The sequence below is a fragment of the Burkholderia sp. 9777_1386 genome (assembly GCF_015712265.1).
In the GTDB taxonomy this organism is placed as follows: Bacteria; Pseudomonadota; Gammaproteobacteria; order Burkholderiales; family Burkholderiaceae; genus Burkholderia; species Burkholderia cenocepacia.
The window spans coordinates 1-57,671 of sequence record NZ_JACCQB010000044.1 but is presented as its reverse complement, the minus strand read 5'-3'; the positions used below and the strand labels follow the sequence as shown (position 1 = coordinate 57,671).

Sequence of the window (57,671 nt, the reverse complement as noted above, 5' to 3'; positions counted from 1 at the left end):
CACGGTGCGCGACGACGAGAAGTTCGTGCGAGGCGTGGTCGCGCGGCTGACGCGCACGCACGAAGCGTCGCAGCCGGTGCCGTGGAAGATGGGCGACGCGCCGCAGGACTACATGGACGCGATGCTGCAAGCGATCGTCGGGCTGCAGATCGAGATCACGCAGCTCGTCGGCAAGCGCAAGCTCGGGCAGAACAAGCCCGCGGCCGATATTCGCGGCGCGGGCGAAGCGCTGGTCGCGGACGGCCAGCTCGCGATCGGCGAGGCGATGCTGGCGGAGGCCGACGCGAAGCGCGGATGAGCGCATGACTGCCGCGCGCGGGCGCGTGGCGAGCCCGCGCGCGGCCCCGGTCACGGCGTGCGCGTCGCACCCTTCGTCCCGTCCCCCGCCTGCGCGAGCGCGCCGCGAATCGCGGCTTCCGTCTTGTCGTACCCGCCTTCGCCATAACGCGTATAGACGATCTTGCCGTTCGCATCGATCAGGTACAGCGCGGGCCAGTACTGGTTGCCGTATGCGCGCCACGTATCGTAGCGGTTGTCCTGCGCGACCGGATACCGGATGTCGAAGCGCCTGATCGCATCGGCCACGTTCTTCGCGTCGCGTTCGAACGGATATTCCGGCGTATGCACGCCGACCACGACGAGCCCCTGGTCGCGATACTTCCGATACCAGTCGTTCACGTACGGGATCGTATGAATGCAGTTGATGCACGAATACGTCCAGAAATCGACGAGCACGACCTTGCCGCGCAACTGGTCGAGCGTCAGCGGCGCGCTGTTGTGCCAGCGGTCGATGCCGGTGAAACCGGGCGCCGCCATGCCGGCCGGCGCTGCCTGCACGCCCGCGTCGTCGCGGGTGCCGGCGAAGGCGGCGAGCCCGGCCGTGGCGGCGAGGGCGATGACGAGGGCGGCGGTCTTGAAGCGGGGCAGCATGGCGTTCTCCTGATCTTTGGGGCCGCGGCGGGAGGGCGGCGGCCGGACGGGTTTCGACAGGCCCCATTAGGCGGCGCCGACGTATCCGCGATGTGTCCGGCCAGCCGCGCGTGTGCAATGTTGTGTGTCGTCGCGGCGCCGCGATACATTGCGATACAAACGCGTGCCCGCCGTGCGGTATAAAAGCGGACATCGCCCCGCCCGAACCCCGACACCGATACCGGCAACGACTCATGGACAAGCTCGACCACGTGCTGATCGTCGACGACGATCGCGCGATCCGCGAACTGATCGCGGACTACCTGGAGAAGAACGGCATGCGCGTGTCGCTGGCCGCGAACGGCCGCGAGATGCGCAACGCGCTGGACGACGGCGCGCCCGACCTGATCGTGCTCGACCTGATGCTGCCCGGCGAGGATGGCCTGACGCTGTGCCGCGACCTGCGCGCCGGCAAGTTCCGCACGGTACCGGTGCTGATGCTGACCGCACGCGGCGAGGAAACCGACCGCATCATTGGTCTCGAGATGGGCGCCGACGACTACCTGGCCAAGCCGTTCGCGGTGCGTGAGCTGCTGGCGCGGATTCGCTCGGTGCTGCGCCGCGCGCGCATGCTGCCGCCCGGCATGCAGGTCACGGAAACGGCCGCGCTGCTCGCGTTCGGTGAATGGCAGCTCGACACGACCGGGCGCCATCTGCTCGACGCCGAAGGCACGCTGGTCGCGCTGAGTGGCGCCGAATACCGGCTGCTGCGCGTGTTCCTCGACAACCCGCAGCGCGTGCTGACGCGCGACCAGTTGCTCAACCTCACGCAAGGGCGCCAGTCCGACCCGTTCGACCGCTCGATCGACTTGCTGGTGAGCCGGCTGCGCCAGCGGCTGCGCGACGGCGCGCGCGAGCCGCGCTACATCAAGACGCTGCGCAACGAGGGCTACGTGTTCTCGTCGGCCGTGACCGCCGTCGACGGTACGCCATGAGCGCGCGCACGCTGTGGCGCTGGCCGCGTTCGCTGTTCGCGCGGCTCGCGCTGATCCTGTGCGTGGGCCTGGCGCTCGCGCAGACGCTGTCGTTCTGGCTCACCGTGACCGAGCGCGACCAGGCGACCACGAACCTGATGATGGGCTACATCGAGCGCGAGGTCGCGAGCTCGGTCGCGTTGCTCGACCATCTGCCGCCCGCCGAGCGCACCGCGTGGCTGCCGCGCCTCGCACGGCGCAGCTATGCATTCATCCTCGGGCCCGGCGAAACCGGCACGCCGCCGGAGGCGCGGCTGTCGGCGCGCGTCGAGCGCTCGATCTCGGACGGCATCGGCGGCGACTATCCGCTGACCGCGAATTCGATCCCCGGCGACCGCGAACATCTGCAGGTGCATCTGCGGCTGACCGACGGCTCGCCGCTGACGATCGACATTCATCCGATGTCGACGGTGCCGCTGTCGGGCTGGCTGCCGGCCGTGCTCGTGGTGCAGCTCGCGGTGCTGGCCGCGTGCTGCTGGCTCGCGGTGCGGCTCGCGACGCGGCCGCTCAAGCAGCTCGCGCAGGCCGCCGACGCACTCGGCCCCGACCTGAAGGGCGAGCGGCTGAGCGAAGACGGGCCGTCGGAAGTCGCGCGCGCGGCACGGGCCTTCAACGCGATGCAGGACCGCATCGCGCAGTACATGGCCGAGCGCATGCAGATCCTCGCGTCGATCTCGCACGATCTGCAGACGCCGATCACGCGGATGCGGCTGCGCGTCGACGTGATGGACGACGACACGCAGGGCGCGAAGCTGCGCCAGGACCTGCTGGAGATGGAGCATCTGGTGAAGGAGGGCGTCGCGTACGCGCGGACGCTGCACGGCACCGAGGAAGCCGCACGCCGCATCGACGTCGACGCGCTGCTCGACAGCATCGTGTGCGACTACACGGATGCGGGGCAGGACGTCGCGCTGCACAGCCGCGCGCCGCTCGCGCTCGTCACGCGGCCGAAGGCGCTGCGCCGCATCGTCGGCAACCTGGTCGACAACGCGCTGAAGTTCGCGGGCGCGGCCGAGATCGACGTGCGGGCGGCGCCGGACGGCGGCGCGGTGATCGCGGTGCTCGACCGCGGGCCCGGCATTCCGGACGACCAGCTCGACGCGGTGTTCGAGCCGTTCCGGCGCGTGGAGACGTCGCGCAATCGCGATACCGGCGGCACGGGGCTCGGCCTCGCGATCGCGCGGCAACTGGCGCTGGCGATGGGCGGCACGCTCACGCTGAGCAACCGGCCCGACGGCGGCGGGCTCGAAGCGACGTTGACGCTGAGGAACGCGGGCTGATGCGACGCGGCGCGCGAGCGTCGCGGTGTCGGGCGCGTGCCGGCGCATGCGACGGGGGCGACGTCACGCGCGGTGCAGATGCTGGTCGACGAGCGGCGCGAGCGCTTGCGCATGCACGGCCGCGAGATCGTGCCGGCCGCCCGGTACGACGTGCAACCGCGCATCGGGCAGCCGTTCGAGCAGACGCCGGCCGGCCGCGACCGGGCTGATCGGATCGTCGTCGCCCCACAGCAGCAGCGTCGGCTGCGCGATACGGCCGATGTCCTGAGACAGGTCCGCACGCAACGTCATGAACCAGTCCGGCAACCGCGGGTTCGCCTCGGCGAAACCGGCGCGCCAGTCCTGCGCGCCGAGTCCGGCCATGTCGAGGCCGCCGGACGTGACCGTCAGCACGAGATGCGTGACGAGATCCGGCTTGTCGAGCGCCGCGCGCATCGCGATTACGCCGCCCATCGATTGCGCGATCACGGCGGTCGGCCGGTCGACGCTTGCGAGCACATGACGCACGAGACCGTCGAAATCGTCGACGGCGGGATCGCGCGGCGTGTCGCCGAAGCCCGGATACGCGACGATCCGCCGCTCGGCCGGATGCGTGAGCCTGCCGGCCAGCGGTTGCCAGAACGCGGTGCTGCCCGATGCGCCGGGCAGGAAGAGCAATTGCGATGGAGCGGGCATGGCGTGTTGGTGTTCCGGTAGTCGAAGCGAAGCGGGACGACGAGCGGCGCGAGCGCGTCAGCAGCGGCCGGTGCGCAGCGCGACGGTCCAGTCGTCGCGCCCGCGCGCGGCCGCGGTGGCGGCGGCCGTGTGCCAGTCGTATTCGACCGCATGGAATTCGACGTTCCAGCCGGCCGCCGTGCGCGACACCATCGCGTAGCGCGCGTGCGGCGAGCCCGTCTCGATCCGGTGCGGATGCGGCAGGTCGTCTTCATATGCCTGCAGCCCAACGCTGCCCGGATTGACGATCAGCCTGCCGTCGTCGAGCCGTGCTGCACGCGGCACGTGCGTGTGGCCGCACAGAATCAGCGACGCCGCCGTGTCGCCCGCGCGCTGCGCGACTTCATCGGGCGTGGCCGCGCGGCAGCCGTCGGGCGTGACCGTTTCGAGGAAATAGACGAGATCGCTGGCCGGCGTGCCGTGCACCATCAGCACGTCGCCGTCGAGCGTCAGGCGTTCGGGCAGCGCGGCGAGCCAGTCGAACTGGTCGGCGCGCAGCGTGTCGTGCGCCCAGCGATCCGACAGCCGCATCGCGTCGCGCTCGCCGGTGAGCAACTGCCGTTCGTGATTACCCTTGACGGTCGGCAGGTCGAGCGCGATCAGGCGGTCGGCCGTTTCGGCCGGATGGAGCGCGCCGGACACGATGTCGCCGAGATTGACGATCACGTCGGCGCCGCGGCGGCGGACGTCGTCGAGCACCGCGTCGAGCGCGGCGAGGTTGCCGTGGATGTCGGACAGCGCGGCGATTTTCATGGCGGCAAGTCGATGTGGGGAATGGCGATTGTCGCCAATTCGGCGCGGGTCGTGCAATCGGGTCGTGCAATCGCTTCACGGCATCGGCACGCGATGCCGCGGCGGGCACGTCAGTCGGTCGCGAGGCGTGCGTACATCGCGAAATCGCCCGGCGTGCCGCGCACCATCTTGTAGGCGCGCAGCAACCCTTCGTAGCGGTAGCCGCACTTCTGCAGCACGCGCGCGGAGCCCGCGTTGCTGGTCAGCACGACCGCCTGCATGCGCATGAAGCCGCCGTGCGTGAGCGCCCACGCGGTGACGGCTTCGCACACCGCGCTCGCGATGCCGCGCCCCCAGTGCGACGGCGCGAGGTCGTACGCAATTTCCGCCGAGCGGTTCACGGTGGACACCGTATGCAGCCCGACTGTCCCGGCGAGCGCGCCCGACGCGGTGTCGACGATCGCGAGACGCCGGATCGAATCCGGATCGGTCGATTCGATGTTGTCGAACAGCGGCAGCAGATCGTCGGGCGAGCGCAGGTTCCAGCTCGTGTGGCGAACGGCGTCGGGATTCGACAGGTACGCGTACCACGCATCGAGGTCCGCGCGTTCGAGTTGCCTGAGCGACAGGCCGGGGAAACCGGCGCGGGGCGGTGCGGCGATTTTCATCGAGCCCGGCGCCTACGCGGCATGGCGCCGGTACAGCGCCAGCGAACCGGCGAGTGCGAGCAGCATCGCGCCGCACGTGCGCTCGAGCCACAGCGCGCCCGCGCGTTTCAACAGCCGCACCGCGCGTGCGCCGAGCAGCGCGTAGCCGAACATCACGACGCCGTCGAGCAGCGCGAACGTGACCGCGAGCGCGACGTACTGCGGCGCGAGCGGCGCGGATGGATCGAGGAACTGCGGCAGGAACGCGGAGAAGAACAGATAACCCTTCGGGTTCGTCACCGCGGTCAGGAAGCTTTTCGCGAAGATCGACGCGTTGCGCTCGGTTGCCGTGCCGTGTTGCGCGGCCGCGACGTCGAGCGCTCCCTTCGACGTCAGCAGCCGGATGCCGACATAGGCGAGGTAGGCGGCGCCGAGCCACTTCACGACCGAGAACCAGAACGCCGACGCCATCAGCAGCGCGCCGAGCCCGAGCGCGACCGCGACGATCAGCACGAAGTCCGACAGCATCGCGCCCGCGAAACCGTAGGCCGCGCGGCGCACGCCGTAGCGCGAGCCGTTGGTCAGCGCGAGCAGCACGGTCGGGCCGGGTGTCGCGATGCCGACGAATGCGACAGCGGCGAAGATCAGCAGGGTCGTTTCATGCATGTTTGAACTCCGATGGAGGGCGCGCGTTCGATTATCGGGGGCGTCGGCCCTCGCTGTACAGGCGCGGCAGTGAGCGGCGACGGCCACGCCCGAACTATCTCAATTTCGACAAGAAACTGTTGTCATTATTCCGCTTTGGAACGAAACCGGTTCCAACTACCATACCGGCCGCAGCGGGCCTGCCCGCCGCGTCGTCGCGCGTGGACGTCGCCGGTCTCGCACCGCCGGCGGATGTCGGCGCCCGCGCGCGCCACTCGCAAACAGCCAGCCAGAACAACGGGCTCACCGCCCGGAGACATACAACATGAACAAGCAACTGATCGCAGCGCCGCTGCTGCTCTCGCTCGCGGGTATCGCCGCCGCGCAAAGCTCCGTCACGCTGTACGGCATCGTCGACGCGGGCGTGACCTATCGCAGCAACGAGCGGGTCGGCTCGGCCGGCGCGTACACCGGGCACTCGAGCGTCGGCCTCACGACCGGCAACCTGTCCGGCAGCCGCTGGGGCATCAAGGGTTCCGAGGATCTCGGCGGCGGGATGCGCGCGCTGTTCGTCCTCGAGAACGGCTTCGACATCTCCAACGGTACGTCCGGCCAGGGCGGCCGCCAGTTCGGCCGCCAGGCGTTCGTCGGGCTCGGCAGCAACCGCTACGGCACGATCACGCTCGGTCGCCAGTACACGTCGCTCGACGATTTCGTGAGCCCGGTGGGCCCATCGTCGTTCATCGGCGGCTTCGGCGCGCACCCGGGCGACATCGACGATCTCGACCAGACCGCGCGCGTCGACAGCGCGATCAAATATACGAGCGCGAACTACTCGGGCTTCACGTTCGGCGCGCTGTACGGCTTCGGCGGCCAGCCGGGCAGCATGAAGCAGCGCAACACGTGGAGCGTCGGCGCCGCGTATGCGGCGGGGCCGCTGCGCGTGGGCGTCGGCTACGAGCGCTCGGACAACAGCAAGAAGGGCGCGACCGACCCGACGGCGGGCAAGTGGCAGAGCACCGATGACGGCCTGTTCAATTCGTCGATCAACGAAGGCTATGCGAGCGCGCAGTCGCAACAGGTGATCGCGACGGGCGCGACGTACGACTTCGGGCCGGCCGTCGTCGGCGTGAACTACAGCAACGTGCAGTACCGCAGCGGCGCGCAATCGCTGTTTTCCGGCCATGCGACGTTCAACGTCGCCGGCGTGTTCACGCGCTGGAACGTGCAGCCGCAGACGCAGCTGTTCGCCGGCTACAGCTACACGCGCGGCAGCGACGTCGACGGCATCGACAACCGCGCGCAGTATCACAACGTCACGCTCGGCGCGGTCTACGACCTGTCGAAGCGCACCAGCGTGTACCTGCTCGGCGCGTACCAGCATGCGTCCGGCACGACGCTCGACGCGCTCGGCCGGCCGGTGGCCGCGACCGCGTCGGTGTCCGACAAGGCGAACGGTCACTCGTCCGATTCGCGCTCGCAGGCGATCGTGAGCCTCGGGCTGCGCCAGAAGTTCTGACGCGGCGGTCGTTGCGCGTGCAACGGGGCCCGCGGCCGATGCGGGTCACGTTGCATGCATGCTTCTATACTGTCGCCTCGCTTTTCGAGGAGACGACATGACCCGAACGCTTTCCGCGCGCTGCCTGTGCGGCGCCGTGACCGTCACGCTGCGCGGCGAGCCCGCCGCGCGTGCGAACTGTCATTGCGCGACCTGCCGCGATTTCTACGGCACGCCGATGCTGTCCGCGACCGCATGGCCGCCGGAGCAGGTGACGATCGACGGCGGCCACGCGACGTTTCCGCATCCGTCGAAGTCGATGGCGCGTACGTGGTGCGCAGCGTGCGGCGAGATCGTGTTCGGGACGAACCGGCTCGGCATGCGCGTCGTGCCGAACAGCCTGACCGCGCGGGCGCACGGCGGGCCATTGCCCGGCCACCTGCAGCCGACGATGCATCTGTTCTACCGGCAACGCGTGCTCGACGTCGTCGATGCGCTGCCGAAATACGTCGACGGCTGGGATGGCCCGACGCTCGATCCGGCGAACTGAACGATCGCCGCCGCGTGCCGGTACGGCCGGCGCGCGGCTTTCCCCGCTGCATTCCGCTTTCCTTCCTGTTTTCCCTTCCTTGCACGAAATCGCAAACGCCGGGCTCGCCGGATAATATTTTTCCCCTTTCATTTTAATTTCTATTTGTAATAATCAAAACGATCGCCGGGGAATGAAAAAAGCAATGCGCTCATATCAGAAAAAATGACGCATTGGCATTGGATGACCCGGAAGAAAATGCCGGGGAATGCGCCGCGACCGCGTGGCTGGCAGGCCGTCGTGGCGCGGGTTCGCAGATTTTTCGATCATTGACGAAAAAGCGCCGGACGGCAAAAGGCGTGCAGTGAATAATTCGGGGTAACGGCGAATGCGCATTTGCCTGAATCACCAATATTTCATGCGCCGCGATTTACAGTGTCGACCATGGTTCGTCTGGGAGCATTATTCATGTCAATGAAACAAATCCGCGCGGTGTTGCTGGGAATGTGCATGGCGATGCTGGCGCCGGCGAGCCACGCGCAGGCGCAATACTCGACCGACTGGCTCGCGAACACCTACGGCACGCTCGCCTCGCACGTCGGCAACGGCGCGCGCTCGATGTGGGTCGCGCCCGAGGGCGTGATCTACACGGCGTCGCGCTGGGACGAGAACGCGGGCGGCGTCGCGATCTACCAGAACGGCCAGCCGCTCGGCACGATCGGCATCCACGACGAATTCCAGGGCGGCGCGATCACCGGCAATTCGACGTCGCTGTTCGTCGCGCTCGGCTACAACCGCACGTTCGGCAGCGGCTCGGTGGGCCGCTACAACCGCAGCACCAACCAGCGCGACCTGCGCATTCCGGTCAGCACGTGGACGGGCATCCAGTATGCGGACGTCATCACGGGCCTCGCGACGGGCGGCAACCTGCTGTACGTGAGCGACTTCTACGGCAACCGCGTGCGCGTCTATACGACCGATGGCGTGTGGCAGCGCGACATCGGCGTCACGGGGCCCGGCGCGCTGGCGCTCGATGCGGCCGGCAACCTGTGGGTCGCGCGCAAGAGTGCGGGCGTCGTCGCGCAGTTCAGTCCGACCGGGACGGCGATGAACACGCTGCAGATGGCGGCCGGCGCGCGGCCGGCGTCGCTGTACTTCGATGCGTCGATGGGCCGCCTGATGGTGGGCGACGAAGGGCCCGACATGAACATCAAGGTGTACGGCGGGCTGCCCGGGCTGCCGGTGCAGGTCGGCACGTTCGGCGTGCAGGGCGGCTATCTCGACACGACGACGGGCATCAAGGGGCAGGTCGGCGACAAGCGCTTCACGCGCGTCGCGGCGCTCGGCAAGGATGCGGCCGGCAACCTGTACGTGCTGAACAACGCCTGGGGCGGCGGCTGGGATCTCGGCCGCAACGGCAGCACCGATCTGCATTCGTACAGCCCGGTCGGCACGCTGCAATGGAAGCTGCAGGCGCTGAACTTCGAGGGGATCGCCGCGCCCGATCCCGCGACGGACGGCACGTTGTTCTTCAGCGGCAACAACGTGTATACGGGCACCGCGGGCGGCACGTTCGTCGCGAACACGGTCGATCCGTTCACCTATCCGAAGGACCCGCGCCTCGACATGAACGACTATCAGCGTGGCCAGCACTTCGGCCAGCTCGTGACGGTCGGCGGTAATCGGATCCTCGTTGCGTCGGGCCAGAACCCCGGCAACTTCAACTTCTATTACTTCAACACCGCGAGCGGCTACATCGCGATTCCGGCCGGCTCGCTGCCCGGCAAGCCGTTCAACACGACGCTGCAGGTGACGGCCGGTTTCGACATCGACGGCAACGGCGACGTGTGGGCCGGACTGAACGGCTCCAACGCGATCACGCGCTACCCGATGACGGGCTTCGACCCGACGACCGGCAAGCCGTCATGGGGCAAGCCGGTGACGACCGCCGTGCCAGGCAGCGTGGCGCCCGTGACGCGCATCATCTACCAGGCCGACAGCGACACGATGATTCTTGCGCAGGGCCTCGCGGGCAACTGGGACTGGACCGCGATGAACGGGCACATCGAGGTCTATCACGGCTGGAAGAACGGCAACACGAGCACGCCGAACCCGGTGATCAACCTGACGAGCGCGAACCCGAAATCGATCGCGGCGGCCGGCCACTACCTGTTCGTCGGCTACGTGCACACGGTGCCGAACATCGACATATTCGACCTGAACACCGGTGCGTTCGTCACGACGCTGACGAACTCGAACCCGTCGGCGATGGACGTCGGCAACGACGTCGATTCGATGTACGGCGTGCGCGCATACCTGCGCTCGACCGGCGAGTACGTGATCACGAAGGACAACTACAACGGGTCGAGCATCGTCGTGTATCGCTGGCGTCCGTGACCGCGCCGGCCGCGCGGGCCGTATCGACCGGCGCGGCCTGATCGTCAGGGCGCGCCGAGCACGCGCCCGTTCACGCTGCGCCCATACATCGAGTCGGGTGAATCGTGGAACTTCGCGCGCGTGTCCTGCACGGAACCCGTGAAGCGCGGGTCCTGCGGGCGTTCGTGGCTGTCCATGAAGGTTGCCACGTCCCACGCTTCCTGATCGGTCAGCGTGCCGCCGAGCCCGAGCGGCATGTTGGCCTTGATGAAGCCGGCCGCGTTGCGGATGTCGCCCATCCCCGCGCCCCAGTTGAACGAGCGCGCGCCCCACAGCGCCGGGAACACCGGTTTGCCGCCGCTCGACTGGCCCTGGCCGTCCGCGCCGTGGCACAGCGCGCAGTGCTGCGTGTAGACGGCCGCGCCGCGTGCGTAGTCGGCCTTCTGCGCCGGCGGTGGCAGTTTCGGGAACCCCTGGCCCGGCAGCTTCGTGCCGACCGGCGCACCCTTCGCGAGCCAGTACGAATAGGTTTCGAGCGCGACCAGGATCGGATCGCCGGCCGGCGGCGCCTTGCCGTTCATGCTGTAGCGGAAGCAGCCCTGCAGGCGCTCGGCGAACGTGTTCACGTGGCCGTTCTTGGCGCGGTACGCCGGATACAGCAGGTAAGCGGCCCACATCGGGCTCGAATCGGGCCGGCGGCCCGCATCGAGATGGCAGCTCGCGCAGGTCAGCTTGTTGCCGACGTACTTGCCCGCGAACTCGGGCGTGTGCAGGAAGATCTGCTCGCCGAGCCTGACGGTCTTGCCGAAGTCGTCGGCGGGGATCGCGGATTCGGGCGGCGGCGTGAACGGTTTCGCCGCCGGCGCGGCGGCGGGCGCGGGCGGGGGTGCGGAAGCGGCGGCCGGTGCGTCCTGCGGTGTCGCCCCGAACGCGAGCGCGGGCAGCCACGCCGCGCCGAGCAGCGCCGTGCGGGCGCGGCGGATCAGCGTCGTGCGATCGGTCATCGCTTGTCTCCTTGCGCGGCGCCGCCGCGTGCATAGTAGGCGGCCACCGCGTCGATGTCGGCGTCGGACAGCTTGCCAGCGATCATCGGCATCAATCCCATCGGCCCGGGCGGCCGCGTGCCGTGTTGCCAGCCGTGCAACTGGCCGGCGAGATACGCGGCCGGCTGCCCCGCGAGCGGCGGAAACGCGGTGCCGACGCCGAGGCCGCCGGGGCCGTGGCATTGCGCGCACGCGGGCAGGCCCTGCGACCAGCGCCCGCGCGTCGCGAGCCACGCGCCGGTGTTCGCCGGATCGATCGACGCGTCGTCGGGGGTGAAGACGCCGGCCGGCGCGGGCAGGCTTGCGAAGTACGCGGAGACCGCGTCGCGCTCGCGCGGCGACAGCAGTTTCGAGAGCGGCTGCATGACCGGATTCCGGCGGCTGCCGTCCGCGAACGCGGCGAGCTGCGCGGACAGGTACGCGGCGTTTGCGCCCGCGAGGCGCGGGAAGCCGGCCGCCGCGTTGCCTTCGCCCTGGCTGCCGTGGCAGCCGATGCAGGCGGCGACGCCCGTCGCCGTGCCTTGTGTCGCGATCGTCTTGCCGGACGCCGCGTCGTCCGCATGCGCGTGGCCGGCCAGCAGCGCGGCCGCGGCGAGCAGCAGCGGTGCGAACCGGCGTCGCGATGGTTCTCGCCGTATAGCGACCCTGTCGTTCACGTGTCCCCTCCTTGTTGTGTATGTGGCGCGCGCGCCGTGCAGCGGCCGGACCGTCAGCTTGCGGCAGGCACGTCCTTCGCCGGCGCGAGATGCGGCGTCGGCTGGTTCGCATCATATCGGCCGAAGCCGTAGCGCCGGAAAATCCCGAACGCTTCGGGCGACCGGATGAACGCGAGCCATGCACGCGCCGCTTCCGGGTGCGGCGCGTCCTTCACCATCGCGCCCGCGTAGATCGCCGTCGTATTCTGCTCGGCCGGAATGTCGACGTGCATCAGCGGATGCCCGACCTGTTCCTGGAACGCCGCTTCGGACTGCCACAGCACACCCGCGTCCGCGCGGCCCTGCATCAGGAACAGCGCCGTTTCCCGATGGTGGATATGCGTGAGCTCGGCCGTGCCGGCGCGCACCTTGTCGTCGTAGACGGCGCGTGCGAGCGCGTCGCCGCCGGCTTTCACGAGCGACGCACGGATCTGCCGCGCGACGCCTTCGAAGGCCGGGTTCGGCATCGCGAGCGCCACGTCGGGCCGCGCGAGATCGCCGAGCGTCGCGATGCGTTTCGGATTGCCGGCGCGCACCATGATCGTCAGCTGGTTCGTCACGTACGGCACGGCCGGGCCCGCGAGCGTGCCGTCCGCGATCAGGTCGTTGATCTTGCCGAGCCCCGCGAAATACGCGTCGGGCTTGACCGTCCACGTCATGTTGCCGACGGTGATCGTGCCGCCCGCGTGGATCTGCTTGACGAGCAGGCCGGGCGGAATCGTTTCCCAGTAGATGCGGCCGCGATACTCGGGATGGTCTGCCTCGAACTTCGCGACGAGCGGTGCCATCGCGAAGAAGTAATTGCCGCCGACGTACAGCACGAGCTTCGGCGCGGTGAGGTCGCCGTGGAAATCGGCGAGCACGTCGACTTGCGGCACCGTGAATTCGAGGCCGCGATGGATCGCGTCGTTGTTGCGGCCGTCCTGCCACGGCGGAAAGAGGCGTGCATCGGTGTCGGCGGGGGCGGCGAGCGCAAGCGCCGAGGCGCAGCACAGCCACGCGGCCAGCACGGCGCGCGGCGTGCGCGGGCGGCGGCGCGCCGTGGGCGATTGCCGGGGCGGTTCCATCTGGATCGAGGTCATCGCGGTGCTCATTTCGCGTACGTGAAACCGGCCTGCTGCAACTCGGGCAGCGTGCCGACCGCGCCCGGCGTGACGATCGCGGACGGAATCACGTGGTTGGTCAGGTCGGCCGCGAGTGCGTCGAGCGGCAGCTTGTCCGGGTTCGCATTCGCGCCGTCGAGCCGTTCCGCGAGTTCCCAGATCGCGTTGTGGCACGACAGGAACACGACGCCACGCTGCTGCAGCGCGGCGATGCCGTTGTCATGCGACGAGAATGCGCCGTCCGGTAGTTCGTGGCCCTGTGCGCCTTTCGCTTGCGCCGGCTTGGCGTCGAGCAGCGTGTTGGTCGGGAACGCGGCGCCGGCGAATTTCGCGAGGCCGTATTTGTCCCACGCGATCCGATCGAACAGCGCGAGATGCGCGCTGCCGTGAGTGGCCGACACGACGAGGAAATCCGGATGGCCGTACGACCAGATCTGCGCGTTCAGCGAATTGCGCATCAGGTTCAGCCACGGGCCGCCGAGCTCGGTGTTGTCCCACACCTGCTTCGGGCCGCCGCGATAGCCGATGACTTCGGTGAGCGCCGCGTGGTCCCACTGGTCGGGGCGCTCGAGGATCATCGGCACCGCCTTGAAGTCGCGCCGTCGCGGGGTTGCCGCGAGGCGGCGCGTGAGGTCGGCGAGGCGCGCGGCGCCGCCGGGCAGCAGCGTGCCGGTGTCGGGCGCCGCGGCGTGCGCGGGGCGCGTCGCCGCGAGCAGGGCGGTGCCGGCCGCGAGGCCGAGTGTCTTGAGTGCGTCACGGCGCGCATGCCGGTCGGACATCGAGCTCTCCCAGATCGTTTTTGTGGGGGCGAGCTGCATCGCCGTGCCGCAGCGCTGCGTCGCCATCGCGTAGCCAGTCTAGGGGCGCGCGATCGATACCGGAAATCGCGATATCGGATGGGAGCTATTCGGGGGCCCGATGATTGACCGCGAGGCGGGCGCCGCCGCGTTGCGCGGCGACGTGAAGGCGGCAGGCGTTGCGCGACCGACGGCTGCTGCGCCGGCGTCGGCCGCGCGCGGACGTCAGAACGATACCGTCGTCGTCAGCGTGACGAGCCGCGGCTCGCCGACCGCGACGATCAGGTTGTTGTTGCTCGACGGATAGTAGGTCTTGTCGAGCAGGTTCTTCACGTTGAGCTGGAAGCGGGTCGGGAACTTGCCGATCGTCGTTTCGTACGCCGCGAACGCGTCGACGCTCACGTAGCCGGGCAGCGTGAAGCTGTTCGCGGTGTCGCTGGAGCGGGCGCCGACGAGACGCGCGCCGCCGCCGAAGCGCCAGCGCCCGGGCAGGTTCGCGATGGCCGTGTCGTACACCGCGAACAGGCTCCCCGTGTGGCGCGCGACGTTGACGAGCGGCGTGTTGCTGTCGCGATCGTTCGCGTTCGTGTACGCGTAGCTGCCGATCACGCTCAGGTGGCGCGTGATCTGCCCGGCGACGTCGAGCTCGATCCCGCGCGAGCGGGCGGTGCCGATCGTCGACGTGATGTCGTCGACCGTGACCGCGACGTTGCGCTTGTCGATCTGGTACACGGCGAGCGTGCCCGTGATCGCGGGCTTCAGGCTGAACTTCAGCCCGGCCTCGAGCACGCGGCCGTATTCCGGCGCGAGCGGCGCCGCGACGTTCGACGCGACGTTCGGCTTGAACGAGCGGCTCACGTTCGCATAGGCGGTGAGCGCCGGCGTGAGCGCATACGCAAGCCCGAACTGCGGCAGCCAGACGCTGCCGCGCGAGCGGTCGGCGAACACGAACGGCCGGCCCATCCCCGATTCCTGCTGCCAGTTCTCCCAGCGCAGCCCGCCTACCGCGGTGAGGCGGTCGGTGATCTTCACCGAGTCCTGCACGATCGTCGAATACGCATGCACGACCGAGCGCGAATCGCTCTGCTTCGGGTTCGGCACGCCGCCCGGCGCGAGCAGCCCGTACACGGGATCGTAGAGATTGAAGCCCGTCGTGGCCTTGCCGCGGATCGTGTCGCCGCGGAAGCTGCGCTGCCGCTCGTATTCGCCGCCGACGTAGATCGCGTGCTGCATGCCCGCGAGCGTCACGTTGCCGAGCAGGCCGAGCGTCGCGATCTGGTCGGAATCGTTGCGCCCGAGGTTCGCATCCGACGAGCGCGTCAGCGCGCCGGTCCTGCTGTTGAACGCGGTGGCGCGGGTGATGAATTGATCGTAGCGGTCGCGGCCCCAGCCGTAAGTGGCGCGCACGCGCCATGCATCCGAGAAGCGGTGCTCGATGCGGGTACGCAGCGTTTCCTGGATGCCGCTGCTTTGCGACCACGCCTCCTCGTAGCGGCGATAGCGCAGCGCATCGTCCGGCCGGCCGTTCACGAGCACGGTGCCGCGGTCGAACGGCATCGTGTAGTCGACGTACTGATAGCTGACGTCGATCGACGTGTTCGCGTCGTGCCACGACAGCGCGGGCGCGATCAACGCGTTGCGTTCGCGGCCGAAGCTGCGCCAGTAGCGGCTCGTGTCGTATTCGCCGGTCAGCCGGAAGGCGAGCGTGCCGCCCGCGACCTGGCCCGGGCGGCCGAGCGGCCCCGTGAGGTCGAACTGCGCGTTGCTGCCGCCGTGGCTCGTGCGCGACGCGGAGATCGAGCCGCCGAACGTGTCTTCCGGCTTGCGCGTGACGAGGTTGATCACGCCGCCCGGGTCCTGCATGCCGTACAGCAGCGAAGCCGGGCCCTTCAGCACTTCGACGCGATCGATCGTCGCGAGATAGCTGTGCAGCACCGGCGTGCGCACGCCGTCGACCAGCACCGAGCCGTCGTTGTTCGAGCCGAAGCCACGCTTGATGAATGCGTCGCGCGTGCCGCCGAGCGTGTTCGTCTGCGTGACGCCGCTGATGTTGCCGAGCACGTCGTCGAGCGAACGCGCCTGCTGGTCCTGCATCACGCTGCTGCTGACCACCGCGACCGACTGCGGAATTTCCTTCAGCGCGCGGTCGTCGCCGCCCGCGATGCTCGTCGTGCGCGGCTGGTAGCCGACGGTTGGATCGACGGCGGCCGACGCGCTGACGTTGATCGCCGGGAGCGCGTGTTCGGCGGCCGACGCGGCGTCGGGTGCGGGCGCAACGGGTTCGGCGCCGGCCGCATGCGCGCCGCTCGCGACGCACAGGGTGAGCAGGGCAGGCAGGCGCGTGCGCCACGGACGTGTGGTCCGGGCGCGGCAGGGCGTTCGACGGGATGGCATGAATCGATGCAGGAAGAGGAATGCTAAGGATCGTGTTGCGGGCCGCGGCATTGCGTGGCGACCAGGGTGCGCATGATATATGTAATGAGAATCATTTGCAATTGTAATGGGATGGCCGGCCACGTGCGGCGCTCGGTTGCCGGCCCGTCGGCCGTCTGCTACCGTAGCGGCCAAAATCAGACGCAGTGAAATTCAACGAGAGAGCCGGGGGCCGCACCATGTCATCTTCCTGTCACGTCGCGTTTCGCGCGACGCCACGCACCGCGCGCGAGCGTGCGGGCGATGAAGTGATCGCAGCCGTGTACCGCCATTCGAACGATTAAAGCAACGGAAGCGAATTCAACCGGCGTTGCGCCGGGCTTCGATGACTTCAACCACCACGCTAGACGGGAGACTACCCTTGAAGAAGATTTCCGCGCCGTTCGCGGCGGCCGCGCTCGCGGCCTGCACGCTACTGGCGGCCGTCCACCCGGCCGCTTGCGCGGCCTCGGCCGCCGAACCCGCGATCGACGCGCATTACGGCGCCGTGATCGAGGCCTACACGCAGGACATGGCCGCCGCGAAGACGAAGTACGACGGCAAGCGCCTCGCGTTCGTCGGCGCCGTGATCCGGATGGGCGGCGACCCGGGCGGCACGTACTTCGGCGCGCTGACGGCCGACGGCGAGCAGTTCGACACGCATTTCGACGTGGCCGACCAGGACGCGTTGAAGCCGAAATTTCCCGGCGGCGAGATCAAGCCGTTCGTCACGTCGGCGGCGTTCCGCTTCAGTTGCGTGAACGAAGGCTATATCGATGCGCCGGTGCTGCCGGGGCTGAAGCTGTCGCATTGCCGGCTCGCCGATTGAGCTGAGCGATGGGCGGGGGCCGGCGTGCGAGGGTCGAGCCCGCTCGGGCTGCAGCAGCAACCGCTCGATCACGCGCCGGGCGCGATCTTTTGATTGATGGCCGGGCAGGATGGGCCATCGATCGTTTCCAGTATGGTGATTGGCCGCCGCGTGCCGGGCGGCCCGCCCGCGGATCTACAGATCGAGTACCAGCAGGTCGGTTCGCGATCGCGAGCAGCACGGCATGAACTGGTCGCCGGCTGCTTTTTCGTCGTCGGTCAGATACGCGTCGCGATGATCGGGTTCGCCTTCGAGCACGCGGGTCACGCACGTGCCGCACACGCCTTGCTCGCACGACGTCAGCACGTCGACGCCGTGCGCCGCCAGCGCCGCGATCACCGTGCATTCGGCCGGCACGTCGATCACCTTGCCGCTGCTCGCGATCCGCACCTGGAATGCGCGATCGGCGCCGGACGACACGACCGCGCCGCCGAAGAACTCGTAGTGCAGCCGCGTTTCTCCCCAGCCGCGCTCGCGTGCGGCGTTCAGCACCGCATCCATGAAGCCGCGCGGGCCGCATACGTACAGATGCGTGCCGTCGGGCGCACCCGCCAGCACGGTAGAGAGATCGAAGCGTTGCGCGGGATCGCCGTCGTCGACGTGGAAGCGGACGCGATCGCGAAACCCGGCCGCGTTGATCCGCTCGACGAAGGCCATGCGATCGGCCGAACGCGCGCAGTAGTGCATGTCGAACGGGATGCCGGCCGAGCACAGCCGTTCGGCCATGCTCAGAATTGGCGTGACGCCGATCCCGCCGGCGAGCAACAGATGGTGCGGCGCATCGGACGCGAGCGGGAATTGATTGCGCGGCATGCCGATTCGCACGGTATCGCCTTGCCGGACTTCGTCGTGAATCGCGCGCGACCCGCCGCGGCCGTCGGCCTCGCGCAGCACCGCGATCTGATAGCGATCGCGCTGCTCCGGGTGGTTGCACAGCGAGTACTGGCGCACGAGCCCGCCCGGCAGATGCACGTCGATATGCGCGCCGGCGTCGAAGCGCGGCAATGGCGAGCCGTCATCGCTGACCAGTTCGAAGCCGCAGATGTCGCGCGCTTCGTGCCACTTGCGTGCGACCCGGACCGTCAATGTCGCGTCGCTCATGACGCCTCCCGGGCGTGCGCGACCGGAATCACGGGCCGCTGCGGGCGCGCCGCGTTTTCTTCCGCGAGCAGCCGGTCGATCACCTTGCGCGACAGCACGCCGCCGGCGTCGATGTTGAGCTTGAGGAGCGTGCGTTCGGGCCACTGCTCGAGATTGCGCTGCTGTCGCTCGAGCATCTCGAGATCCTCCGCGAAGATCTTGCCCTGGCCTTCGCGGATCTCGGCGGTCAGCGCGCGATCGTCGGGCCGGAAGTTGCGCGCCATCCCCCAGAAGTACCAGATCGACGTGTCGGTCTCGGGCGTGATGAAGTCGACCACGATCGACGACGCCTTCTTGTCCGCCGGCGCATCGTAGCCGCCGTGGCCGGCATGCGCGACGCCCACTTCGATCATCACGTGGCTCGGCGGCGTGAAGCGGCAGATCTGCCAGCGGTCGACCGGCACGTCGTCGGCGAGCCCGTTGCCGCGCAGCGCCATCCGCCAGAACGGCGGCGGCATCACGTTCTCCATGAAGCGGCTCGTGACGACTTCGTCGCCGTGGCTCGTCGTCTTCGGCAGCGCTTCGTCGATTTCCTTCTGGCCGATGCTCGACGCATGCACATAGGTCTCGTGCGTAAGGTCCATCAGGTTGTCGACCATCAGCCGGTAGTCGCAGCGGATGTGATACAGGCCGCCGCCGTGCGCCCAGGCCGGATCCTCGGCCCAGGCCAGCGCCGGCAGTTTGGCGGGATCGGCTTCGGACGCATCGCCCGGCCAGACCCACACGAAGCCGTACCGCTCGACCGCCGGGAAGCTGCGGATCGACGGGAAACCGCCGACGCGCTGGCCCGGCATGCCGGCCGTCTTGCCGTTGCAGCCCATTTCGAGCCCGTGATAGCCGCACACGAGCACGCCGTCGCGCACGAAGCCGAGCGACAGCGGCGCGCCGCGGTGCGGGCAGAAATCCTCGAGCGCCGCGACCTGGCCGTCCGTCGCGCGGTAAAGCACCATCGATTCGTTGCAGATCTTGCGGCCCAGCGGCTTGCCGTCGATCTCGTCAGGCGTGCACGCCACGTACCACGCGTTCTTGAGAAACATGTTCCTTGTCTCCTTCGGGACGGTGCCGCCGGGGATGCGGCCCGATCTTCATTCCGTGTACTGAATGAGATTCAGTGTACTCATTGAGATTGGCGGAAACAAGGCGAGCGGTATACTGGTTTTCCCGCGAAATGGCGCGAGGCAGCGCCATGCCGACGGCGCGCGCAACCGGCGCGCACCGCCTATGTGATCGACTCATTCATGGAAAAAACGACTCCCGCCGACCTGCCGGCTTTCCCGATCGACCTGTACGACGAACCCGGACACCTGATCCGGCGCGCGCACCAGATCGCGGTCGCGATGTTCTACGAGAAGCTGGGCCGGGACGTGACGCCCGTGCAGTACGCGGTGCTGCGGATGCTGTACGAGAATCCGGGGCTCGATCAGGTGACGCTCGCGCAGCGGGTGGCGCTCGACACGTCGACCACGGCCGATCTCGCGGTGCGGCTCGAAGCGAAGGGATTGATCGTGCGCGAAGTGCTGCCGCGGCGTCAGCGGCGCCTGCTGTTGACGCCGGCGGGCGTCGAGCTGCTCACCCACTTGATTCCGTCGGTGACGGAGTTGCGGGCCGGGCTGTTCGACGGGATGGGCGACGACGATTCGCAGGAACTGATGCGCCTGTTGCGCAAGTTCGTGCATTTGAACAACGAGCAGAGCCGCGCGCCGCTGCGGGTCAGCGAGGATTCGTAGCGGCTGCGCACCGGTGCTCCGCCCGACTGCAGAGAAGCCGCGGCGGGGCAGCGGGCGTGCCGCCCACCGGCGTCACCCGCGTGACGCTTGCCCTTCCAGCCGCCGCACGGCTTCGGCCACTTCGTTCCTGAAGCGCACGAGCGCCGCCTGTTCCGGCGCCGGCGGCTGCACGGCGGCCCACAGCATGTCGATCAGCTGCGTGGCCGTCGTTTCCGTATCGAGCTTGCGGTGCCCGAGGATCGCATCCCACAGCACGTGCTCCATCGGCCCGAACACCATCGAGCGCAACAGGCTCAGCGGCAGATCCGCGCGAACTTGCCCGGCCGCCTGGCCGCGTGCGAGCACGTCCATCAGCGGCGCCGTGTAGCGGCGCTGCAGCGCGGTGAGCTCGTCGCTCAGTGCGTGCTGTTTCGCGCGGCCTTCCGACAGCACCAGCGCGCACAGCCCCGTGCCGTTCACGAGCATCAGCCGCAGGTGGGTGCGCACGATGAACGCGAACTGCTGCTGCACCGATGCCTCCCGTGGCATCCCGTGTTCGAACGCGGCGATGATTTCGTCGTACCAGTCCGCGATCACGCGCGCGCACAGCTCGCGCTTGCCGCGGAAATAGCTGAACACCGTCGCCTCCGACACCCCCACGCGCTGCGCGATTTCGGCGGCAGTCGCATGCTCGTAACCTTTTTCGGCGAACACGTCACGGCCGGCGCGCAGGATGTCCTGCACGCGCTGCTGGGATTTGCGCCCGGCGGGTGCGCGCGGCGCATCGGCGCGGTCGGCTTTGGCGGTGGCGGTCATGGTGTCGGCGGGAGCGGCTGTCATGCTCGCATTATATCTGAGTATCACTCAAAAAACTATTGACGCCGAGCCCGGCGAAGCGCGAAACTGTGCAAAATTTCCGCTGTATTGGTCAATGAATAGGCGTATTCATTCGATTTGAGCGAAACTCAGAAATCGGTGAGTGCGACACACTTTCTGGAGACGGAGGAGACATGATCAACCTGCCCGGCGTGCAATTCATGCTCGGTGAAGACATCGAGATGCTGCGCGACGCCGTCGCGACGTTTGCGGCGAAGGAAATCACGCCGCGCGCGGCGGAGGTCGACCGCACCGACCAGTTTCCGATGGATCTGTGGAAGAAGTTCGGCGATCTCGGCGTGCTCGGCATGACCGTCTCCGAGGAATACGGCGGCGCGAACATGGGCTACACCGCGCACATGGTCGCGATGGAAGAGATCTCGCGCGCGTCGGCGTCGATCGGCCTGTCGTACGGCGCGCATTCGAACCTGTGCGTGAACCAGATCCATCGCAACGGCACCGAAGCGCAAAAGCAGAAATACCTGCCGAAGCTCGTGTCGGGCGAACACATCGGCGCGCTCGCGATGAGCGAGCCGAACGCCGGCTCCGACGTCGTCAGCATGAAGCTGCGGGCGGACAAGCGCGGCGACCGCTACGTGCTGAACGGCACGAAGATGTGGATCACCAACGGCCCCGATTGCGACACGCTGGTCGTCTACGCGAAGACCGATATCGAAGCCGGCCCGCGCGGCATCACCGCATTCATCGTCGAGAAGGGGATGAAGGGCTTCTCGGTCGCGCAGAAGCTCGACAAGCTCGGCATGCGCGGCTCGCACACGGGCGAGCTGGTGTTCCAGGACGTCGAAGTGCCGGAAGAGAACATCCTCGGCCAGCTCAACGGCGGCGTGAAGGTGCTGATGAGCGGCCTCGACTACGAGCGTGCGGTGCTGTCGGGCGGCCCGACGGGCATCATGGCCGCGTGCCTCGACGCCGTGGTGCCGTATATCCACGACCGCAAGCAGTTCGGCCAGGCGATCGGCGAATTCCAGCTGATCCAGGGCAAGGTCGCCGACATGTACACCACGTTCCAGGCGTGCCGCGCATACCTGTATGCAGTGGGCCGCCACCTCGACTCGGCGGGCAGCGACCACATTCGCCAGGTGCGCAAGGACTGCGCGGGCGTGATCCTCTACACGGCCGAGAAGGCGACGTGGATGGCCGGCGAGGCGATCCAGATCCTCGGCGGCAACGGCTACATCAACGAATATCCGGTCGGCCGCCTGTGGCGCGATGCGAAGCTGTACGAGATCGGCGCCGGCACGAGCGAGATCCGCCGGATGCTGATCGGCCGCGAGCTGTTCGCGGAAACGATGTAACGCCCCACGTCACGCGAACGGAGCCTTGTCGATGCCGATCATCGAATCGAAACTGAACCCGCGTTCGGAAGACTTCCGCGCGAATGCCGCCGCGCTCGAGGCGGTCGTCGCCGACCTGCGCGCGAAGATCGAACAGCTCGCGCAGGGCGGCGGCCAGGCCGCGCGCGACAAGCACCTGTCGCGCGGCAAGCTGCTGCCGCGCGACCGCATCGCGCAACTGCTCGATCCGGGTGCGCCGTTCCTCGAGTTCTCGCAGCTCGCGGCGAACGGCATGTACAACGACGACGCGCCGGGCGCGGGCGTGATCACCGGGATCGGCCGCATCGCCGGCCGCGAATGCGTGATCGTGTGCAACGACGCGACGGTCAAGGGCGGCACCTACTACCCGATCACCGTGAAGAAGCACGTGCGCGCGCAGGAGATCGCCGCGGAAAACCGGCTGCCGTGCGTGTATCTCGTCGATTCGGGCGGCGCGAACCTGCCCAACCAGGACGACGTGTTTCCCGATCGCGATCACTTCGGGCGCATTTTCTTCAACCAGGCGACGATGTCGGCCGCGGGGGTCGCGCAGATCGCCGTCGTGATGGGCTCGTGCACGGCCGGCGGCGCCTACGTGCCGGCGATGAGCGACGAATCGATCATCGTGAAGGACCAGGGCACGATTTTCCTCGGCGGGCCGCCGCTCGTGAAGGCCGCGACCGGCGAGGAAGTGAGCGCCGAGGATCTCGGCGGTGGCGACGTGCATACGCGCCTGTCGGGCGTGGCCGACCATCTCGCGCAGAACGACGCGCATGCGCTGTCGATCGCGCGCAACATCGTCAGTCACCTCGCGCCGAAGATCGCGCCGCCGGTCGCGCTGCGCGAGCCGAAGCCGCCGCGTTACGACGCGAAGAGCCTGTACGGCGTGATTCCGGTCGATACGCGCAAGCCGTTCGACGTGCGCGAGGTGATCGCGCGCATCGTCGACGATTCGGAGTTCGACGAATTCAAGGCGCGCTACGGCACGACGCTCGTCACCGGTTTCGCGCACATCTGGGGCCATCCGGTCGGGATCGTCGCGAACAACGGCATCCTGTTCTCCGAATCGGCCGTGAAGGGCGCGCATTTCATCGAGCTGTGCTGCCAGCGCAAGATTCCGCTCGTGTTCCTGCAGAACATCACGGGCTTCATGGTCGGGCGCAAGTACGAGAACGAAGGCATCGCGCGGCATGGCGCGAAGATGGTGACCGCCGTGTCGAACGCGAAGGTGCCGAAGTTCACGGTGATCATCGGCGGCTCGTTCGGCGCCGGCAACTACGGGATGTGCGGTCGCGCGTTCGGCCCGCGTTTCCTGTGGATGTGGCCGAACGCGCGCATCTCCGTGATGGGCGGCGAGCAGGCCGCGTCGGTGCTCGCGACCGTGCGCCGCGACGGCATCGAGGCGAAGGGCGGCGCATGGTCGCCGGAAGAAGAGGAAGCATTCAAGCAGCCGATCCGCGACCAGTACGAACGCCAGGGCCATCCGTATTACGCGAGCGCGCGGCTGTGGGACGACGGCGTGATCGACCCCGCGCAGACGCGCGACGTGCTCGGGCTCGGCCTCGCCGCGTCGATGAACGCGCCGATCGACGACACGCGCTTCGGCGTGTTCCGCATGTAACGCCCGGGAGGACTGACCGATGCGATACGAAACGATCAAGGTAAGCGAAGCCGGCCGCGTGGCGACCGTCACGCTCGCGCGTCCCGACGTGCGCAATGCGTTCAACGAGACGACGATCGCCGAGCTGACCACCGCGTTCGAATGGCTCGACGCGCACGAAGGCGTGCGCGCGGTCGTGCTCGCCGCGGAAGGTGCGGCATTCTGCGCGGGCGCGGACCTGAACTGGATGAAGAAGATGGCCGGTTACTCGGACGACGAGAACCGCGCCGATGCGCGCAAGCTCGCGCGGATGCTCGAAGCGATCCATCGCTGCGGCAAGCCGGTGATCGCGCGCGTGCATGGCGATGCGTATGCGGGCGGCGTGGGCCTCGTCGCGGCGGCCGACATCGCGATCGCCGCCGACGGCGTGAAATTCTGCCTGTCGGAAGCGCGGCTCGGGCTGATTCCCGCGACGATCGCGCCGTACGTCGTGCGTGCGATGGGCGAGCGCGCGGCGCGCCGCTATTTCACGACGGCCGAAGTGTTCGACAGCGCGCGTGCGGCGTCGCTCGGCTTCATTCACGATGCGGTGCCGGCCGACGCGCTCGACGAAACGGTCGCGAAGCTGGCGGCGACGCTGGTCGCGAACGGCCCCGACGCGGTGAAGGCGTGCAAGCGGCTCGTCGCCGACGTGGCCGGCCGCGCGCTCGATGCGACGCTGATCGAGCAGACCGCCGACTGGATCGCGAAGACCCGCGCCGGCGCGGAAGCGCGCGAAGGGATCGCGTCCTTCCTCGAAAAGCGTACGCCGTCGTGGCGTGAATGATCGCGTGACCTCAACCTTCCGGACGACATCGAAGCCATGTTCGACAAGATTCTGATCGCCAACCGCGGCGAAATCGCGTGCCGCGTCGCCGCGACGTGCAAACGTCTCGGGATCGCGAGCGTCGCCGTCTATTCCGACGCGGATGCGAACGCGAAACACGTGGCCGCATGCGACGAGGCCGTGCACATCGGCGGTTCGGCCGCGGCAGACAGCTACCTGCGCATCGAGCGCATCATCGACGCCGCGCGTGCGACCGGCGCGCAGGCGATTCACCCCGGCTACGGCTTTCTGTCGGAGAACGAGGATTTCGCGCACGCATGCGAAGCGGCCGGCATCGTGTTCATCGGGCCGCCGGTCGACGCGATCGCGGCGATGGGCTCGAAGGCCGCCGCGAAGGCGCTGATGCACGCGGCCGCCGTGCCGCTCGTGCCCGGCTATCACGGCGACGACCAGGATGCGGCCAACCTGCATCGCGAAGCCGACGAGATCGGCTACCCGGTGCTGCTGAAGGCGAGCGCGGGCGGTGGCGGCAAGGGGATGCGCGTCGTCGAGCGCTCCGAGGACTTTCCCGCGGCGCTCGCATCGTGCCAGCGCGAAGCGGCAAGCAGCTTCGGCAACGATCGTGTGCTGATCGAGAAATACCTGACGCGCCCGCGCCACGTTGAAGTGCAGGTGTTCGGCGACACGCTCCGCAATACCGTGTACCTGTTCGATCGCGACTGCTCGGTGCAGCGCCGTCACCAGAAGGTGCTCGAGGAAGCGCCGGCGCCGGGCCTGCATGAGGACGTGCGCCAGGCGATGGGCGAAGCGGCCGTCGCGGCCGCGCGCGCGGTCGGCTATGTCGGCGCGGGCACCGTCGAATTCATCATGACGGGCGATGCGTTCTACTTCATGGAAATGAACACGCGCCTGCAGGTCGAGCATCCGGTGACCGAGATGGTCACGGGGCTCGATCTCGTCGAATGGCAACTGCGCGTCGCGTTCGGCGAGCCGCTGCCGCTGAAGCAGGAGGAACTGCGCGTGCGGGGCCATGCGCTCGAGGCGCGCCTTTACGCGGAGAATCCGGCGCGCGGCTTCCTGCCGTCGACGGGTACGCTGAAGCATCTGCGGCTGCCGGCCGGCGTCGAGTTCGACATCGGCGCGGCGGTGCGCGTCGACAGCGGCGTGCGCGAAGGCGATGCGATCACGCCGTTCTACGATCCGATGATCGCGAAGCTGATCGTCCACGGCGCGGACCGCGCGGAAGCGCTGGGGTTGATGCTGCGTGCGCTGCGCGCGTGCGAAGTGGTCGGCCTGCATACGAACGCGGCATTCCTGCAGCGGATCGTCGCGTGCGAGCCGTTCGCGACGGCCGATCTCGACACCGGCCTGATCGAGCGCAACCACGATGCGCTGTTCGCGCCGCGACAGCCGCCGCGCGCGACGCTCGCGCTCGCTTGCGCGGCGCTGCTGGCACGCGAACGCGCTGCGGCGCCGGCCGCATCGCCGTGGGCCGCGCTGCCCGACTGGCGGCTGAACGGCGGCTATCGCCGCACGCTCGAGTGGCATGCAATCGATCGCGAAGCGGACGTGACGGTCACGTACGAGGACGACGGCGCCGGCGCGCGCATCGCGATCGGCGACGCGGCCGCGCAACCGTTCGCGTGGACGCGCGGCGCCACGCCGCTCGATTTCGACGTGACGCTTGGCGACGTGCGCAGCAGCGGCCGCGTGTATGCGGACGGCGACACGTTCCATGTGTTCACGCAGGGCGCGGCCGAAACGTTCGAATGGCGCAACCTGCTCGCGCATGCGGGCGACGCGGAGCAGGGCGGCGGCCGCCTGACCGCGCCGATGCCCGGCAAGGTGATCGCGGTGCTGGTCGAGCCGGGCCAGAAGGTCGAAGCGGGCACGCCGCTGATCGTGATGGAAGCGATGAAGATGGAGCACACGATCGGCGCGCCGAGCGCGGGCGTCGTCGCGGAAGTGTTGTACGGCGTCGGCGACCAGGTCGCGGACGGCGCGCAGTTGCTGATGATGGCGGAAGGCTGATCGGCAGCGTTGCTGCCATACGCGGGCCGGTTGCAGCGGCGGCCGGCCCGCAAGAAAGCGCGTCGCGATTCGCCGTGTGTTCGTCGTCGCGGCAGCACGGCTGCGGTATCGAGCACACGCGAAGCAGTACGCGTGGCCAACGAAAATCTTTCGAACGACTTACGGTCTTCGTCGTTCCTGCCATCTCTCTTCGTGCCGCGCGCGGCACGCCCCTCGATCTTCCCGCCACTCGACACCGTCGTGTAACAAGTCGAACATAGCATCTCGGCGTCGATATGACCGGCGCGGGGTTCGCGTCCGCGTCACGTCATCATCCTCACGGAGAACCGTTATGCGAACGTCGGCCCTACGGCCTTTCGCAGTCGTCGGCCTGATCGCGCTGACCGCGCTGCTCGGCGCCTGCAACGACGACCTGACCGCACCCGCCGCGCCCGTCGCGCAGCAGAAGGCCGCGTGCGGCGGCGCCGTGGTCGCCACCGCGCAGATGCGCTGCCCGCCGGGCTTCACCGCGCCTGCTTCGTCGCCCGCTTCCTGATACCGGCCGTTTCCACCAGAAAACCCATCAAGAGCAACCAGCATGGCCACTCATTCGCGACGCGATTTTCTGAAGTTCTCGGCCGGCCTCGCCGGCGCGACCGCCGCCACCGCACTGCTGCCGGAATCGATCCGCAAGGCGCTGGCGATCGAGCCGAACACCGTGACGGGCACGATCCAGGACGTGCAGCACATCGTTGTGTTCATGCAGGAGAACCGCTCGTTCGACCACTACCTCGGCCACCTGAGCGGCGTGCGCGGCTACAACGACCGCTTCCCGGTCACGCTGCCGAACGGCAAGCCGGTGTGGTTCCAGCCGCGCCAGGAAGACAAGTCGAGCGTGATCGCACCGTTTCGCTACGACACGACCAACCCGGGCGTCAACGCGCAATGCATCGGCGGCCTGCCGCACACGTGGGCGACGACGCACGGCGCGATCGACAACGGTCGCGCGGATCAGTGGGCCGTGCAGAAGTCGAACATGACGATGGGCTATCACGTTCGCGACGACATCCCGTTCCATTACGCGCTCGCGGATGCGTTCACGGTGTGCGACAACTACTTCTGCTCGATTCCGGGCAACACGCACCCGAACCGCATGTACCTGATGACGGGCATGGTCGATCCGCTCGGCACCGGCGGCGGCCCGCTGCTCGACAACACCGACTACATCGACAACCAGTTCGACAAGATCCAGTTGCCGCCCTTCAGCTGGACGACCTACCCGGAACGCCTCGAAAAAGCCGGCATCTCGTGGCAGATCTATCAGCAGGGCACCGGATTCGACAACTTCACCGGCAACTACGGCACGAACATGCTGGCGTGCTTCAACAACTTCGTGAATGCGTCGGCCGGTTCGTCGCTGCAGACGCGCGGGATGAGCACGCGTCCGATCACGCAACTGAAGGCCGACGTGCAGGCGAATGCGCTGCCGCAGGTGTCGTGGCTGCTGCCGCCCGCCGCGTATTCGGAGCATCCGAAGTTCACGCCGCTGTACGGCGCGTACTACCTGTCGACGATCCTCGATGCGCTGACGTCCAACCCGGACGTGTGGAGCAAGACCGTCCTGCTGATCATGTACGACGAGAACGACGGCTTCTTCGACCACGTCGTGCCGCCGTCGGCGCCGACGCTGCCGGGCTCGGGCATGAGCACCGTGGACGTGTCGCTCGAGCGGCACAACGTCGTGACCGCCACGCAAGCCGGTACCTATTCGGCCGACAATCTGCCGTACGGGCTCGGTCCGCGCGTGCCGATGTTCGTCGTGTCGCCGTGGTCGAAGGGCGGCTTCGTCTGCTCGCAGGTGTTCGATCACACGTCGGTGCTGCAATTCATCGAGAAGCGCTTCGGCGTGGTGGAGACCAACATCTCGCCGTGGCGCCGCGCGATCTGCGGCGACCTGACGTCGGCGCTCGACTTCTCGAAATCGGATGCGACGCTGCCGACCCTGCCGAACACGCAGGCGTATGTCGCGCAGGCCGACCTGCAATGCTCGCGCGCGTCGTCGCAGACCGCGCCGGCCAGCACCGCGCAGCAGGTCGTGACCGCGCAGGAACCGGGCACGCGGCCGGCGCGCGCGCTGCCGTACGAGTTGCATGTCACCGGCCAACTCCAGGCACAACGGTATGCGCTGACGTTCGCGAATACCGGCACGCAGGGCGCGCACTTCTGGGTCTATACGGGCGACCCCACCGCGATGCCGCGCCGCTATACGGTCGAAGCGGGCAAGCAACTGACCGATACGTGGGCGCTCGATGCGAACGGCAACTACCTGGTGAGCGTGTGGGGGCCGAACGGCTATTTCCGGCGCTTCGCGGGTTCGGCGGCGGCGGATGCCGCGGCCAAGCCTGAAATCACACCGTGCTACGACACCGCGAACGGCGACGTGTACGTGACGATCGCCAATGCGGGCACGAGCCCGCTCACGGTCACGGCGACCGATGTCGCGTATGGCGGCGCGGCGCGCACGCTGACGGTTCCGGCCGGGCAGCGTATCGAAGCGCACTGGGACCTGTCGTGCAGCAGCCACTGGTACGACCTGCAGTTCGCGGTGGCGGGCAATGCCGGCTGGACGCGCCGCATCGCGGGGCACGTCGAGACCGGCAAGGCCAGCATCACCGACCCGGCGGCCGTCGCGCCGACGATCACGGCGATCTGACGACGGTAACCGATGCGACGACGGGCCGGCCGGTTGCAACCGGCCGGCCCGTCGCGTTTGCCAATCGATGATGTCGCGGCGGAAGCGTCAGGGCAGCAGCCCGTCGTCGTGCGCCATCATCAGCGCCCGCATCGCGGACCACATGCCGTAGTAATGCACGACGTAGCTGTCCGCACGGCGAAACAGCCAGGGTGTGTTGAGGCTCACGAGGTCGGTCACGCCTTCGCCGTGCAACTGCCCGTCGCGCTCCATCGCGCGAATGAAATGCAGCTGGTCGCCGTCGCTCGCATAGACGCTCGAGCGGTCGTGCAGCGCGGCGATCGCCGTCATCAGGTCGCGCAGCATCGCGTCGTTGCGTTCGGTACGGCGAAACGCCATCACGCCCGAATTGAACGCCCACTGGCCGATATCCTGCGCGAGCAGCCAGTCGCGCCCTGCGAGCAGCGGTTCCAGCGGTTGCTGCTGGTTCGCGATCAGCACGTCGGCATCGAGCCACACGACCCATTCGTGGTGCTGCAGGTACGCGTGCAGCAACCACGGCTTGAACCAGTTGCCGGTCGCGTTCAGCCCGATCTCGGCGGGAATGTCGCGATGCACGTAGAGCGTGTAGCCGTGCGCATCGCAGTAGCGCCGGAAATTCCGTTCGGCGACGCGTGCATAGCTGCCGATGTTCGGCGTGTACAGCATCATCAACGCGATCGGCCGGCCGGGGTGGTACGTGGTGCGCTCGGCGCGTTCGTCCGGCGTGACCGCCGCATCGTGATCGAACGAGAACATCGGCCGGCCGGCGGCGCGGCAGCGATTGACGTAGGCGACGAGCGTGTCGCGAAAGCGCGGCGTCGCGCCTTTGCGTTCGGGATCGCGCGGCGTGTCGTCGATGCTGATCGCGAACGTCGGTTCGCGGCTCCACATCGGATCGAGGTCGGGGCCGGACGGCATGACCGCGTACAGCCCGTCGATCGGCGTCATGTAGCCGTGCGTATCGAGATCCGCGAACAGCGCGGCTTCCGACGTCAGCCTCGGCTCGCTGCCGAGCTTGCAGCGCTGCACGAGCCGCATCACGATCGCCCGCACGTCCGGCGTGTTGCGCCAGATCTGCACGTCGACTTGCGGCAGCGGCGACGCGAACGCGTCGACGAACAGCGTATCGCGCCCCGCCATCAGACGATCGAGCGCGACGGGTTGGATGATCGCCGCGTCTTCGCTGAGCAGCAGCACGAGTTCGCCGGGTTGCGCGCCGCGCAGCACGTGAAGCAGCGATTCGTAGCGATGCAGCGGTCGCAACGGCAGCGCCTGCGGCATGCCGCAGGCGTCGACGATCTCGTGGCGATAGCCGTGCACCTGCGCGTACCAGCGGTGATTCTCGAGACTCGCGGGCGCGGGCTGGCTGAAATGACTGACGACGATCATCGTGCGCTCCGGACGCCGGGACGCATGCACACGATCCGCGCAGTGCGCTTCAGCGCGGCACCCGATCCGGATACGGGTTGCGGCGAGCGCCGCCCCGGTTCGTCGTGGATGGTCTGGAAGACTGGCGCGGCATCGTATTCCATTCGGTGTGCCCTGTTCTGATCGTGGTGCGGCGAGGTCGTGCGGCGCCCGCTCGAATGTCCCGGGCAAACCGGCCGCCGGGCGGCACGAGTATCGCATAACGGTCGAACGGATTGGCACGGCGGGAGCGGGCGCTGACCATCCCTGACAGTGTGCGGCCGGTGCTCCGCTAGAATGCCGGGTTGCCGCCGCTTGACGCGGGCGGCGCTTCGCGCGCTACACTGCGCCATTCCCCGTTCAACCTTCCATCCCGCCGACGATGACGTCTCCTGTCCTGACCGGCCTGCGCATCGGTATCACGATCGGATTGCGTGCCCCCGACGAAAGCCTGTGGATCAACGGCATCAAGCAGAACGCGCTGTTCCTCGCGAAACTGCTGATGGCGTCGCCGTACGGCTACCGCGTGACGCTGGTCAACACGACCGACGTGCCGCTCACCGATGCGCTGCCATGGGACCGCAGCGCGTACGACACGCGCGCGTTCGCCGACATGAAGGACGCGCTCGACGTGGTGATCGAGCTGGGCGGGCAGATCGACGGCGAGCAGACGGCCTACCTGAAGGCCCGCGGCGTGAAGCTGGTCAGCTATTGCTGCGGCGTCGAGTACATCAACGCGATGGAGTCGATGCTGTTCGGCCGCCGGCTGTGGGATTCGCTGTTCATCAACCGCGGCTACGACGAGGTGTGGGCGATTCCGCAGATCGCACCGTCGTCGCTGCCGTTCCTGCAGTCGCTGCGACGCTGCCCGGGGCGCGTGGTGCCGTTCGTGTGGGATCCGATGTTCCTGACCGAACGCGCGCGGTCGCTGCCCGAGCAGGGCGAATACCGGCCGCGCAGCGAGCCGGGCAAGCGGCTCACGGTGATGGAGCCGAACCACAACGTCGTGAAGTTCTGCGTGTATCCGATGCTGATCATCGACGAAGCGTATCGCCGCGACCCCGACGCGATCTGCTTCACGCACGTGACGAATGCCGATCGCCTCGCGCACGACAGCCCCGAGTTCGTGATGCTGATGAACTACCTGGACATCGTGCGCGCGGGCAAGGCGAGCTTCGTCGGGCGTTTCGATACGCCGCTGTTCCTGGCCGACCTGACCGATATCGTCGTGTCGCACCAATGGTCGAACCCGCTGAACTATTTCTATTTCGACGTGTGCTGGCAGGGCTATCCGCTCGTGCACAACGCGAGCCTCGCGCCCGATCTCGGCTACTACTATCCGGACAACGACGTGCAGCAGGGCGCCGACGCGCTGCTGCGCGCGCTGCATACGCACGACGACGACTGGCAAGCGTACACGCGGCGTCAGCGCGAGATCCTCGGCCGTTACACGTCGGCGAATCCGGCGCTCGTCGCCGAGTACGACGCGCTGCTCGCGAACCTGATCGGCGCGCCGGCTGCCTGACGCCGATTTTCCGCGGCGCACGTTCGAGGCGCCGCCTTCCGCCGTCGGGTTTGTCCCGCCCTCATGTCTGACGAAATCCTGCCGTTAAAAAAGAAACCGCCGAACCCGATGAGTTCGACGGTTTTCGAAGGCACGAAATTGACGGCTCCGAGGGAAGTCCGTCAAAAAAGAGTTTATAGGTTAACAAGTCTTCAAGATTGTTAAAGATGTTTCAATTGATAATCTTCATATAATTGAAGTTGGTATTATTGATTGACCGGCACTTGATTCCGTTTCGAAACTTCATAATATCGTTTGAAACATGAAAATTGAATGCTGCGACGATCGAATGGCGCGCCGCAGCGGGTTTTCTGCGGGGCGCCGCATGGGCGGAAGCCGGTGTTTCGACTCGGCATATCAAGCACGGTCGGCACCTCGAGGCACGGTATTTATCTGATCAATTGGCGGCGCCCCGATTCGCGCGACGAGCAAATTCGGGTAAAGCCGATTCGGATAAAACTGTTTAGGCAAAAAAGATAAACGATCCGGATTTTGGGGTTTTGTAATTCGCGTTGTGTAACCTGTCGCACTGTCGGCATCGCGCACGCGTGGTGTATTTCAAGTAATCGAATATCGTAAAAATATCGAATTTGACGGCGCGCCGAAGCGAACAGTACGCTCCCCGGAAAAAATCGACATGACAGGATGGGCCGGGTAGGCGGCGGAGTGCGTCGAGGTTGGCTCGTTCCGCATATGTGTTGAGGTCGAGCCGTGATCGGCGGCTCGCCATTTGCCGGAGCGCCGGATGAATGCGGTCGAAGCTCGCCAGGAGGCGAATCGGAAAGCGAATCGCGATGAAATCGATCTCGTGTTCGGCGCGCCCGACGATCATCCCGACCTTGCGTCGGTACGCAGTTTCGTCGAAAGCCGGCTCGGCTTCGCGCACGAACCCGTGTGCCGCGCCGACCTGTCGGGCGGCGTGCTGTACCGGGAATGCCTGGCGCGGCTGCGGTGGGGCGAGCGCGATGCGTTGCCGCCGCTCGCCTTCCTGCCGCGCCTCGAAGCGCTCGGGCTGATGCGCTGGTTCGACCGGTTGGTGGTCGGCCGCACGATCGACGCGCTGCGCGCCGATCCGGGAGCCGTGTACGGTTGCAACGTCGCGGCGGCGAGCGCGGTGGTCGACGACGCGTGGCTGGCGATTTTCAGGCGGCTCGAGCGCGAGCCGTCGGTGGCGGCGCGGCTGGTGATCGAGATCACGGAGACGGGGCCGCTGAACCCCGTCGCCGGCCGGTCGTTCGTGAACCGCTTCCGGCAGGCCGGCTGCCGGATCGCGATCGACGATTTCGGCGTCGGGTTCAGCGCGTTGAACAACCTGGTGGTCGGCAATCCCGACATCGTGAAACTGGACCGGTCGGTCCTGTCGTTGATCAAGCGCAACGCGATCGGGCGCTACCAGTTCCGCCGGCTGATCGCGTTCGCGCATGAAGGGGCGCGGCACGTCGTCGTGGAAGGCGTGGAAAGCGAAATCGACCGGCAGATCATCATGGATGCCGGCGTCGCGTGGGCGCAGGGCATCCGCTTTTCATGGCGGTCGCCGGCCGCCGCGTGATCGCGGCAACGGGCAGGGCGGCGCGCGCGGGATGCGTGTCGGCGGTGGGGACGAATCGCAAAGGGGCGTGGGCATGGCGGGAACGAAAGCCGGAGGCGGAACGGGCACGCAGGCGACCGACGTGCGCGACCTGGTCGCGCTCGCCGAACTGGCGGACATGCTGTGGCAACTGGGCGCCGAATCGACCGATGCGCCGATCGACGTCGCACCCTATCTCGACGGCCTGACGATCGTCGCGCGCCGCATTCAGCGGATGAGCCCGCTCGACGCGGGCGGCCGCGAGCTGGCGGCCCGGCACTACTACGCGGGCGTCATCGCCGGCGCGTGCGGCGACGAGTCGGCGATCGCGCGCGGCGTATCCGACAGCCTCGTCCGGCAATCGGGCGGTGCAGGCCGGCCGGCAGCCCGTTGTTTCGCGCTGCTCGCGCGCATGGGGCGGCGGCATGGCCGCGCATTCGCCGCGCAAAGCGGCGACCGGGTGCTGGTGTAATGCAACCGGCGCGCGAGCGAGCCCGGTGCTGCGGCCCGCTCGTGCGGCCCGTCGAACCTCAATCCTTCCCGAAACCGCCAAGCACCAGCGCCATCGCGCGGTCGATCGCATCGTCCCATCGACCGACGTGCGCGGCGCGCACGATCCGGATGCCGGGGTAGAGCGCGGTGCGCGAGCCGGTTTCCCAGCGTGCGTCCGCTTTCGGGCTGAGCAGCAGCACGGCCGGCACGCCGAGTGCGCCGGCGAGATGGATGTGCGCGGTGCAGGTCGTCACCACCGCGTCCATCGCGAGCATCAGCGCGGCCAGATCGCTGAAGTCGCCGATGGCCCGATGCGGGAAGGTGACCGGCAGGTCCGATTGTTCGGATTGCGCGGACAGGTCGCGATTGAGACAGTACGCGGCGTAGCCGCGCATTCGCGCGAACGGCGCGAAATCGCGCAGGCTGGCCGCGCGATGGAAGCGTGCATCGCTTTCGTCGCGACCGCGCCAGTTCAGCCCGATGCGGCGCGTGCCGGGCGCATGGCCGTCGTGCGACACACGCTCGCGCCACGTGGCCGCATGCGCGGGCGGGCACGTCAGGTAGGGCGCCGGCACGCCTTCCGGCGCCGGCGCGTAACCGAACTGCGCGGCGAGCACCAGGAACGAACACCAGTAGTCGTGGGCGAGATGCGACGTGTCGACCCACGCGCCGTGCGCGCCGACGAATTCGATGCGCGGGAACGTCTGGCGCAGCAGGCCCGTCAGCGCGTCGGGGACGACCACGGTCACGCCGGCGCAGCCGAACGCGTCGAGCGCATGCAGATAGCGCGCGTACTGAAGCTGATCGCCGACACCGCCGTAGCTGAGGACGAGCAGCCGCTTGCCGTGCAGCGGCTGGCCCTGGTAAAGCCGCTCCGTCGCCAACCCGAATTGCGCGGCCGTCAATACGTTTTCGCTGTCGATGGTGGCGCGTGCGGCCTCGTCGCGTCGGCCGGCACGCAGCAGCAGCGCCGAGCGCGCCAGCTGGATGCGCCCGCGCGCCGCGTCGGGCAGCGCGGCCGGATCGCCGAACGGGTCGAGCGCCGCAAGCCCGGCTTCGGGCATGCCGGCAAAGCCATAGCATGACGCGAGCTGCAGCGCGATCGCCTCGTCGTCGAGCCCGCGGCCGCGTGCGCGCCGCCAGCGGTCGATCGCATGCCCCCACTCACCGCGCGATTCATGCTCGAGCGCGCGGTTCCAGTCCGTTTCGGGCGCGTCGGCATCGGCGACCGCGGCCGTCGCTGGCGCCGCGCCGTGTTCGGCCGTCGCGCCGACGGCGAGCGGTTCGCCCGTGATGAACAGGCGCTGCCGGTCCCAACGCGGGTTCGGCACGCACAGCAGGTTCAGCCCGTCGATCCGGTAGAACGTGTAGTCGAGACCGGCGAACGTGTCGATGATCGGCGCCTCGCCGACTTTCCAGTATTCGATCCAGCACCACGGCAGATGCGCCTCGATCAACTGCCGTGCGCCGCGCAGCGCATCGATCTCCATTCCTTCGATGTCGAGTTTCAGGAAATCCAGCCGCGGCAGGCCGAGCGAATCGAGCCGGACGACCGGCGTCGGCGTGCCGCCCGACGCTTGCGCGTCGACGAGCGAGACCTGTCCGAAGTCGGCAGCCTGCCCGTAGTCGACATCGGGCACCTTCATCGTGCCGTTGGCGGCGGCCAGCCCCATGTTCAGCAGATGGAGATTGCCGAGCTGGTTGAGCGCGACGGTGCCGCCGAGTGCGTGAAACAGCGTGCGCTGCGGCTCGAACGCATAGACGCGGCCGCCGCGCTCGCGCAGCCGGTGCGCGACGGGCACGCAGACGAGCCCCGCGTTCGCGCCGCCGTCCACGGCGATGGCGCCGTCGGGCAACTGATCGATCACGTGCAGGATCGTGTCGAGTTCGCCCTGGATATGCGGCCGGCCGGTCTTGATCAGCGCCTCGGCCTGCAATGCGCAGTGCCGGTTGATGACGAACGGGCCGTGGATCGAATCGATCACGACGAAATTGCGGACGGTCTGATTCATGGGCAGGGGCGCGGGCGAAGGAAATCAGCCGAGCGGGCGGCCGGCGAACAGATGCTGGATCTGCGTGGAATAGGCGCGGACGTTGTGCTCGGCGAGCGTGTCGACCTGATGCAGGCAGCGACGGGCGGCCGCCGCGTAATCGTCGATCCGTGCATCGTGCGTCTGCGCGGCGGTCGCGATCGCACGCGCCGCATCGAAGATCTCGAAGTCCGGATAGTAGTAGCCGACGTCGCGCAGGAACGGCGAGTTGTGCACGAGCGGGTAGTTGCCGTACAGCGCGTCGTACAGCAGATAGTTCAGGCCGTTTTCCCAGTGGTGCGACACGACGATGTCGGTGTGATGCGCGGCCCACGCGACGAACGGCGCGCGCACGTCGGCGGTGGCCTTGCCGTCGCGCACCATTTCGAGCCCGAGCGCGAGATGCTTGAAGGCGACGTTTTCCTTCTTGTCGAACGTGTTGGTCATGTACACGTGCTCGATGAGCTCCGGATGCTCGACGTAGCACGCGTTCGCGGCGAGCATCGGCACGATCGCGCTCTTCACGACGTTCAGGTTCGGCTCGAAGAACGCGATGCGCTTGGCCGGGCCGTGGTTGCGATAGCCGAAGCGCGCCTTCAGTTCGGGATCGGCGTCGAGGCTGCGCTCGATGAAATACGGCGACCAGATATGCGGCAGCTCGATTACCGGCGCACGGTACACGGCCTGGAAATACGCGGCGCACGTGTGCATGTGCTGCGGATTGGTCCAGATCTCGTCGAACTGCACGCGGTGCGGGTTCGGCCGCCAGTCGTTCTTCTCGAAGTTGATCGTCTCGACCGCGATCACGTAGTCGTTGCCGAAGCGATACGACACGCACTTGCCGCCGCGCTGGCGCACGACGTCCGTGTGCGACGGGTCGACGAACGCGTTCATCTCGATCAGCAGGTCGGTCTGGTGAACGACGGCCGACAGCGGCCGCAGCGCGTCGCCGAACGCGTCCATCATCAGCGCCTGCGGATACTCGGTGATGCCGTTGTCGTGCGCGAGCCAGACCTCGCCGATCAACGGCGACTGCTTCAGCAGCATGTACAGGTACACGCAGTGCTGGTTCGCACCGTTGTACCAGATCGACTGTGTCGCGTCGCGCTGCACGTTCATCGTTATCGCGACATTGAGTTTCATCGGATCGGCTCCGTGGGGCGGGCAGTGCGCGGCTTACTGCGCGGCGTTTTGCGTCTGACGCGGCACGTAGCCCGTCAGGTGCCAGCGGCCGTCGGTTTCGAGGCGAAAGCTCAGCTTTTCGAACATCGTGGCGCCGCTCGCCACCGTCGTCGCGTAATCGACGTTCGCATAGAGCCCGTCGGGCATCCCGGCCGTTCGCTCGTAGCGGATGCGCGTGACCTGCGCCCAGCCGCGATGGCTGACCGTGCCGACCGACTGGCGGGCCTGCTGCATCTGCGCCGCGAACTGGTCCTGCTTGAAGCGCGCCTTGACGAACGGTGCAGCGTCGGTCCATACCGCGCCGTACTGGCCGGCGTCGAGCTGCTTGAACACCGCATCGGAGTCGCGCAGCAGCGTGTCGGCCGATTCGCCGGCGGCTTGCGCATGCGCGCCGATCGCGATCGATGCGGCGGCGCAGCCAAGCAGCCATTTTGCGCGGGTGAGGGTCGGGCGTGCGTTCATGGGCGGGGTCCGGAAAGGGCGGCGCGTCACGCGTCGCGATAGAGGGTGGCGATCGCGTCCGTATAGGCCGCGACGTTCTCGGGGTTGTAGATGCTGACCGAGTCGAGCACGTGCTTCGACTGCTCGCGATACGCGTCGAGATTCGCGTCGTGCTCGGCGAACGCCTGCAGCAGCGCGCGGCCGCCCGCCTGGCAGTCGAAGTCCGGATAGAAATACCCGGCCTTGCCGAGGAACGGCGAGTTGTGGATCAGCGGATAGTCGCCGTACAGCAGCTCGTAGTACAGGTAGTTCTGCGCGTTCTCCCACGTGTGCGACACCACCGCATCGCCGTACGCGGCCATGAACTCGTACACCGCATAGCGGCTTTCGAACGTCGTGATGCCGTGGTTCACGATGTCGAGGCTCTTCGCGAAGTGCACGAACGTCGGATGTTCCTTCAGGTGAATCGTGTTGCACACGCGCACGAACTCGAGGAACTCGGGCTTCGCGCGATACGCTTCCTCGGTCACGAGCATCGGAATGATGCTCGTCTTCACCATGCAGATGTTCGGCTCGAACATCGTCACGCGCCAGCGCGGCTTGCCGGGCTGATAGCCGAACGACAAACCGGCGCCGAGCGTCGCGCGCGCCTTGTCGAACAGCATCGGATGCCAGATGTGCGGGACGATCGTGACCGGCGCGCGCAGGCCCGTCTGGTAGTAGTGCAGGCACGAGCGCTCGAACTCGGGGATCGTCCACACCGCGTCGTACGGCGCGCCCGAGAACAGGAAGCCCGACGGCTTGTCGAACATCGCGCGTTCGATGTCGATCACGTAGTCGTTGCCGACCCGCATCGTGACGACCTTGCCGCCGCGCTCGCGGAACGCGCGCAGGTAGTCCGCGCCGAACTGTGCGCTCATCTCGATCAGCACGTCGCAGCGCTCGAGCGCTTCGTCCATCGACAGCAGCGGCACGTTCCACTCGCCGAGCATCATCTGCGGATCGGCGACTTGTTCGCCGCCGTTCACCATCACGGCATCCGCGACGAGCGGTGACTGGCGCAGCAGCAGGATCAGCAGCAGGCAGTTCTGGAAAATGCCGTTTTCCCACAGCGACTGGCCGGCGCCGCGCACGAACAGCGACACGCCGACGACGAGACGCTTGCCCTCGCCGGGCGCTTGACGGGCATTGGAGTCCGACATGCGTATGCTCCGGTTCAGGCGACCAGACGCGAGACGAACGCGTCGAGGTTCGCGGGGTTGTCGATCGAGACCGACTGCAGCAGCCGGCCGGCCTTCGCGCGGTAGTCGTCGAGGCGTTCGTCGTGATGCAGCCACGCTTCGAGCAGCGCGCGGCCGCCCGCGGCCGAGTCGAAGTCCGGGTAGTAGTAGCCGGCGTCGCCGATCAGCGTCGAGTTGTGGATCAGCGGATAACCGCCGTACAGCACGTCGTAATACAGATAGTTCTGCCCGTTTTCCCAGTGATGCGACACGACCGCATCCGCATGGCGCGCCATGAAGCCTGGCAGGTCGAGGCGCGGTTCGAAGGTCGCCTTGTGCTGGCGCACGAGATCGAGGCTGTTCGCGAAGTGCACGAAGGTCGGATGTTCCTTCATGTGCATCGCGTTGACGACGAACATGTGCTGCACCGCGTCCGGCCGCGCGCGGTAGAACGCGTCACACGCCAGCATCGGGTAGTGGCAGGACTTCGCGACCGAGATGTTCGGTTCGAGCATCGCGAGGCGCCACGGGCGGGCGCCGGGCTGATAGCCGAACGTCGCACCTTCGCCGGCGATCACGGCGACGCGGCGCTCAAGGAAGTACGGCGACCAGATGTGCGGCATCAGATGGACGGGCGCGCGCAGGATCGTCTGCAGCATCGGCGCGGCGGTCTTGTCGTATTGCGGCAGCAGCCACACTTCGTCGAACGGTGCGCCGTTGAACACGTGCCCCGACGGTTTCCCGAAGATCGGCGTTTCGCACAGGCCCGCATACACGTGCCCGCAGAAGAACGCGGCGATCTTCTTGCCGAGCGCCTTCATGTGCCGCAGCCACTCGACCGGCAACTGCGCGCCCATTTCGATCACGACGTCGAGTTCGTGCGTGACGTCGGCGGGTTTCACCAGCGGGATGTCGAGGCCGTCGAGTTCGAGGCCGGCCGGCAGCGCGTTGGCGTCGCCGCCGTTCAGGAAATAGACGGGGCCGACGCGATCCGAGCGCTTGAGCATCATCGCGAGGAACGCGATGTTCTGGTGAATGCCGTTTTCCCAGATCGCCTGGCCGTCGCGCGCAAACAGCGAGATGCCGACCGCCGGCCGTTGCTTGCGGGTGCCGCCCGCGGCGGCTTCATTGATGTCCGTCACCGGTTGGTTTCCTCTGCGGCGTCATGCGTCCGGGCATCGCGTCGAGCGTATGGCCGGCAGCGGCGCGCCGTGGATCGTCATGGTTGGATTCGCGCCGGTGCGCCGCGGTGCACGAATCGGGCGACGAGATTCGCGCGGGCGGCAGCCGGATTCCGGCGTGTCGCCGGGCACGCCTGGCACGGCGCGCGTCGGGCAGGCTGCCCCGGCGACTGTCTGCGGCGATTGTGGCATGGAAACCGCCGGTTTTGGCAGGACGTGACGAACTTTGACATAGCCGCCGGCCAACGGAAACGGGCGCAGGCGTTGCGGCGCCCGGTGGTCCGGCGGCGTGCCGCGCGGCGCGGACGGCACGCCGGATCGCGCGGCCGCACGGGCGGCCGCAGGCGGCTCAGTGCTGCAGCCGGATTTCGACGCGGCGGTTGCTGGCGCGGCCTTCCGGCGTCGCGTTGGATGCGACCGGATCGGCCTTGCCGCGGCCCGAGACCGTCATCGAGTCGGTCTTCAGCCCGTGCGTCTTCAGATAGGCGGCGACCGATTCGGCCCGGCGCTTCGACAGCGCGAGGTTGTAGTCGTCGCTGCCCACCGAATCGGTGAAGCCGGTGACCGTCACTTGCGAGTACGTGCGGTCGGCGCGCTCGCTCAGCAGCCGGTCCAGCGATTCGCGCGCGGTCGGCGCGAGCGTCGCGTGGTCGGTGGCGAACAGCGCGTCGCCCGACAGGTTCACGCGTTCGACCACGGCGGCGGCCGGCTCGGCGGCCGAGGCCGCTTCGGCCGGTGCGGCGCCGCACTGGAAGACCAGCGTGGCCGGATCGGATTTGTCGCGCAGCGCGCGGGCCGAGTCCACGGCGCGCACGGGCTCGTCGCCGCAGATCTTGCGGGCGGCCTTCATGCAGGTCTGCGGGCCCGACAGCAGGCCGTGGCAGTCCACCTGGAAGGTGCGCACGCCGTTGCGCGGCTGCAGTTCGGAGGCGCTGAAGGTCGGGCCGGATGCGGTCGAGCACGCGGCGAGGGCCGTTGCGGAAAGCGCGAGCGCAAGAGCGAGTTTGTTCACGGTGACGTCCTTAAAGCTTGGGTTGACCGAGGCCCGCCGCGCGGTGCGCGGCGGGCTCGTCCTGCCGTCGGAGCCGCGGGCCGCCCGGCTGGCGAGCCGGACGGCCGGGCGGCGCGACGCATTACTTCCACTGATACAGCATGCCGGCGCCGATCACCTTCTGACCGCCGCTGAAGCCGCCGTTGATCGACGCCTTCAGGTTCTCCGTGATGCGCGCCTGCATGTTGACCGCCATCGCCTTCTGGCCGAGGAAGGTCGACGTGCCCACGCCCATCCCGAAGTTGGCGTCGCGATCGAGCTGCGGGATCGACGCCATCGCGCCGACGGCCGCGATACCCTGCTTCGCCATCTGGTCGGTCTGCTGCAGTTGCGAACCCAGCGAGTTGATCTGCGCCTGCTGGCCCGACAGTGCCGTCGACAGCGTCGTCTGCACCTGCGTCAGCTGGTTCACGTTCACCGCGTCGGTGCCTTGCGTACCCGGCGCGACGTTCGTGATCTGCCGCTGCTGCTGGTCGCTGCCGACCGACACCACGTTCGAGCGACCGCCGTCGTTCGAACCCGCGCCGATCGCCACCGAGTTCGAGCCGGCGGTGACGACCGGGACGTCGGTGCCCTTGCCGTTCATGTCGGCCGCGATGCCGTTGTTGTTGGCTGCACGCGTCGTGTTGTTGTTGATCGACGTCGACAACTGGTTCAACTGGTTGTTGATGTTCGTCACGCCGGTCGACAGCGATGCCACGTTGCTGTTCGTCGTGCTCAGGCCGGTGGACAGCGAACCGATGCCGGTCGAAGTCGACGTCGACAGCGAGTTGACGTTGCTGTTCGTCGTGCTGAGGCCCGTCGACAGCGAGTTGATCGCGGTCGAGGTCGACGTGGACAGCGATGCCACGTTGCTGTTCGTCGTGCTCAGGCCGGTCGACAGCGAGTTGATGCCGGTCGACAGGGATGCGACGTTCGACGCGGTGGACGTCGACAGCGCGTTGATCGCGTTGTTCGTCGCGTTCAGCTGGCTGCCGTTGATCGCGTCCGTGCTCGTGGCCGAGATCCGACCCGCGGCGACGTTCGTGATCTGGCGTTCCTGGCCCGGTGCGCCGACGCTCACCACGCCGACCGGCGAGCCGCCCGCGAACGGGTACGTGACGCCGCCGATCGTGGCGCTCGAGGTGCCGACCGCCGCGGCCGTGACCGAGTTCGCGCCGAGTGCGATCGAGTTCGCGACGTTCGCTTGCGCGTTCGTGCCGAAGGCGAGCGCGTCGGCGGCCGTGGCCTTGGCGGCCGAGCCGTAGGCCTGTGCGCCGGTGGCGCTGGCCGTGGCCTGGCTGCCCAGCGCGATCGTGTTGTCCGCGGTGGCCTGGTTCGAGCTGCCGAGGGCGAGCGCGCTGGCGCCGGTTGCCGTGTTCTGGTTGCCGAGGGACACCGCGCCGTCGCCGGTCGCCGTATTGTTCGCACCCATCGCCACGGCGCCGGTACCCGTCGCCACGTTCGGATCGCCGATCGCGACCGCGCCATCGCCGGATGCCGTGTTGCCGGAGCCGATCGATACCGCCTTGCCGCCCGTTGCCGATGCGTTCTGGCCGATCGCGACCGCGCCTGCCGTCTGCGCGTTCGAGCCGTCGCCGACTGCCACGCTGCTCGCGCCCGCCGCGCTGGCGTTCACGCCGGCGGCGAGAGCATTGGTGCCGGTTGCACCGGTGTTGTCGTAGTTGGCTTGCTGCACGCCGTTGTCGTTGACGCTGTAGTAGTGCGTCTTCGCGGCGTTGATCGCGGTCGAGGTCGAGGTCGACAGCGACGACACCGAGCTGTTCGTGCTGCTCAGGCCGGTGGACAGCGAGCCGATGCCGGTCGACGTCGAGGTGGACAGCGACAGGATCGTGCTGTCCGTGCTGCTCAGGCCGGTGGACAGCGAGCTGATGCCGGTCGAGGTCGAAGTCGACAGGGACGTGATCGAGCTGGTGGCCGACGACAGACCCGTCGAGGTGGAGGTCGACAGGGAGCTGATCGAGCTGTTGGCCGAGGACAGGCCGGTCGACGTCGAGGTCGACAGGGACGACACCGAGCTGTTGGTCGAGCTCAGGCCAGTGGACAGCGAGCTGATGCCGGTCGAAGTCGAAGTCGACAGGGACGTGATCGAGCTGTTGGCGGACGACAGGCCGGTCGAGGTGGAGGTCGACAGGGACGACACCGAGCTGTTGGTCGAGCTCAGGCCAGTGGACAGTGAGCTGATACCGGTCGAAGTCGAGGTCGAGAGCGACGTGATCGAGCTGTTGGCCGACGACAGACCGGTCGAGGTCGAGGTCGACAGCGAGGTGATCGAGCTGTTAGCCGACGACAGCCCCGTCGAAGTCGAAGTCGAGAGCGACGTGATCGAGCTGTTTGCCGACGAGAGGCCGGTCGACGTCGAAGTCGACAGCGACGTGATGGAGCTGTTTGCCGACGAGAGGCCGGTCGAAGTCGAGGTCGAGAGCGACGTGATCGAGCTGTTCGCGGACGAAAGACCCGTCGAAGTCGAAGTCGACAGCGACGTGATCGAGCTGTTAGCCGACGACAGACCCGTCGAGGTCGAAGTCGACAGCGAGGTGATCGAGCTGTTAGCCGACGACAGACCGGTCGAGGTCGAAGTCGACAGGGACGTGATCGAACTGTTAGCCGAGGACAGACCCGTCGAGGTCGAAGTCGACAGCGAGGTGATCGAGCTGTTCGCGGACGACAAGCCGGTCGAAGTCGAGGTCGACAGCGAGGTGATCGAACTGTTGGCCGACGACAGGCCGGTCGAGGTCGAAGTCGACAGCGAGGTGATCGAGCTGTTCGCCGACGACAGGCCGGTCGAGGTCGAGGTCGACAGCGAGGTGATCGAGCTGTTAGCGGACGACATGCCAGTCGAGGTCGAAGTCGACAGCGAGGTGATCGAGCTGTTAGCCGACGACAGGCCGGTCGAGGTCGAGGTCGAGAGCGACGTGATCGAGCTGTTAGCCGACGACAGGCCAGTCGAGGTCGAAGTCGAGAGTGACGTGATCGAGCTGTTAGCCGACGACAGGCCCGTCGAGGTCGAGGTCGAGAGCGACGTGATCGAGCTATTGGCCGACGACAGACCGGTCGAGGTCGAAGTCGACAGCGAAGTGATCGAGCTGTTCGCGGACGACAGGCCCGTCGAGGTCGAGGTCGACAGCGACGTGATGGAGCTATTGGCCGAAGAAAGACCCGTCGAGGTCGAGGTCGAGAGCGACGTGATCGAGCTATTGGCCGACGACAGACCGGTCGAGGTCGAAGTCGAGAGCGAAGTGATCGAGCTGTTGGCCGACGACAGACCCGTCGAGGTCGAGGTCGAGAGCGACGTGATCGAGCTGTTAGCCGACGACAGGCCGGTCGACGTCGAGGTCGACAGCGAAGTGATCGAGCTGTTGGCCGACGACAAACCGGTCGAAGTCGAGGTCGACAGAGACGTGATCGAGCTGTTGGCCGACGACAGGCCGGTCGAGGTCGAGGTCGAGAGCGACGTGATCGAGCTGTTAGCCGACGACAGACCGGTCGAGGTCGAAGTGGACAGCGACGAAATGGCGCTGGTCGCAGTACCGACTTGCTGGGCGACCGAATACAGTTGGCTGCCGTTGATCGCGTCGGTACTGGTGGAGGTCACTTGACCCGCGGCGACATTGGTGACTTGTCGTTCCTTGCCGGCATCACCCACGCTGACGACGCCGACTGGCTTGGCGCCAGCGAATCCGCTGAACGTCACGCCGTTGACGGTCGCGCTGCTCGTGGGCGTTGCCGCGACGGTCTTCGAGTCGGCGCCAAGTGCGACGGAGTCGTCTGTGCTGGCGACCGCGCCGAGGCCGATGGCGACGGAGTTGATCGTGCTGGCGACGGCGCCCGAGCCAATGGCGACAGCGTCGGTGCCCGTTGCGGTGCTGTCGGCGCCGGTCGAGTTCGCGTGGAAGTACTTGATGCCCTGGCTGTTGATGTTGTTGATCGCCGAGCCGACGCTGTTGGCGGTCGACGTCGTGCCGTTCGCGTTGTATGTGGTGTACGACGGGGCCGAAACCTTGCCTGTCGTCGGGTCGTACGTCGAACCGCCGCCAAGTGCCGAGGCGGTGCTGCTGCCGAGGTTGTCCGTCTTCGTCGAGACCGTGCTCAGGCCGGTGGACAGCGAGTTGATGCCGGTCGAGGTCGAAGTCGACAGCGACGAGATCGAGCTGTTAGCTGACGAGAGGCCGGTCGACGTGGAAGTCGAAAGCGACGTAACCGAGCTGTTTGCCGAGCTGAGGCCGGTGGACAGCGAGTTGATGCCAGTCGAGGTCGACGTGGACAGCGACGAGATCGAGCTGTTAGCCGACGAGAGACCGGTCGACGTGGAGGTCGAAAGCGACGTAACGGAGCTGTTTGCCGAGCTGAGGCCGGTGGACAGCGAGTTGATGCCAGTCGAGGTCGACGTGGACAGCGACGAGATCGAGCTGTTAGCCGACGAGAGGCCGGTCGACGTGGAAGTCGAAAGCGACGTAACGGAGCTGTTTGCCGAGCTGAGGCCGGTGGACAGCGAGTTGATGCCGGTCGAGGTCGACGTGGACAGCGACGAGATCGAGCTGTTGGCCGACGAGAGGCCGGTCGACGTGGAAGTCGAAAGCGACGTGACCGAGCTGTTAGCCGAGCTGAGGCCGGTGGACAGCGAGTTGATGCCGGTCGAGGTCGACGTGGACAGCGACGAGATCGAGCTGTTAGCCGACGAGAGGCCGGTCGACGTGGAAGACGACAACGACGTAACGGAGCTGTTAGCCGAGCTGAGGCCGGTGGACAGCGAATTGATGCCGGTCGAGGTCGACGTGGACAGCGACGAAATCGAGCTGTTAGCCGACGAGAGGCCGGTCGACGTGGAAGTCGAAAGCGACGTAACGGAGCTGTTTGCCGAGCTGAGGCCGGTGGACAGCGAATTGATGCCGGTCGAGGTCGACGTGGACAGCGACGAGATCGAGCTGTTAGCCGACGAGAGGCCGGTAGACGTGGAAGTCGAAAGCGACGTAACCGAGCTGTTTGTCGAGCTGAGGCCGGTGGACAGCGAGTTGATGCCGGTCGAAGTCGAGGTCGACAGCGACGAGATCGAGCTGTTAGCCGACGAGAGACCCGTCGACGTGGAGGTCGAAAGCGACGTAACCGAGCTGTTTGCCGAGCTGAGGCCGGTGGACAGCGAGTTGATGCCGGTCGAAGTCGAGGTCGACAGGGAGCCGATCGAGCTATTAGCCGAGGAGAGACCCGTCGACGTGGAAGTCGAAAGCGACGTAACGGAGCTGTTTGCCGAGCTGAGGCCGGTGGACAGCGAATTGATGCCGGTCGAGGTCGACGTGGACAGCGACGAAATCGAGCTGTTAGCCGACGACAGGCCCGTCGAAGCCGACGTCGACAGGCTCGTGATGCTCGACGTCGTCGTGCTCGCAACCGAATAGAGCTGGCTGCCGTTGATCGCGTCGGTGCTGGTGGCCGTGACGAGGCCCGCCGCGACGTTCTGGATACGGCGTTCCGAGCCCGACTGCCCGACGCTGACGACACCGCCCGCCGAATTGGCGCCGGCGAAGTTGCCGAACGTCTGACCGCCGATCGTGGCGCTGCTGACCGTGGTGGTGCCGCCGGACGTCGCCGTTGCCGCACTGGTCGTCAGCGCGTTGTAGCCGAGGGCGACCGAGTTTGCGACGCTCGCGGTCGAATTCGAACCGAGTGCCGTGCCGTAGCTTCCGGACGCCACGGCTGCCGCGCCGACCGCGACCGCGCCGGCGCTGCCGCTGGCCGTCGAGCCGTTACCGAGCGCGAGTGCGTCCGTGCCGGTAGCCAGCGACTTGGCGGCGAAGCTGCCGGCGTTACCGAGCGCGATCGCGCCGGTGCCGTTCGCGGTCGCGGCGTTGCCGATGGCGATCGCGCCGTTGGTGCCCGTTGCCGACGCCGAGCTGCCGATTGCGACGGAGCTGTTGGTTGCCGTGCTGCTGTTGCCGAGCGCGACGGAACCCGTGCCGCTCGCCGAGTTGCTGTTGCCGAGCGCGATGGCGCCGGAGCCGTTCGACGTGTCGTTTGCGCCGATTGCCAGCGCACCCGTGCCGGTGGCGCTGTTCGGATCGCCGATCGCAACGGCGCCGTCGCCGGTCGCGACCTGGCCTCGGCCGATCGCGACCGCGCCGCCGGCGGCCGTGGCGCCGTTCGCGGTGGTACCGGACGAGCCGATCGCCACGTTCCGGCCCGTTGCGCCGGAGACGACGCCGTCGCCTTGCGCGATGCCGTACGCACCATTGACGGTCGCACCGCGACCGACTGCGATCCCCGACGTGGCGGTCGACGCGACGGACGATTGCCCGCCGATCGCGATACCGTCCGAGGCGGCCGATTGAGCGCCCTTCGTTGCGTTGCTGCCGATGGCGATCGAACCCGCACCCGAGGCGAGCGTCGAGTTGGCCTGCGACAGCGGCGTCGTACCGTCGCCGCCCGCGCCGCCGATCGCGACCGAGTTCAGCGCGCTGGCCGTCGAACCGAAGCCGAGGGCGGTTGCGGCGGCGCCGCTGGCGGTGGTTTCGAGACCGGCCGCGACACCCCAGAGGCCGGCCGACGATTGCATGCCGGTGGCGACGGCGCCGTTGCCGGTCGCCTGCGCGAACGAGCCGTATACCGTGACACCGGTCCAGCCATTGCCGTTGGAGTTACACCCGGCTACGACCGAATACGTTCCGGAGCCATCGGCGGCCTGGTTTTGCGTGCCACCCGGGTTGACGCGGCCGACCGCGCCGTTGCTGCCCGTGAAGCAGGTCTGCTGTGTGTTGAGCGTGTTGGCCTCGGCCAAGCCGGGCAGGCTGATCGCCAGCGCCGCGACTGCTGCCACCACGACGGCCGACTTGTTCGGCTTGCCCCGTGCCGAATCGATTTCCGATGCCGCGACCCAGGCGCCAAGCGCTTCGTTCCAGATCGAGCGGTATGTGCGGTTCATGTCCTGCTACCTCCAAATGTGCACGCCACACACCGGTCTCTTTGGTTAGAGGATTACTCCGTGCGCTCGCGCGAATCTCAAAATTGATGGGCGGAGTTTATTGGAGGAGGATTTTAGAGATTGACAAACAGTGATAAATGAAACGTTCGGAAAGTTAAAGAATGGTTAATGCATCGCTTTTTGATGTATTGGGGAAGAATGTATTTGAAAGATACAAGAATGTGTCTTGTAGGGTTTGAATTTTTCTGGCGAGGAGCATGATTTCATATAAAAATCAATGACTTATAGAAGTTGTGTGCGATGGGTAACAGATCGCATCGCCTCAAAAGTAAGACAAATGAAATAGCAAACGTTTGCGCAGCCCTGCATTCTTTCATTTCCGTAAGGATTGTTTGGCTATGATGAGATAATATCTTTGCCTAATTATTAACTTGTTAAATGTTTTGTGTGAATTGAATTGGTTTTTGTATTTAGAGATTATTTTATAATCGAATTTACCTGGCATGACGCGCATTGGGTTGTGCCGATCTGCGCATCCCGCCCGGCGCGGGGGCCCGTGCGACGGGCGTTCCGGGCCGCCCGGCCCATCGAAGTTGTAAAAAATTGCTACAGGGCAACAAATGAAACAATTCGCGTCAATTTATCGGATTTGTCCTATTGACGAGCGCGTTGTAATCGGTGTTAAGGCGGAATCGGTACGCACGCCGGAAGTCGGGCAGGCAGGGGGAGCGGCTGTTTCGCGGGGTGTGTCGACAGGTCGTCAAAGACCGCAGGTCGGCGTCGGGTCGGCGGCGGCCGAAATGTCAGATGGAGGGTGCGGCAATTTGTCCGTCATGCCGTCGGCGGCTCGACGTGTCGAAGAAAAATAGGGATTGATCGAATGTGTCGCGCACGCCACATTCGGTCCACGGGCGTGGACCCAACCGGGGGCTTGCCGCATGACCGGCGGCAAGCCTTCGACTTCACTTCTTCAGAAACCGCAGCGCGAACCGCGCCATCCGCGGCACGAACATCGGGCGCAGCAGGCGCTTGTCGTATCCGGCCATCCGCCGGTCGTTCTCCGCGAGACACAGCTCGATCAGCTCGCGCGGGTTCAGCGCATCGCCGATGTCGGCGGTGCCGGTAGCCGGGAAATTCGCGTCACGCGCGGCGCCGTCGGCATCGATGCCGCGCGCGATGCTCATGCGGTCGCGGATCAGTTGCACCCACACGGCCGCCACGCGGGCGAAGAACCACGGCCGGCGCCACCACGGCATCGTGCGCCAGTACCACGCGTACCAGTTCACGAAGAACAGGATGTGGCGGCCTTCTTCCTGGATCACGGGCTCGAAGGTTTCGACCAGTTCGGGCGGGAAATAGCCGGAGCGCTGCGCGGAGCGGAACAGGCCGAACGCGAAAAAGCTGTCGATGCATTCGCTGAAGCCCGTCATCATCCACGACCATTCGGGGTCCTTCGGTGCCGGATAGGGCGGCTCGGGCGCCAACTGGATGCCGTACGCCTCGACGAGCTTCGACAGCACGACCTTGTGGCGGGCTTCCTCGCCGCCGTCCATCTCGAGCGCGCGGCGCAGCAGCGGATCGTCGACCGTCGCGGCGTAGGTCGCCACGCGGATCGACGCGCGGCCTTCGGTTTGCACCGCGATGTCCCAGATCGGCAGCGACGTGAGCCGCCTGAGTTCGGCCGGCTGGAGTGCCGGCCAGTCGATCACGGCCGGCTTGTACGGGTTGTGTGTGTCGAGCAGCATCCGACAGAACATCTGCTTGTGCGCATCGGAACCGATCCGGACCGAACCTTGCCTCTCGAAGGTCCAGTTGCGCATCGCGTGATCTGCGGCTGCATGCTCTTCCTGCAGCGTGTCAGTCATGGCTATTGTTATGCGATTACGGATCGAAAGATTCTTGCACAGCTTCCGTCATCGCGTATTTTCGAGCGGCCATGGGCACGCCGGCCCCGCGGATGTCACGCGTTCGTGTCGACCCAGAGGCGGCCCCAGCGCGACGCGTAGGCGAGGGCGTGTTCTTCCTCGAAGAAGAAATCGATGGCGTCGAACGACACGGAGCGCGGCGACGGCCCGCCGTTCGCGCGTTCGATGGTCAGGTTGGCGGCGAACAGCCCGTTCGGCAACCGGGCGGCAGCGGGAGCGACTTCATAGCCCTTGTAGCGGATCGTACGGTTCATGGCGTGCGCGGAAAAAGTTCGGACTTTCAGCGTACGAAAACCTGCCGGCGGCGTGAACCAATCTTTCGGCCAATGCAAATCACGCGGCGGGCTGAATCGTTATCGGGGTGGTACGCGGAAACGGTATGTGCGAGGGGCGAAGACGGCGCGTCCGGCACATCGCCATGCGCGGGAAGACGCGCCGCGCGGCCCCGTCGAATCTTGTCGATCAGGGCCGCGCGGCGGAATGCGGAGGTTACTGGTTGGCGACCTTCAGTACGGGCGCGAGCGCATCGACCGAGGCCGCGTGCGAGGCCGCACGATGCGACGCGAACGCGAGCGCGAATTCGGCCGCTTGCGCGCCGACCGTCTCGAGCTGTGCCACCACCTTCGGATCCGAGCAGCTGTCGGCGCTTTCGAAGCGCGTTTCCAGCGTGTTGACGGTGGCGCCGAACGGCGTCGGCCAGCCGCGCAGCGCATGAACGATCGAGCGCAGCGACGTCAGCACGGTGCCGGCCGCCTGCCAGCCGTACGCGGTGACGATCAGGCCGACCGCGCGGCCGTCGAGATACGGGCGTTCGTCCGCGCGCAGTTCCTCGAGCGTGTCGAGCGCGTTCTTCACGAGACCGGACACGCCGCCGTGATAGCCGGGCGTCGCGATGATGATCGCGTCGGCCTGGCGCACGGCGTCGATCAGCTCGCGCTGCGCGTCGGTCAGCGTTTTGTGTTCGGGGGCGTAGTGCGGCAGCGTATGCAGGAACGGGCCGTCGAACAGGCGCGTGCGTGCGCCGGCGGCCTGCGCGCCGCGCAGTGCGAACGACAGTGCGCGTTCGGTGGACGATGCGGCTCGGGTGGTCCCGCCGATGCCGACGACGAACGGGCGGCGGTGTTGATCGAATGCAGTCAAGGGGCGCTCCTGGGATTGGCTTGCCCGGCTAAGCACAGGCTTAAAACCAGATGGTAACGACCCCGTCGCCACTCTGAAAACGACTTTTCGTTCTATCGATATGCCGCGTGGCGGGGGCAATCGTGTGCGCGGCCGCGCAGATCGATAGCAGAAATGCTTGGTTGGGACGGTGCGCCACGGTCGATAAGATGGACTCGTCTCCTCCATGATGTCTCTACTGACATGGGTTGGCCCCGCCGCGCGGATGCAGGCGGGGCTTTTTTTCGTCCTCGACCGGAAAACGGGGTGCGATGCGCGGCGGCGCGGCCCGTTACTCGAACACCGGCCGGAAGAAGCTGCGCTCGTAGCTGACGATGCAGCGCGTTTCCTCCGCGTAGCGGAACGCGGCCTGGCAGGCCGGATCGTCCTTCGAGCGTTCGCGGTAACGCTCGTATTCGGCGAGGCTCGGGAACGAGAACATCGCGAGCGCGATGTTGCTCGCGCCTTCGGACGGCAGGAAGTAACCGTGATGCGTGCCGCCGAACTGCTCGACGAGCGGAATCCACATCTTGCCGTAGGTTTCGAATTCGACGAGTTTGTACGGATCGACGACGTAGCGAAGGAAGCAGGTGATCATGGGCGCTCGCGATGCGGTGACGGAGCAGCGAGTCTGGAGTGTGGGATGGCACGTGTCAACGGCGTGCGCGCCGGGGACGGGCCTCGCCGCGCGACTTCATGGCGTGCTCGGTTGCTTGCGCGAACAACGACCGGTGCTTCGATGCGTTCGCCAAGACGCGCACGCTGCATCGGAACGCACCGTCTCCACCACGTCCTCCGCCACCCGCGCTACCCCGGGATTTTTACGACATTTTTTCTTGCGACGGCTGCCGGCGCGCTCCTAGACTTCGTGCATCTTCACCACGGAGCCTGGCCATGTCGATACCCTGGAACGCGATCGCCGAACGCACCCCTGCCGCACCGCCTTTGGTGTGTGCCGATCGGGTGATCGTCCGGCGTTTCGATCCGGCAGTCGACAGCTATGCACAACTCACGCCGATGCTGCACCGCGCGTTCGCGCGGCTCGGTGCGATGGGGCTCAACTGTACGTGCGTCGATCAGGACGAAGACGTCACGCGCCGCCGCGCGGAAGCGGGCGAATGCTATGTCGCCGTGTGCGGCGGGCGTGTCGTCGGCACGGCCACGCTGTATGCGACCGATCCGTCGTCGGCCTGCTCGTTGTACCGGCGCGAAGGCGTCGCGAGCGTGCGTCAGGTGGCGGTGGACCCGGCTTGCCAGAGCCGCGGGATCGGCGCGTTGCTGCTGTCGTTCGCCGAGCAGTGGGCCGCGTTGCGCGGCTATGCGCTGCTCGCGCTGGATACGCCGCATCCCGCTGCGCACCTGCTGGCGTTCTATGGCGCGCAGGGTTTCGAGGTGGTCGACGTGATGCGTTTCTCCGGCAAGTGCTACGACAGCGCGATCCTGTGCAAACGGCCCGTTGCACGTGCGGCACGCCGCGTGTTGCCGGCAGCGCGGCTGGCTGCGCGCGTGGCGGCGGTGCGGCGTGTCATGCAGGCGTGGGCGCCGCGCATCGTCGCGATGGCCCGGCGCGAGTCGGGCTGGCGTCGCGCCGGACGTTTCGCGGCGCGCCGAGCGGCCGGTGCGGCCAGTCGTCGGTCGTCGCCGTGGCGGCCGCGTCAGCACGGCCGCTTCGTGGCGCGATAGCGGCGGGCAGGGCGCCTGCTCGTGCCGCAGGCGCGTCGCGTGGCCTTCCCGCGAAGACGGGGCGCGGATCGCTCGATGAACCGGTGCGGTCACGCGCCGCGATGGCCGAAGGAACGAACCTGCTCGATGAACGCCGAGTCGAGCGGCACGCAAACGCGTGTCGGCGTCATTCGGCGCGGTCGCGCGTCTCGCCGCCGCCTTTCGCGAGGCGCCATGCGATCGCGCCGAGCACGCCGACCGCAATCACCAGTGCGCCCCACAGCACGTAGCGGCGCCCGGCATCCGCATCGGCGGCTGCCGCCGGCGCGACCGCGGACACCGGCAGCGCCGCGCCGACGCGGGCGGGCCGCACTTCCGGCGCCATGCCGACCAGCAGTGCGTCGCGGCTCACGGCCGACGACACGAGCGACGCATCGCCGACGCCGAGCGTAAACGGCGGCGTGCCGCGCGCGACGAAGGTCAGCGCGGCCGGATGCCAGCCGATCGCGACGGCCGGCTGGCCGCCGCCGAGCCCGCCGTTGCGCATGTCGACGACGATTCGCCACGCGCGATCCGTATTCGCGACGAACTCGAACGGCGGATTGCGCTGCTCGCCGCCCTTGCCCTGCAGCCGGAACAGCACGGCGGACGCCACGTCGCGCCACGGCGACTGCGCATCGGCGCGGCTTTGCAGCGTCGCGCGCGCGACGGTGTTCGGCTGCGGCAGGTCGATGCGCACGCGGTCGACCGGATACGCGCCGTCGGTGTCGAACAGATACTCGCCGGGCGCACCGCCGGCGCGTATCCGCACGGCATCGCGCCACTGGCGCGGCACGGACGCCGTGTCGGTGCCGCGCGCGTCGCGCGGATGCGTCTCGACGTCGATCGACGCGATCGCGGGCGCGCCGTCGAGCCAGTCGAGCCGCAGGTAGCGCGGCGCCGCGCCTTCGAGCGCGATGCGCTCCTGCACCAGCATGTCGTTGCCGCGGCCGACCTTCAGCAACTGCGTGCTGCCGAGCGCTCGCCAACTGCGCAGGTCGTCGCTGGCTTCGACGGACACGCGCCCCTGGTAGCTGTCGTCGTCCACGTGCACGAGCAGTGCATCGATGCTGCCGTCGGCATGCGACAGGTCGACGAGATCCGCGCCGTGCCTGCCGTGCGAAGGCGTCGCGACGGCCGCGCGCAGCGCGCCGTCCGGGCCGACCGTCACGCCGAGCGGCGCATTGCCGTGTTCGGCGCGGACGGGCGGCAGCGGGAACCAGTGCACCGGCGTGCGGGACGGCGGCACGCCGGATGCGGCCGCGGCGGGTGCATCGAGCGAGTACGGCACCGGCTCGCCCGCGCCGTTGAAGACGCGCACGTCGCCGAGGTCGTCGCGCCGGCTCGCCGCATACACGGGCTGCGGCACGGTGAGCTGGTAATACGCGGCGCTGCCGTCGAGGTCGAGCGCGAAGCGCTGCGTGACGCGGCCGGCGTTCGGCGCGCCGTCGGCTGCCGCGAACGACGCGAGCAGGCTCAGCCCGAACAGGGCGGCGAGTCGTTTCATGGCTGGCCGTCCTGTTGCGCGGCGGCCTTCGGCGGCAGCGGCGAGAAATAGCCGATCAACAGCAGCAGCACGCCGATACCGATGAACGACACGATGCGCTCGATGCCGGTGACGTGCGACAGGTCGAACAGGAACAGCTTGACGACCGTGAGCGCGAGCAGCGCGGCGCCGACGAACCACAGCGGTCGCAGCCCGCGGCGCGTGGCCCAGATCGTGATCGCGAGCGCGCAGACCGTCCAGTACACGGACACCGACGCCTGCACGAGCGTCGACTCCGCCATCGCGCCGAATTCGTACGGCACGCCGGCCCAGTGATGCAGCGTGCGCAGCAGGATCGCGTTCAGCCACAGGAACCCGGTCGCGCCGGCCGCACCCAGCAACTCGACGCGATACGCGTCGAACGACCAGCCGAGCCTGCGCGCGCGCACGAACCACGACGCGGCGAGCGCATAGACGACCGCGAGCACGAGATCGAGCGGATTGAACAGCGGCACGCGCGCCCAGCTTCCGCCGTCCTGCGTGAAGTTCGCGTAGAAGGTCCACGCCCACATCACGACGATCAGCGGCAGCGACGCGAACGCACAGAGGCGGGCGATGCCGTCGCGGCGCGTGAGCCACATTCCGGCGAATGCGAACAGGCTCCAGCCGACCATGAACACCTGCTGGATGCCGAACGACGACAGCACGGTATCGATGTCGTAGCCCAGGTGGAAGCGGTGATGCAGCGTGCGCAGCATCAGCGCGTTGAACCACAGGAATACGGTCGCGATCGCCATATAGTCGACCACGCGCGGATGCCACGCGAGGCCGAGCGATTTCAGGCGACGCAGCCACGCGACGAACGCGACGAACACGAGACCCTGCGCGACGTCGAGCGGATTGAGCAGCGGCAGCCAGAAGAGCGGAGCGGCGTCACCGTCGCTCGCCGTGCTGGCGATGCTCCACAGCCACAGCAGCGCGGCGAGCGGCGCGGCTCCCCACACCTGATACGCACGCGGGAACGCGGCGACCGGCCAGCGCAGGCGCGAGCCGGGGCCCGATACGAGCAGGAGCAGCGCGCCGAAGCCGTACGCCCATGCGCTCCAGCTCCACGCGCCTTCCGGGACGAACGTGCGCAGGCGCCAGAAACCCTCGAGCGACAACAGTCCGCACAGGGTCCAGAACGTCAGCGTATGCAGCGGCGCGAGAATGGCTGCTGCAACGGCGGACGCCGTGCCGTTCGCGGCGGCGGCGCCGGTCGTGCCGCGCGACTGGCGCCACAGCAGCGCGAGCCCCGCGCCGACGGCGATCGGCCACGCGAACGCGCCCATGCCCGACAGCGGCGCTTCGTGCGCGTCGAACGCGCGCAGCGCGAGCAGCGCCAGCACCGGCGTGAGCGCGAGCGCGGGCCATTCGGCGAGCGGCCATGCGAGCCGGCGGCGCGCGACGTGCGCGAGCCATGCGGTGCCGGCCGCGAACAGCGCGGTCGTATCGACGACGAAGCGGTCGGCATGCAGGTCGACATGGCGGCTCGCATAGACGAGGATCTCGTGCAGCCCGCCGCTGACCCACCACAGCAGCCCCCACGCGGCGGCCGCGACACCGATCTCCGGCATCCACGCGTGCCACGCGCGCGCTTCGCCGCGCCCGTGCAGCCACCAGCCGGTGAACAGGCCGGCGAGCGCGATCAGCAGCATCGCGATATACGGGCTGTTGAGCACCGGCAGCGCGGCCGTGTCGGCCGGGCCCAGCAGACTCGTGAAGAACGCGCCGGCCGCGGCGACCTGCATCAGCAGCCCGAAGCCGAACGCGAGCAGGCGCTTCTGGCGCACGCCGAGCCACACGACGGCCGCGCCTTCGATGGCCCACGCGGCGCTGGTCGTCGGCCCCGAGAACGCGAGCGGCACCGCGAGCGTCGCGAAGATCACCGCGAGCGCGAGCATCGATTCGAACAGCAGGCCGAGGCGGTCGCGGCGGCGCGCGAGCCATGCGGCGACCGCGACGTAGAACGCCGACAGCGCGACCGCGCTCCACGCGAGCCCGAACGGCATGCCTTTGACGAGCGACGCCTGCAGCGCGGTCGCGACGATCGGCGTGCCGAACACGAGCGTGCCGTCCACGTAGTGTCGCAGCGCGAGTTCGCGTTTCACCGCATACAGCAGCGCGATGCCGACATACATCAGGAAGAACAGGATGAGGAACGGCTCGGTGCTCGCGAACAGCGCGGGACGATAGGCGGTCACGCCCCACGCGGAGCCGATCGTGAACGTGAACACGAAGCCGAGCAGGTTCAGCGGGCGCCACGCCTTGAACCACGCGATCGCGAAGATCCCTGCGTTCAGCAGTGCGTAGTAGCTGAACAGCGCGACATGGTTGCCCTGGCCGGTCGACAGCAGGATCGGCGCGAGGAAGCCGCCCGCGCTGCCCATGAATGCGAGCGGCAGCGCGTTCTGCCGCACCGCGAGGAACGCGCTCAGCGCGCAGACCGCGACCATCAGCGGGAACGCGGCGCCGACGGGCAGCAATGCATACAGCTTGGTCGCGGCGAAGATCGTCAGGTACAGGATGCCGACGCCGCCGCCTTGCAGCACGAGGCCGTACGCGGCGCGACGCGCCCGCACGCGCCAGCCGATCGCGAGCAGCGCGGCCGCGGCGAGCGCCGTGCCCGCGAGGCGGAACTCGATCGGCAGCATGTCGTTGTCGGCCGCGTACTTCAGCAGGAACGCGACGCCGAAGAACAGCACGATGATCCCGACGCGCACGACCGTGTTGCCGCCGAGCAGCCAGTCGCGCGCGGCGCCGAATGCGCGTTCGGCGATGCCGGGTTCACGGGGTGCGGGCGCGT

General features: G+C 67.6%; 45 protein-coding genes (1 of these 45 running past the window's edge). 18 read left to right on the top strand and 27 right to left on the bottom strand.

The features are described 5' to 3' along the window. Window positions 1-298, top strand: the 3' portion of a protein-coding gene (locus H0X91_RS26505; RefSeq protein WP_006495144.1) for an FMN-binding negative transcriptional regulator. Its footprint begins 341 nt before the window's first position; the window shows 298 of its 639 coding nt (coding positions 342-639); its start codon lies beyond the left edge, outside the window; it ends in the stop codon at window positions 296-298. A gap of 50 nt (window positions 299-348) precedes the next feature. On the opposite strand, the gene H0X91_RS26500 is transcribed toward H0X91_RS26505, so the two are convergent. After that, window positions 349-930, bottom strand: coding sequence for a thioredoxin family protein (locus H0X91_RS26500; protein ID WP_006490070.1), 582 nt, complete (start codon window positions 928-930; stop codon window positions 349-351). A 233-nt stretch (window positions 931-1,163) separates the two neighbouring features. Between H0X91_RS26500 and H0X91_RS26495 the strand changes: the two genes are divergently transcribed. Both H0X91_RS26495 and H0X91_RS26490 read left to right on the top strand, forming a co-directional pair. Then, entirely contained in the window at window positions 1,164-1,904 is a 741-nt protein-coding gene (locus tag H0X91_RS26495) for a response regulator (protein WP_006490080.1), read from the top strand. Beyond that, window positions 1,901-3,223, top strand: coding sequence for an ATP-binding protein (locus H0X91_RS26490; RefSeq protein ID WP_006490055.1), 1,323 nt, complete (start codon window positions 1,901-1,903; stop codon window positions 3,221-3,223). The genes H0X91_RS26495 and H0X91_RS26490 overlap by 4 nt, the downstream gene beginning before the upstream one ends. 63 nt (window positions 3,224-3,286) lie before the next feature. Here H0X91_RS26490 and H0X91_RS26485 read toward each other — a convergent pair whose 3' ends face one another. The 4 genes from H0X91_RS26485 to H0X91_RS26470 form a co-directional block, all read right to left on the bottom strand. After that, complete coding sequence (locus H0X91_RS26485; RefSeq protein WP_006490057.1) at window positions 3,287-3,898, bottom strand: alpha/beta fold hydrolase; 612 nt, start codon at window positions 3,896-3,898, stop codon at window positions 3,287-3,289. Between the two features lie 57 nt (window positions 3,899-3,955). Continuing rightward, window positions 3,956-4,690, bottom strand: a complete 735-nt coding sequence (locus H0X91_RS26480; RefSeq protein WP_006490078.1) for a metallophosphoesterase family protein — start codon at window positions 4,688-4,690, stop codon at window positions 3,956-3,958. 110 nt (window positions 4,691-4,800) lie between these two features. Then, window positions 4,801-5,337 carry a GNAT family N-acetyltransferase gene (locus H0X91_RS26475; protein WP_196433498.1) on the bottom strand — a complete coding sequence of 179 codons (537 nt, stop codon included), beginning with the start codon at window positions 5,335-5,337 and terminating at the stop codon, window positions 4,801-4,803. Window positions 5,338-5,349: 12 nt separating this feature from the next. Continuing rightward, window positions 5,350-5,982: a LysE family translocator gene (locus H0X91_RS26470; RefSeq protein ID WP_006490064.1), complete on the bottom strand. Its 633-nt coding sequence runs from the start codon at window positions 5,980-5,982 to the stop codon at window positions 5,350-5,352. 304 nt (window positions 5,983-6,286) lie between these two features. Between H0X91_RS26470 and H0X91_RS26465 the strand changes: the two genes are divergently transcribed. The 3 genes from H0X91_RS26465 (at window position 6,287) to H0X91_RS26455 (ending at window position 10,385) form a co-directional block, all read left to right on the top strand. Further along, window positions 6,287-7,480, top strand: coding sequence for a porin (locus tag H0X91_RS26465; protein ID WP_196433497.1), 1,194 nt, complete (start codon window positions 6,287-6,289; stop codon window positions 7,478-7,480). Between the two features lie 97 nt (window positions 7,481-7,577). Then, window positions 7,578-8,009, top strand: a complete 432-nt coding sequence (locus H0X91_RS26460) for a GFA family protein (protein WP_059720886.1) — start codon at window positions 7,578-7,580, stop codon at window positions 8,007-8,009. A 447-nt stretch (window positions 8,010-8,456) separates the two neighbouring features. After that, the gene (locus H0X91_RS26455) at window positions 8,457-10,385 is read left to right on the top strand and encodes an SMP-30/gluconolaconase/LRE-like region family protein (protein ID WP_043204831.1); all 1,929 of its coding nucleotides are present in this window, start codon (window positions 8,457-8,459) and stop codon (window positions 10,383-10,385) included. A gap of 44 nt (window positions 10,386-10,429) precedes the next feature. Here H0X91_RS26455 and H0X91_RS26450 read toward each other — a convergent pair whose 3' ends face one another. The 5 genes from H0X91_RS26450 to H0X91_RS26430 form a co-directional block, all read right to left on the bottom strand. Beyond that, on the bottom strand, window positions 10,430-11,368 hold the full coding sequence (locus H0X91_RS26450) for a c-type cytochrome (protein WP_058903520.1): 939 nt from the start codon (window positions 11,366-11,368) through the stop codon (window positions 10,430-10,432). Then, the gene (locus H0X91_RS26445; protein ID WP_196433496.1) at window positions 11,365-12,063 is read right to left on the bottom strand and encodes a c-type cytochrome; all 699 of its coding nucleotides are present in this window, start codon (window positions 12,061-12,063) and stop codon (window positions 11,365-11,367) included. Before H0X91_RS26445 ends, H0X91_RS26450 begins: the two co-directional genes overlap by 4 nt. Window positions 12,064-12,116: 53 nt before the next feature. Beyond that, window positions 12,117-13,184: a molybdate ABC transporter substrate-binding protein gene (locus tag H0X91_RS26440; protein ID WP_196433495.1), complete on the bottom strand. Its 1,068-nt coding sequence runs from the start codon at window positions 13,182-13,184 to the stop codon at window positions 12,117-12,119. An 8-nt stretch (window positions 13,185-13,192) separates the two neighbouring features. After that, window positions 13,193-13,984 carry a thiosulfate dehydrogenase gene (gene tetH, locus H0X91_RS26435; RefSeq protein ID WP_196433494.1) on the bottom strand — a complete coding sequence of 264 codons (792 nt, stop codon included), beginning with the start codon at window positions 13,982-13,984 and terminating at the stop codon, window positions 13,193-13,195. A 243-nt stretch (window positions 13,985-14,227) separates the two neighbouring features. Continuing rightward, window positions 14,228-16,396: a TonB-dependent siderophore receptor gene (locus tag H0X91_RS26430; protein ID WP_196433493.1), complete on the bottom strand. Its 2,169-nt coding sequence runs from the start codon at window positions 16,394-16,396 to the stop codon at window positions 14,228-14,230. Between the two features lie 400 nt (window positions 16,397-16,796). On the opposite strand from H0X91_RS26430, the gene H0X91_RS26425 reads away from it, so the two are divergent. Further along, complete coding sequence (locus tag H0X91_RS26425; RefSeq protein WP_034203292.1) at window positions 16,797-17,243, top strand: hypothetical protein; 447 nt, start codon at window positions 16,797-16,799, stop codon at window positions 17,241-17,243. A 174-nt stretch (window positions 17,244-17,417) separates the two neighbouring features. On the opposite strand, the gene H0X91_RS26420 is transcribed toward H0X91_RS26425, so the two are convergent. Both H0X91_RS26420 and H0X91_RS26415 read right to left on the bottom strand, forming a co-directional pair. Further along, a complete protein-coding gene (locus H0X91_RS26420; protein ID WP_062910313.1) occupies window positions 17,418-18,383 on the bottom strand; it encodes a PDR/VanB family oxidoreductase in 966 nt (321 codons plus the stop codon). Beyond that, a complete protein-coding gene (locus H0X91_RS26415; protein WP_196433492.1) occupies window positions 18,380-19,459 on the bottom strand; it encodes an aromatic ring-hydroxylating dioxygenase subunit alpha in 1,080 nt (359 codons plus the stop codon). Before H0X91_RS26415 ends, H0X91_RS26420 begins: the two co-directional genes overlap by 4 nt. A 201-nt stretch (window positions 19,460-19,660) precedes the next feature. Between H0X91_RS26415 and H0X91_RS26410 the strand changes: the two genes are divergently transcribed. Continuing rightward, window positions 19,661-20,149 carry a MarR family winged helix-turn-helix transcriptional regulator gene (locus tag H0X91_RS26410; protein ID WP_006483226.1) on the top strand — a complete coding sequence of 163 codons (489 nt, stop codon included), beginning with the start codon at window positions 19,661-19,663 and terminating at the stop codon, window positions 20,147-20,149. 72 nt (window positions 20,150-20,221) lie between these two features. Here H0X91_RS26410 and H0X91_RS26405 read toward each other — a convergent pair whose 3' ends face one another. Then, complete coding sequence (locus H0X91_RS26405) at window positions 20,222-20,968, bottom strand: TetR/AcrR family transcriptional regulator (RefSeq protein WP_006493419.1); 747 nt, start codon at window positions 20,966-20,968, stop codon at window positions 20,222-20,224. Window positions 20,969-21,138: 170 nt separating this feature from the next. Between H0X91_RS26405 and H0X91_RS26400 the strand changes: the two genes are divergently transcribed. The 6 genes from H0X91_RS26400 (at window position 21,139) to H0X91_RS26375 (ending at window position 29,487) form a co-directional block, all read left to right on the top strand. Continuing rightward, the gene (locus H0X91_RS26400) at window positions 21,139-22,320 is read left to right on the top strand and encodes an isovaleryl-CoA dehydrogenase (RefSeq protein WP_006480547.1); all 1,182 of its coding nucleotides are present in this window, start codon (window positions 21,139-21,141) and stop codon (window positions 22,318-22,320) included. Between the two features lie 31 nt (window positions 22,321-22,351). Further along, window positions 22,352-23,959, top strand: coding sequence for a carboxyl transferase domain-containing protein (locus H0X91_RS26395; RefSeq protein ID WP_006483237.1), 1,608 nt, complete (start codon window positions 22,352-22,354; stop codon window positions 23,957-23,959). A 19-nt stretch (window positions 23,960-23,978) separates the two neighbouring features. Continuing rightward, window positions 23,979-24,764, top strand: coding sequence for an enoyl-CoA hydratase/isomerase family protein (locus tag H0X91_RS26390; protein WP_006483238.1), 786 nt, complete (start codon window positions 23,979-23,981; stop codon window positions 24,762-24,764). A 36-nt stretch (window positions 24,765-24,800) separates the two neighbouring features. Beyond that, window positions 24,801-26,795 carry an acetyl/propionyl/methylcrotonyl-CoA carboxylase subunit alpha gene (locus tag H0X91_RS26385; RefSeq protein ID WP_196433491.1) on the top strand — a complete coding sequence of 665 codons (1,995 nt, stop codon included), beginning with the start codon at window positions 24,801-24,803 and terminating at the stop codon, window positions 26,793-26,795. A gap of 331 nt (window positions 26,796-27,126) precedes the next feature. Further along, on the top strand, window positions 27,127-27,330 hold the full coding sequence (locus tag H0X91_RS26380) for a hypothetical protein (protein WP_006483229.1): 204 nt from the start codon (window positions 27,127-27,129) through the stop codon (window positions 27,328-27,330). Between the two features lie 42 nt (window positions 27,331-27,372). Then, entirely contained in the window at window positions 27,373-29,487 is a 2,115-nt protein-coding gene (locus H0X91_RS26375; RefSeq protein WP_196433490.1) for a phosphocholine-specific phospholipase C, read from the top strand. An 87-nt stretch (window positions 29,488-29,574) separates the two neighbouring features. Here the strand turns inward: H0X91_RS26375 and H0X91_RS26370 are convergent, their stop codons facing one another. Beyond that, window positions 29,575-30,897, bottom strand: a complete 1,323-nt coding sequence (locus H0X91_RS26370) for a galactosyl transferase GMA12/MNN10 domain protein (protein ID WP_060264405.1) — start codon at window positions 30,895-30,897, stop codon at window positions 29,575-29,577. A gap of 400 nt (window positions 30,898-31,297) precedes the next feature. Between H0X91_RS26370 and H0X91_RS26365 the strand changes: the two genes are divergently transcribed. The 3 genes from H0X91_RS26365 to H0X91_RS26355 all read left to right on the top strand — a co-directional run bounded on the left by H0X91_RS26365 (window position 31,298) and on the right by H0X91_RS26355 (window position 34,518). Further along, a complete protein-coding gene (locus H0X91_RS26365; RefSeq protein ID WP_196433489.1) occupies window positions 31,298-32,440 on the top strand; it encodes a DUF2827 domain-containing protein in 1,143 nt (380 codons plus the stop codon). A 784-nt stretch (window positions 32,441-33,224) separates the two neighbouring features. Then, entirely contained in the window at window positions 33,225-34,028 is an 804-nt protein-coding gene (locus H0X91_RS26360; protein WP_058903511.1) for an EAL domain-containing protein, read from the top strand. Between the two features lie 73 nt (window positions 34,029-34,101). Then, window positions 34,102-34,518 carry a hypothetical protein gene (locus tag H0X91_RS26355; RefSeq protein WP_034178316.1) on the top strand — a complete coding sequence of 139 codons (417 nt, stop codon included), beginning with the start codon at window positions 34,102-34,104 and terminating at the stop codon, window positions 34,516-34,518. A 58-nt stretch (window positions 34,519-34,576) separates the two neighbouring features. Here the strand turns inward: H0X91_RS26355 and H0X91_RS26350 are convergent, their stop codons facing one another. The 11 genes from H0X91_RS26350 to H0X91_RS26300 all read right to left on the bottom strand — a co-directional run bounded on the left by H0X91_RS26350 (window position 34,577) and on the right by H0X91_RS26300 (window position 52,237). Then, window positions 34,577-36,550, bottom strand: coding sequence for an FkbM family methyltransferase (locus tag H0X91_RS26350; protein ID WP_196433488.1), 1,974 nt, complete (start codon window positions 36,548-36,550; stop codon window positions 34,577-34,579). Window positions 36,551-36,574: 24 nt separating this feature from the next. Further along, window positions 36,575-37,711, bottom strand: a complete 1,137-nt coding sequence (locus tag H0X91_RS26345) for a DUF2827 family protein (RefSeq protein WP_060264401.1) — start codon at window positions 37,709-37,711, stop codon at window positions 36,575-36,577. A 33-nt stretch (window positions 37,712-37,744) separates the two neighbouring features. Continuing rightward, window positions 37,745-38,212: a DUF4019 domain-containing protein gene (locus tag H0X91_RS26340; protein WP_006482018.1), complete on the bottom strand. Its 468-nt coding sequence runs from the start codon at window positions 38,210-38,212 to the stop codon at window positions 37,745-37,747. A 26-nt stretch (window positions 38,213-38,238) separates the two neighbouring features. Beyond that, window positions 38,239-39,393 (bottom strand): DUF2827 domain-containing protein, encoded by a 1,155-nt coding sequence (locus H0X91_RS26335; RefSeq protein WP_006495165.1) that lies wholly within the window; start codon window positions 39,391-39,393, stop codon window positions 38,239-38,241. Between the two features lie 14 nt (window positions 39,394-39,407). After that, the gene (locus H0X91_RS26330) at window positions 39,408-40,553 is read right to left on the bottom strand and encodes a DUF2827 domain-containing protein (RefSeq protein ID WP_006495166.1); all 1,146 of its coding nucleotides are present in this window, start codon (window positions 40,551-40,553) and stop codon (window positions 39,408-39,410) included. Between the two features lie 388 nt (window positions 40,554-40,941). After that, entirely contained in the window at window positions 40,942-41,604 is a 663-nt protein-coding gene (locus H0X91_RS26325) for an OmpA family protein (protein WP_060264397.1), read from the bottom strand. 121 nt (window positions 41,605-41,725) lie between these two features. Next, on the bottom strand, window positions 41,726-48,556 hold the full coding sequence (locus H0X91_RS26320) for an ESPR-type extended signal peptide-containing protein (RefSeq protein ID WP_196433487.1): 6,831 nt from the start codon (window positions 48,554-48,556) through the stop codon (window positions 41,726-41,728). 962 nt (window positions 48,557-49,518) lie between these two features. Further along, on the bottom strand, window positions 49,519-50,421 hold the full coding sequence (locus H0X91_RS26315; RefSeq protein ID WP_006490910.1) for a hypothetical protein: 903 nt from the start codon (window positions 50,419-50,421) through the stop codon (window positions 49,519-49,521). 95 nt (window positions 50,422-50,516) lie between these two features. Continuing rightward, window positions 50,517-50,735 carry a hypothetical protein gene (locus H0X91_RS26310; RefSeq protein ID WP_006491406.1) on the bottom strand — a complete coding sequence of 73 codons (219 nt, stop codon included), beginning with the start codon at window positions 50,733-50,735 and terminating at the stop codon, window positions 50,517-50,519. Window positions 50,736-50,970: 235 nt separating this feature from the next. After that, complete coding sequence (locus tag H0X91_RS26305; protein WP_006490914.1) at window positions 50,971-51,621, bottom strand: NADPH-dependent FMN reductase; 651 nt, start codon at window positions 51,619-51,621, stop codon at window positions 50,971-50,973. A gap of 310 nt (window positions 51,622-51,931) precedes the next feature. Then, window positions 51,932-52,237, bottom strand: a complete 306-nt coding sequence (locus tag H0X91_RS26300) for an NIPSNAP family protein (protein WP_006490913.1) — start codon at window positions 52,235-52,237, stop codon at window positions 51,932-51,934. A gap of 296 nt (window positions 52,238-52,533) precedes the next feature. On the opposite strand from H0X91_RS26300, the gene H0X91_RS26295 reads away from it, so the two are divergent. Then, window positions 52,534-53,322: a GNAT family N-acetyltransferase gene (locus tag H0X91_RS26295; RefSeq protein ID WP_062884962.1), complete on the top strand. Its 789-nt coding sequence runs from the start codon at window positions 52,534-52,536 to the stop codon at window positions 53,320-53,322. Window positions 53,323-53,488: 166 nt separating this feature from the next. Here the strand turns inward: H0X91_RS26295 and H0X91_RS26290 are convergent, their stop codons facing one another. Together H0X91_RS26290 and H0X91_RS26285 are read right to left on the bottom strand one after the other, a co-directional pair. Continuing rightward, window positions 53,489-54,847 carry a DUF3999 domain-containing protein gene (locus H0X91_RS26290; RefSeq protein WP_196433486.1) on the bottom strand — a complete coding sequence of 453 codons (1,359 nt, stop codon included), beginning with the start codon at window positions 54,845-54,847 and terminating at the stop codon, window positions 53,489-53,491. Then, the coding region (locus tag H0X91_RS26285) for a DUF2339 domain-containing protein (protein ID WP_196433485.1) at window positions 54,844-57,671 on the bottom strand (2,828 nt) is incomplete at its 5' end. The genes H0X91_RS26290 and H0X91_RS26285, both read right to left, overlap by 4 nt.

What these genes read in the sequence shown, in the direction of transcription:
- H0X91_RS26500 (WP_006490070.1), bottom strand. Translation starts at nt 930, where the DNA reads ATGCTGCCCCGCTTCAAGACCGCCGCCCTCGTCATCGCCCTCGCCGCC.
- H0X91_RS26495 (WP_006490080.1), top strand. Translation starts at nt 1,164, where the DNA reads ATGGACAAGCTCGACCACGTGCTGATCGTCGACGACGATCGCGCGATC.
- H0X91_RS26490 (WP_006490055.1), top strand. Translation starts at nt 1,901, where the DNA reads ATGAGCGCGCGCACGCTGTGGCGCTGGCCGCGTTCGCTGTTCGCGCGG.
- H0X91_RS26485 (WP_006490057.1), bottom strand. Translation starts at nt 3,898, where the DNA reads ATGCCCGCTCCATCGCAATTGCTCTTCCTGCCCGGCGCATCGGGCAGC.
- H0X91_RS26480 (WP_006490078.1), bottom strand. Translation starts at nt 4,690, where the DNA reads ATGAAAATCGCCGCGCTGTCCGACATCCACGGCAACCTCGCCGCGCTC.
- H0X91_RS26475 (WP_196433498.1), bottom strand. Translation starts at nt 5,337, where the DNA reads ATGAAAATCGCCGCACCGCCCCGCGCCGGTTTCCCCGGCCTGTCGCTC.
- H0X91_RS26470 (WP_006490064.1), bottom strand. Translation starts at nt 5,982, where the DNA reads ATGCATGAAACGACCCTGCTGATCTTCGCCGCTGTCGCATTCGTCGGC.
- H0X91_RS26465 (WP_196433497.1), top strand. Translation starts at nt 6,287, where the DNA reads ATGAACAAGCAACTGATCGCAGCGCCGCTGCTGCTCTCGCTCGCGGGT.
- H0X91_RS26460 (WP_059720886.1), top strand. Translation starts at nt 7,578, where the DNA reads ATGACCCGAACGCTTTCCGCGCGCTGCCTGTGCGGCGCCGTGACCGTC.
- H0X91_RS26455 (WP_043204831.1), top strand. Translation starts at nt 8,457, where the DNA reads ATGTCAATGAAACAAATCCGCGCGGTGTTGCTGGGAATGTGCATGGCG.
- H0X91_RS26450 (WP_058903520.1), bottom strand. Translation starts at nt 11,368, where the DNA reads ATGACCGATCGCACGACGCTGATCCGCCGCGCCCGCACGGCGCTGCTC.
- H0X91_RS26440 (WP_196433495.1), bottom strand. Translation starts at nt 13,184, where the DNA reads ATGACCTCGATCCAGATGGAACCGCCCCGGCAATCGCCCACGGCGCGC.
- tetH (WP_196433494.1), bottom strand. Translation starts at nt 13,984, where the DNA reads ATGTCCGACCGGCATGCGCGCCGTGACGCACTCAAGACACTCGGCCTC.
- H0X91_RS26430 (WP_196433493.1), bottom strand. Translation starts at nt 16,396, where the DNA reads ATGCCATCCCGTCGAACGCCCTGCCGCGCCCGGACCACACGTCCGTGG.
- H0X91_RS26420 (WP_062910313.1), bottom strand. Translation starts at nt 18,383, where the DNA reads ATGAGCGACGCGACATTGACGGTCCGGGTCGCACGCAAGTGGCACGAA.
- H0X91_RS26415 (WP_196433492.1), bottom strand. Translation starts at nt 19,459, where the DNA reads ATGTTTCTCAAGAACGCGTGGTACGTGGCGTGCACGCCTGACGAGATC.
- H0X91_RS26410 (WP_006483226.1), top strand. Translation starts at nt 19,661, where the DNA reads ATGGAAAAAACGACTCCCGCCGACCTGCCGGCTTTCCCGATCGACCTG.
- H0X91_RS26405 (WP_006493419.1), bottom strand. Translation starts at nt 20,968, where the DNA reads ATGACAGCCGCTCCCGCCGACACCATGACCGCCACCGCCAAAGCCGAC.
- H0X91_RS26400 (WP_006480547.1), top strand. Translation starts at nt 21,139, where the DNA reads ATGATCAACCTGCCCGGCGTGCAATTCATGCTCGGTGAAGACATCGAG.
- H0X91_RS26395 (WP_006483237.1), top strand. Translation starts at nt 22,352, where the DNA reads ATGCCGATCATCGAATCGAAACTGAACCCGCGTTCGGAAGACTTCCGC.
- H0X91_RS26390 (WP_006483238.1), top strand. Translation starts at nt 23,979, where the DNA reads ATGCGATACGAAACGATCAAGGTAAGCGAAGCCGGCCGCGTGGCGACC.
- H0X91_RS26385 (WP_196433491.1), top strand. Translation starts at nt 24,801, where the DNA reads ATGTTCGACAAGATTCTGATCGCCAACCGCGGCGAAATCGCGTGCCGC.
- H0X91_RS26380 (WP_006483229.1), top strand. Translation starts at nt 27,127, where the DNA reads ATGCGAACGTCGGCCCTACGGCCTTTCGCAGTCGTCGGCCTGATCGCG.
- H0X91_RS26375 (WP_196433490.1), top strand. Translation starts at nt 27,373, where the DNA reads ATGGCCACTCATTCGCGACGCGATTTTCTGAAGTTCTCGGCCGGCCTC.
- H0X91_RS26370 (WP_060264405.1), bottom strand. Translation starts at nt 30,897, where the DNA reads ATGATCGTCGTCAGTCATTTCAGCCAGCCCGCGCCCGCGAGTCTCGAG.
- H0X91_RS26365 (WP_196433489.1), top strand. Translation starts at nt 31,298, where the DNA reads ATGACGTCTCCTGTCCTGACCGGCCTGCGCATCGGTATCACGATCGGA.
- H0X91_RS26360 (WP_058903511.1), top strand. Translation starts at nt 33,225, where the DNA reads ATGAATGCGGTCGAAGCTCGCCAGGAGGCGAATCGGAAAGCGAATCGC.
- H0X91_RS26355 (WP_034178316.1), top strand. Translation starts at nt 34,102, where the DNA reads ATGGCGGGAACGAAAGCCGGAGGCGGAACGGGCACGCAGGCGACCGAC.
- H0X91_RS26350 (WP_196433488.1), bottom strand. Translation starts at nt 36,550, where the DNA reads ATGAATCAGACCGTCCGCAATTTCGTCGTGATCGATTCGATCCACGGC.
- H0X91_RS26345 (WP_060264401.1), bottom strand. Translation starts at nt 37,711, where the DNA reads ATGAAACTCAATGTCGCGATAACGATGAACGTGCAGCGCGACGCGACA.
- H0X91_RS26340 (WP_006482018.1), bottom strand. Translation starts at nt 38,212, where the DNA reads ATGAACGCACGCCCGACCCTCACCCGCGCAAAATGGCTGCTTGGCTGC.
- H0X91_RS26335 (WP_006495165.1), bottom strand. Translation starts at nt 39,393, where the DNA reads ATGTCGGACTCCAATGCCCGTCAAGCGCCCGGCGAGGGCAAGCGTCTC.
- H0X91_RS26320 (WP_196433487.1), bottom strand. Translation starts at nt 48,556, where the DNA reads ATGAACCGCACATACCGCTCGATCTGGAACGAAGCGCTTGGCGCCTGG.
- H0X91_RS26315 (WP_006490910.1), bottom strand. Translation starts at nt 50,421, where the DNA reads ATGACTGACACGCTGCAGGAAGAGCATGCAGCCGCAGATCACGCGATG.
- H0X91_RS26310 (WP_006491406.1), bottom strand. Translation starts at nt 50,735, where the DNA reads ATGAACCGTACGATCCGCTACAAGGGCTATGAAGTCGCTCCCGCTGCC.
- H0X91_RS26300 (WP_006490913.1), bottom strand. Translation starts at nt 52,237, where the DNA reads ATGATCACCTGCTTCCTTCGCTACGTCGTCGATCCGTACAAACTCGTC.
- H0X91_RS26295 (WP_062884962.1), top strand. Translation starts at nt 52,534, where the DNA reads ATGTCGATACCCTGGAACGCGATCGCCGAACGCACCCCTGCCGCACCG.
- H0X91_RS26290 (WP_196433486.1), bottom strand. Translation starts at nt 54,847, where the DNA reads ATGAAACGACTCGCCGCCCTGTTCGGGCTGAGCCTGCTCGCGTCGTTC.